General features: G+C 68.0%; 40 protein-coding genes (1 of these 40 cut by a window edge). 24 read left to right on the top strand and 16 right to left on the bottom strand.

The window, feature by feature from the left end; all coding sequences use genetic code 11:
- Positions 1 to 668: GntR family transcriptional regulator (locus Pmi06nite_RS38105; RefSeq protein WP_203958093.1), on the bottom strand; the 668-nt coding region annotated here is incomplete at its 3' end.
- Between the two features lie 268 nt (positions 669 to 936).
- Between Pmi06nite_RS38105 and Pmi06nite_RS38100 the strand changes: the two genes are divergently transcribed.
- The 9 genes from Pmi06nite_RS38100 to Pmi06nite_RS38060 all read left to right on the top strand — a co-directional run bounded on the left by Pmi06nite_RS38100 (position 937) and on the right by Pmi06nite_RS38060 (position 9,911).
- Positions 937 to 2,454, top strand: a complete 1,518-nt coding sequence (locus tag Pmi06nite_RS38100; protein WP_203958092.1) for a sugar ABC transporter substrate-binding protein — start codon at positions 937 to 939, stop codon at positions 2,452 to 2,454.
- On the top strand, positions 2,451 to 3,401 hold the full coding sequence (locus Pmi06nite_RS38095) for a carbohydrate ABC transporter permease (RefSeq protein WP_203958091.1): 951 nt from the start codon (positions 2,451 to 2,453) through the stop codon (positions 3,399 to 3,401). The genes Pmi06nite_RS38100 and Pmi06nite_RS38095 overlap by 4 nt, the downstream gene beginning before the upstream one ends.
- Complete coding sequence (locus tag Pmi06nite_RS38090) at positions 3,401 to 4,309, top strand: carbohydrate ABC transporter permease (protein ID WP_203958090.1); 909 nt, start codon at positions 3,401 to 3,403, stop codon at positions 4,307 to 4,309. The genes Pmi06nite_RS38095 and Pmi06nite_RS38090 overlap by 1 nt, the downstream gene beginning before the upstream one ends.
- Entirely contained in the window at positions 4,309 to 5,376 is a 1,068-nt protein-coding gene (locus Pmi06nite_RS38085; protein ID WP_203958089.1) for an ABC transporter ATP-binding protein, read from the top strand. Before Pmi06nite_RS38090 ends, Pmi06nite_RS38085 begins: the two co-directional genes overlap by 1 nt.
- The gene (locus tag Pmi06nite_RS38080; RefSeq protein WP_203958088.1) at positions 5,376 to 6,452 is read left to right on the top strand and encodes an ABC transporter ATP-binding protein; all 1,077 of its coding nucleotides are present in this window, start codon (positions 5,376 to 5,378) and stop codon (positions 6,450 to 6,452) included. Before Pmi06nite_RS38085 ends, Pmi06nite_RS38080 begins: the two co-directional genes overlap by 1 nt.
- 34 nt (positions 6,453 to 6,486) lie before the next feature.
- Complete coding sequence (locus Pmi06nite_RS38075; RefSeq protein WP_203958087.1) at positions 6,487 to 6,651, top strand: hypothetical protein; 165 nt, start codon at positions 6,487 to 6,489, stop codon at positions 6,649 to 6,651.
- A 76-nt stretch (positions 6,652 to 6,727) separates the two neighbouring features.
- On the top strand, positions 6,728 to 8,188 hold the full coding sequence (locus Pmi06nite_RS38070) for an NAD-dependent succinate-semialdehyde dehydrogenase (protein WP_203958086.1): 1,461 nt from the start codon (positions 6,728 to 6,730) through the stop codon (positions 8,186 to 8,188).
- 92 nt (positions 8,189 to 8,280) lie between these two features.
- Complete coding sequence (locus Pmi06nite_RS43135; protein WP_373317358.1) at positions 8,281 to 8,709, top strand: Ldh family oxidoreductase; 429 nt, start codon at positions 8,281 to 8,283, stop codon at positions 8,707 to 8,709.
- On the top strand, positions 8,676 to 9,911 hold the full coding sequence (locus tag Pmi06nite_RS38060; protein ID WP_203958084.1) for an iron-containing alcohol dehydrogenase: 1,236 nt from the start codon (positions 8,676 to 8,678) through the stop codon (positions 9,909 to 9,911). Before Pmi06nite_RS43135 ends, Pmi06nite_RS38060 begins: the two co-directional genes overlap by 34 nt.
- A gap of 278 nt (positions 9,912 to 10,189) precedes the next feature.
- On the opposite strand, the gene Pmi06nite_RS38055 is transcribed toward Pmi06nite_RS38060, so the two are convergent.
- Positions 10,190 to 10,777: a Tn3 family transposase gene (locus Pmi06nite_RS38055; protein ID WP_275409649.1), complete on the bottom strand. Its 588-nt coding sequence runs from the start codon at positions 10,775 to 10,777 to the stop codon at positions 10,190 to 10,192.
- 99 nt (positions 10,778 to 10,876) lie between these two features.
- On the opposite strand from Pmi06nite_RS38055, the gene Pmi06nite_RS38050 reads away from it, so the two are divergent.
- The gene (locus Pmi06nite_RS38050; protein ID WP_203958082.1) at positions 10,877 to 11,323 is read left to right on the top strand and encodes a MarR family winged helix-turn-helix transcriptional regulator; all 447 of its coding nucleotides are present in this window, start codon (positions 10,877 to 10,879) and stop codon (positions 11,321 to 11,323) included.
- A 116-nt stretch (positions 11,324 to 11,439) separates the two neighbouring features.
- Positions 11,440 to 12,261: a class I SAM-dependent methyltransferase gene (locus tag Pmi06nite_RS38045; RefSeq protein WP_203958081.1), complete on the top strand. Its 822-nt coding sequence runs from the start codon at positions 11,440 to 11,442 to the stop codon at positions 12,259 to 12,261.
- A gap of 311 nt (positions 12,262 to 12,572) precedes the next feature.
- On the opposite strand, the gene Pmi06nite_RS38040 is transcribed toward Pmi06nite_RS38045, so the two are convergent.
- Positions 12,573 to 13,568 (bottom strand): alpha/beta hydrolase family protein, encoded by a 996-nt coding sequence (locus Pmi06nite_RS38040; protein WP_203958080.1) that lies wholly within the window; start codon positions 13,566 to 13,568, stop codon positions 12,573 to 12,575.
- Positions 13,569 to 13,662: 94 nt separating this feature from the next.
- Between Pmi06nite_RS38040 and Pmi06nite_RS38035 the strand changes: the two genes are divergently transcribed.
- On the top strand, positions 13,663 to 14,247 hold the full coding sequence (locus Pmi06nite_RS38035; protein WP_203958079.1) for a TetR/AcrR family transcriptional regulator: 585 nt from the start codon (positions 13,663 to 13,665) through the stop codon (positions 14,245 to 14,247).
- A 307-nt stretch (positions 14,248 to 14,554) separates the two neighbouring features.
- On the opposite strand, the gene Pmi06nite_RS38030 is transcribed toward Pmi06nite_RS38035, so the two are convergent.
- The gene (locus Pmi06nite_RS38030) at positions 14,555 to 15,127 is read right to left on the bottom strand and encodes a TetR/AcrR family transcriptional regulator (protein WP_203958078.1); all 573 of its coding nucleotides are present in this window, start codon (positions 15,125 to 15,127) and stop codon (positions 14,555 to 14,557) included.
- Between the two features lie 625 nt (positions 15,128 to 15,752).
- Between Pmi06nite_RS38030 and Pmi06nite_RS38025 the strand changes: the two genes are divergently transcribed.
- On the top strand, positions 15,753 to 16,313 hold the full coding sequence (locus Pmi06nite_RS38025) for a hypothetical protein (protein WP_203958077.1): 561 nt from the start codon (positions 15,753 to 15,755) through the stop codon (positions 16,311 to 16,313).
- A gap of 358 nt (positions 16,314 to 16,671) precedes the next feature.
- Here Pmi06nite_RS38025 and Pmi06nite_RS38020 read toward each other — a convergent pair whose 3' ends face one another.
- Positions 16,672 to 17,622, bottom strand: a complete 951-nt coding sequence (locus Pmi06nite_RS38020) for a helix-turn-helix transcriptional regulator (protein ID WP_203958076.1) — start codon at positions 17,620 to 17,622, stop codon at positions 16,672 to 16,674.
- 187 nt (positions 17,623 to 17,809) lie between these two features.
- On the opposite strand from Pmi06nite_RS38020, the gene Pmi06nite_RS38015 reads away from it, so the two are divergent.
- Both Pmi06nite_RS38015 and Pmi06nite_RS38010 read left to right on the top strand, forming a co-directional pair.
- Complete coding sequence (locus Pmi06nite_RS38015) at positions 17,810 to 18,247, top strand: carboxymuconolactone decarboxylase family protein (protein ID WP_308442561.1); 438 nt, start codon at positions 17,810 to 17,812, stop codon at positions 18,245 to 18,247.
- Positions 18,248 to 18,375: 128 nt separating this feature from the next.
- Positions 18,376 to 19,023: a YdeI/OmpD-associated family protein gene (locus tag Pmi06nite_RS38010; protein ID WP_203958074.1), complete on the top strand. Its 648-nt coding sequence runs from the start codon at positions 18,376 to 18,378 to the stop codon at positions 19,021 to 19,023.
- A gap of 151 nt (positions 19,024 to 19,174) precedes the next feature.
- Here Pmi06nite_RS38010 and Pmi06nite_RS38005 read toward each other — a convergent pair whose 3' ends face one another.
- The 4 genes from Pmi06nite_RS38005 to Pmi06nite_RS37990 form a co-directional block, all read right to left on the bottom strand.
- A complete protein-coding gene (locus tag Pmi06nite_RS38005) occupies positions 19,175 to 20,071 on the bottom strand; it encodes a YcnI family copper-binding membrane protein (protein WP_203958073.1) in 897 nt (298 codons plus the stop codon).
- A gap of 67 nt (positions 20,072 to 20,138) precedes the next feature.
- The gene (locus Pmi06nite_RS38000; RefSeq protein WP_203958072.1) at positions 20,139 to 20,891 is read right to left on the bottom strand and encodes a hypothetical protein; all 753 of its coding nucleotides are present in this window, start codon (positions 20,889 to 20,891) and stop codon (positions 20,139 to 20,141) included.
- A gap of 16 nt (positions 20,892 to 20,907) precedes the next feature.
- Complete coding sequence (locus tag Pmi06nite_RS37995) at positions 20,908 to 22,710, bottom strand: copper resistance CopC/CopD family protein (protein WP_203958071.1); 1,803 nt, start codon at positions 22,708 to 22,710, stop codon at positions 20,908 to 20,910.
- A 168-nt stretch (positions 22,711 to 22,878) separates the two neighbouring features.
- Positions 22,879 to 24,357 carry an LVIVD repeat-containing protein gene (locus tag Pmi06nite_RS37990; RefSeq protein WP_203958070.1) on the bottom strand — a complete coding sequence of 493 codons (1,479 nt, stop codon included), beginning with the start codon at positions 24,355 to 24,357 and terminating at the stop codon, positions 22,879 to 22,881.
- 287 nt (positions 24,358 to 24,644) lie between these two features.
- Here Pmi06nite_RS37990 and Pmi06nite_RS37985 point away from each other — a divergent pair, with 287 nt between their 5' ends.
- Complete coding sequence (locus tag Pmi06nite_RS37985) at positions 24,645 to 25,190, top strand: hypothetical protein (RefSeq protein ID WP_203958069.1); 546 nt, start codon at positions 24,645 to 24,647, stop codon at positions 25,188 to 25,190.
- 29 nt (positions 25,191 to 25,219) lie between these two features.
- On the opposite strand, the gene Pmi06nite_RS37980 is transcribed toward Pmi06nite_RS37985, so the two are convergent.
- A complete protein-coding gene (locus Pmi06nite_RS37980; RefSeq protein ID WP_239114486.1) occupies positions 25,220 to 26,677 on the bottom strand; it encodes an MFS transporter in 1,458 nt (485 codons plus the stop codon).
- A gap of 163 nt (positions 26,678 to 26,840) precedes the next feature.
- Here Pmi06nite_RS37980 and Pmi06nite_RS37975 point away from each other — a divergent pair, with 163 nt between their 5' ends.
- Both Pmi06nite_RS37975 and Pmi06nite_RS37970 read left to right on the top strand, forming a co-directional pair.
- Positions 26,841 to 27,200, top strand: coding sequence for a YciI family protein (locus tag Pmi06nite_RS37975; RefSeq protein ID WP_203958068.1), 360 nt, complete (start codon positions 26,841 to 26,843; stop codon positions 27,198 to 27,200).
- Positions 27,197 to 28,459 (top strand): RNA polymerase sigma factor, encoded by a 1,263-nt coding sequence (locus tag Pmi06nite_RS37970; protein WP_203958067.1) that lies wholly within the window; start codon positions 27,197 to 27,199, stop codon positions 28,457 to 28,459. The genes Pmi06nite_RS37975 and Pmi06nite_RS37970 overlap by 4 nt, the downstream gene beginning before the upstream one ends.
- 7 nt (positions 28,460 to 28,466) lie before the next feature.
- On the opposite strand, the gene Pmi06nite_RS37965 is transcribed toward Pmi06nite_RS37970, so the two are convergent.
- Positions 28,467 to 28,802: a hypothetical protein gene (locus tag Pmi06nite_RS37965; RefSeq protein WP_203958066.1), complete on the bottom strand. Its 336-nt coding sequence runs from the start codon at positions 28,800 to 28,802 to the stop codon at positions 28,467 to 28,469.
- Between the two features lie 138 nt (positions 28,803 to 28,940).
- On the opposite strand from Pmi06nite_RS37965, the gene Pmi06nite_RS37960 reads away from it, so the two are divergent.
- Both Pmi06nite_RS37960 and Pmi06nite_RS37955 read left to right on the top strand, forming a co-directional pair.
- A complete protein-coding gene (locus Pmi06nite_RS37960) occupies positions 28,941 to 31,235 on the top strand; it encodes a LamG-like jellyroll fold domain-containing protein (RefSeq protein ID WP_203958065.1) in 2,295 nt (764 codons plus the stop codon).
- A gap of 192 nt (positions 31,236 to 31,427) precedes the next feature.
- Positions 31,428 to 32,042 (top strand): TetR/AcrR family transcriptional regulator, encoded by a 615-nt coding sequence (locus Pmi06nite_RS37955; RefSeq protein ID WP_203958064.1) that lies wholly within the window; start codon positions 31,428 to 31,430, stop codon positions 32,040 to 32,042.
- A 117-nt stretch (positions 32,043 to 32,159) separates the two neighbouring features.
- Here Pmi06nite_RS37955 and Pmi06nite_RS37950 read toward each other — a convergent pair whose 3' ends face one another.
- Complete coding sequence (locus Pmi06nite_RS37950) at positions 32,160 to 32,969, bottom strand: SDR family NAD(P)-dependent oxidoreductase (RefSeq protein WP_203958063.1); 810 nt, start codon at positions 32,967 to 32,969, stop codon at positions 32,160 to 32,162.
- A gap of 115 nt (positions 32,970 to 33,084) precedes the next feature.
- Entirely contained in the window at positions 33,085 to 33,990 is a 906-nt protein-coding gene (locus Pmi06nite_RS37945; RefSeq protein ID WP_203958062.1) for an SDR family NAD(P)-dependent oxidoreductase, read from the bottom strand.
- Between the two features lie 60 nt (positions 33,991 to 34,050).
- On the opposite strand from Pmi06nite_RS37945, the gene Pmi06nite_RS37940 reads away from it, so the two are divergent.
- From Pmi06nite_RS37940 to Pmi06nite_RS37930, 3 genes are all read left to right on the top strand, one after another.
- The gene (locus Pmi06nite_RS37940; protein ID WP_203958061.1) at positions 34,051 to 35,013 is read left to right on the top strand and encodes an AraC family transcriptional regulator; all 963 of its coding nucleotides are present in this window, start codon (positions 34,051 to 34,053) and stop codon (positions 35,011 to 35,013) included.
- Between the two features lie 220 nt (positions 35,014 to 35,233).
- Positions 35,234 to 35,968: a GNAT family N-acetyltransferase gene (locus Pmi06nite_RS37935; RefSeq protein WP_203958060.1), complete on the top strand. Its 735-nt coding sequence runs from the start codon at positions 35,234 to 35,236 to the stop codon at positions 35,966 to 35,968.
- A 208-nt stretch (positions 35,969 to 36,176) separates the two neighbouring features.
- Positions 36,177 to 36,866 (top strand): type 1 glutamine amidotransferase domain-containing protein, encoded by a 690-nt coding sequence (locus Pmi06nite_RS37930; protein WP_203958059.1) that lies wholly within the window; start codon positions 36,177 to 36,179, stop codon positions 36,864 to 36,866.
- Here the strand turns inward: Pmi06nite_RS37930 and Pmi06nite_RS42810 are convergent.
- The 3 genes from Pmi06nite_RS42810 to Pmi06nite_RS37920 all read right to left on the bottom strand — a co-directional run bounded on the left by Pmi06nite_RS42810 (position 36,849) and on the right by Pmi06nite_RS37920 (position 40,167).
- Positions 36,849 to 36,980 (bottom strand): hypothetical protein, encoded by a 132-nt coding sequence (locus Pmi06nite_RS42810; RefSeq protein WP_275409648.1) that lies wholly within the window; start codon positions 36,978 to 36,980, stop codon positions 36,849 to 36,851. The genes Pmi06nite_RS37930 and Pmi06nite_RS42810 overlap by 18 nt on opposite strands.
- 114 nt (positions 36,981 to 37,094) lie before the next feature.
- Positions 37,095 to 39,404 carry a thiamine pyrophosphate-binding protein gene (locus Pmi06nite_RS37925; RefSeq protein WP_239114485.1) on the bottom strand — a complete coding sequence of 770 codons (2,310 nt, stop codon included), beginning with the start codon at positions 39,402 to 39,404 and terminating at the stop codon, positions 37,095 to 37,097.
- A 319-nt stretch (positions 39,405 to 39,723) separates the two neighbouring features.
- Complete coding sequence (locus tag Pmi06nite_RS37920) at positions 39,724 to 40,167, bottom strand: Lrp/AsnC family transcriptional regulator (protein WP_203958057.1); 444 nt, start codon at positions 40,165 to 40,167, stop codon at positions 39,724 to 39,726.
- A 216-nt stretch (positions 40,168 to 40,383) separates the two neighbouring features.
- On the opposite strand from Pmi06nite_RS37920, the gene Pmi06nite_RS37915 reads away from it, so the two are divergent.
- A protein-coding gene (locus Pmi06nite_RS37915; RefSeq protein WP_203958056.1) for an amidohydrolase family protein crosses the window boundary here: on the top strand, positions 40,384 to 41,401 show its 5' portion. It continues 281 nt past the right edge of the window; only the first 1,018 of its 1,299 coding nucleotides appear in the window; the start codon lies at positions 40,384 to 40,386; its stop codon lies off the right edge, out of view.

Raw genomic sequence — 41,401 nt, 5'->3', positions numbered from 1 at the left:
AACAATCGTCGGAACCGCTCGCCGGACCGCAGGATGTGCCGACGCATGGCATAGGCGGCGGCGTCGGGGTCACGCGCGGCGATCGCGGCCAGAACGTCTTCGTGCTCGGCCATGGCCAAGTGAGTGACCTGGGTGTCGTGGACAAGCCGGAACAGGTGCACGTGCGTGTGCAGGCGAGCGAGCGCTTCGCGGATGACCTCGTTCTCCGCGCTCAGGGCGACGAGATCGTGAAAGGCGGCGTCGCGTAGCCCGAAGGCGCCATAGGCCACGGGCCCGTTGCCCCCCTCCAGCTCCGCCATCTCCTCCAGCATTCGTCGCAGACCGGCCACCTGCTTCGAGGATGCGCGTTCGGCGGATCTGCGCGCCGCCGCCGGCTCGAGGAGCAGGCGGAGCTCAAGCATGTCCTCGAATCGGTGACGGGTGATTTGGGGGGGAATGCGATAGCCGGCATGGGGCACACGCACGACCAGGCCTTCGGCCTCCATGCGGTTCAGAGCGTCTCGGATCGGCGTCTGCGAGACCCCCAGCTCTCGCGCCAGGACGTCGATCGTGACGCGGGAGCCAGGCTCGATCCGTAGCGACATCAACTGTCCGAGCAGCGTGTCGTACACCTCGTCGGCAAGCCGGCCGCGAGATCGGCGCCGCGCGATCGTCGCTTCGTCGTCCATCGTGACGTGAGGTCCTTTCTTGCGTCTTCGGGAACCTGTTGACATCGGTCGCAATACTGCGGGATGTTGACGCCCACAATCGGATCGTATAGGAAAGGTGACGGATGCCACCCATCCTTCACCCATCGCGGAACCGCCCGCATCGCTCGGCTTCGATCAGTTGGAGCTCCCATGAGCATGCTCGACGTCCTGCTCGGTTCGCCACCGGGGGCACAAGGACCGAAGGACTTCTCGACTGCTTGAAGCCCCATTACGTCACGGCGTACTCGTGACGCCGGTCTGCGGGTCAGCCCCTGCGACAGCCGGCAACACGCCTGAACAACCCCCCAGCACTGCTCGGCAAGCACGCAGCAAGGCTCCAGAGGTCCCCACCCAGAAAGCAGGCAAGAAGATGCGGTATCCAAGGCGAATAGGACGACTGGCGATGGCGGCCATGTTGGTGGCCACGACCATGGCGGCTTGCGGCCAGGACGACGGCGCGACGAGCGCCCCCAAGGCATCGGCGACCATCCCGGAGCTTACCAAGGACCCGCTGACCCTCAGCTTCATCTGGTTCGACTGGCCCCCCGCCCACGCGCTGGAAGCCTTTGCGAACGCGGAGTACACCAAGGTGCGGTCGAACGTGACCATCAAGGTCAACACCGTGCCGAACGCGAACTGGCACGACGCGATGTTCACCCAGTTCGCAGCGCACAAGACCGACTTCGACATCCCGATCCTGGACTCGCAGCACATCGGCGAGGCCGTGACGAACGGCAACATCCTCGACATCACCGACTTCGTCAAGAAGAACATCGACGTCAAGGCCTACAACCCGTACCTTCTGGCGGCCTACGGCCAGTACCCCCAGGCGGAGACCGGGAAGCGCGACGAAAACGCCAGCCTGTACGGACTGCCGCTGCTCGGCGACACCTGGACGATGATCTACCGCAAGGACCTGATCGGCGACAAGCCACCGCAGACGTGGGACGAGATGATCTCAGTCGCCGAGAAGTGCCAGGCGGACAACCCTGGCGTCAGCGGGCTGGCTTTCCACCAGGCCAACGGTTCGGACGCCGCGGCCGTAACCTACAACACGGTCAACGCCGTCTACGGCGGCAACCTCTGGGACTCCAAGACGCGCAAGATCGACGGCGTCATCAACGACGCTGCGGGCCAGGAGGCGATGGACGTCCTGGTCAACAAGATGAAGCCGCTGACCGCCGCGGGCTCCGGCAACTGGTTCATCGACGAGGTGAACGCGGCGGTCGCCCAGGGCAAGGCATGCATCGCGTTCAACTGGATCGCCGCGAGCGGCGGCCTGCTTGACCCGAAGCAGTCGACGCTCGGCACCACGCGGGAGGAGATTCTCGACAAGCTGGGTTTTGCCACCCTGCCGAGCCAGAAGACGAACCTGGTGCCTCTCGGCGGCATGGGGATGCACGTGTCGGCCTACTCCCCTGCGGCGAACCAGGCGGAGGCCCTGAACTTCATGAAGTGGTTCGAGCAGGCTGACATCCAGAAGAAGTGGGCCGCGGCTGGTGGCGTGCCATCGCGTACGGACGCCCTGGAGTCGCCCGAGTTCCTCAATGCCGGGCCGTTCAACCAGGTGTACGCCGACTCGGTTTCGCGGATGCGGGACATGTGGAACGTGCCCGAGTACGCGCGCCTCGTAGACATTGAGAACACCAACGTGAACGCGGCTCTCAACGGCGCGAAGACGCCGAAGGATGCGCTCAACGACATCGCCAAGGAGCAGCAGGGCGTACTCGACTCCGGCAGCCGCAAGGGTGGCGGCGGACTGTGAGTGACCCCGTCCCTCTGACGACCGACCACCCCGGGCAGGTGGCGTCCGCGACGCCGCCTGCACCGGGTCGGTCCCGCCGGTTGAGCGACCGCGGGCTCGCCGTGGCCTTCATCTCCCCCGCGCTGCTGCTGTTGCTCGCAATGTCGGTGTTCCCGTTGCTGTGGGCGTTGTACCTGTCTTTCACCGACTACTCGGCCACCCGCGGGGGGCCGGCCCATTTCGTCTGGTTCGAGAACTACACCGCCATCCTGACTTCGGCGCAGGTCCACCTGAGGGCCTTGACGACGTTGATCTACGTGGTCGGCGCGGTCGCCCTGCAGACCGTGCTCGGTTTCGCCATCGCCTACCTGATCTCACGGCGCACGCACGGGCGAGGACTGCTGACCACTCTGTTCCTGGTTCCGATGATGCTGTCGCAGGTCGTGGTCGGGCTGTTCTGGAAATTCATGCTCGACGCGCAATTCGGCGTGATCAACAGCATGCTCGGCTCGCTCGGCCTGGGGCAGGTGGAGTGGCTCACCCGGCAGCGAACGGCACTGATTTCCCTGATCGTGGTCGACACCTGGCAATGGACGCCGTTCATCATGCTCATCGCACTTGCGGGCCTTACCGCGGTCCCCAAGTACTTGTACGAGGCCGCCTCGATCGACCGGGCGTCCGAGTGGTTCCGGTTCCGCACCATCACTCTTCCGCTGGTGTGGCCGCTGCTCCTCATTGCCGTGTTGTTCAGGGCCATCGAGGCCTTCCGGCTGTTCGACCTCGTCTACATCCTCACCAGCGGAGGTCCGGGGGTCTCCACCGAGACGTTGTCGTTCCACGTCTACAAGGTGGCGTTCCTGGGCTTCAACACCGGAACCGCCTCGGCGTACGGGATCCTCATGGTCCTCGTCGTCATCGTCCTTACGCAGCTCTACCTGCGCTACTTGAACAAGCTCAAGGAGGACTGATGGGCGTCTCCGTAGACGAGGCCGTGTCCACAGGTCCTGTCCGGGATCACACGCCCCCCGCGCGCCGCTTCGGCGGCCGGGGTCGCTCCGTGCTGGAGATCGCGCTGCTGACCGTGCTGGCCGTCGTGATGCTCTTTCCGGTGCTGTGGATGATCGAGACGTCCATCAAGGAGAACCGGGACGTCTACGCCATCCCGGCCAAGTTCTTCGACTTCACGGTCACACTGGACCATTTCAAGGACGTGTTCGTCGCCTCCGGCGGTCGCTCGGCCTTGTCCGTCTCGTTCCTCAACTCCGTCGTGGTCGCCGGGGTCTCCACGGTGCTGGCCACCGTGCTGGGAGTCCCGGCGGCCTGGGCCTACTCACGCTTCGCCGTGAAGGCCAAGAAGGACCAACTGTTCTTCATCCTGTCCACCCGCTTCATGCCGCCCGTGGTGGTCGTGATCCCGATCTTCCTCATGTACCGCCAATTCGGACTCATCGACACCAAGCTCGGCCTGATCCTCATCTACACCGCGTTCAACGTCCCGTTCACGATCTGGATGATGAAGGGGTTCGTCGACGAGGTGCCCGCAGAGTACGAGGATGCCGCCATGCTCGACGGCTACACCCGCCTGCAGGCGTTCTGGCGATTTACCCTTCCCCTGCTCCTGCCCGGTATCGCCGCGACGGCGGTCTTCGCCCTCATCTTCTCGTGGAACGAGTTCGTGTTCGCCATCTTCCTTACCTCCAGCGACGACGTGCGGACGGCTCCACCCGCCATCGCCGGCCTCATCGGTGGAACCACTGTGGACTGGGGTCTCGTGGCCGCCGCCTCCGTAGTGTTCGCCCTACCGGTGCTCGTCTTCGCCTATCTGGTGCGCAAGCACCTTGTCGCCGGTGTGACGCTCGGGGCGGTGCGACGCTGATGGCGGGCATCGAGGTGACCGCCCTGCACAAGCGCTACCCGGACGGGACGGTCGCAGTTGAGCACGTGGACCTGTCCATCGGCGACGGCGAGCTGTTCGTGATGCTCGGCCCCTCGGGTTGCGGCAAGACGACCACGCTGCGGGCCATAGCGGGCCTGGAGAGGCAGACGACGGGCGACATCCACATCGGCGACACGCTGGTCAACGACCTGCCGCCCGCCGAGCGCGACATCGCCATGGTGTTCCAGTTCTACGCTCTCTACCCGCATCTGAGAACCCGCGACAACCTGGCGTTCCCACTGCGGGCCGAGGGACTGCCCAAGGCGGAGGTGCGCGAGCGGGTCGACGAGGCCGCCCGGCTGATGCGGCTCGGTCCGCTCCTGAACCGGCGACCGCGCCGGCTGTCCGGCGGGGAGCAGCAGCGCGTCGCGCTTGCTCGCGCCCTGGTGCGACGACCGCGCGCATTCCTCATGGACGAACCTCTCACCAATCTGGACGCGGAGCTGAGGGCGGACATGCGCACGGAGATCAAGCACCTGCAGGGGGCGCTGGGGACGACGATGGTCTACGTCACCCACGACCAAGTCGAGGCGATGTCGCTCGGTCACAGAATCGCCATCCTCAACAAGGGCCGCGTCGAGCAGATCGGCACGCCGCTGGAGGTCTACGACCGTCCGGCGAGTCTTTTCTGCGCCGCATTCATCGGCTCCCCGCCGATGAACCTGATTGAGGTGGAGGTGGCCGACGGGAAGCTGCGCAGTCAGGGCGGACTGGTCCTCACGCCACCGCCAGGCCTGCCGCGCGACCGTTGCCTGGTCGCAGGCGTCCGGCCGGAGGCGCTGGAAGTCACAGAACCAGGGGCGGAACGTTCGGTCCCGGCCCGCGTGGTCTCGGCGGAGTGGCTGGGCGACGAAATCATCTACGTGGTTGACCACGACGGCCAGCGCGACGTACGGGTTCGGATGCCACCGACTGTCCGTTTCGCCGCTGACGCACCGGTCGGGCTGCGGCACACCGGCGGGACCCCGGCGGTCTACGACGTGAGCACGGAAGAGCTGGTGGCCTGATGGGAACCGTGGCAGTGCACGGGCTGTCCAAGTCCTTCGATAAAGTCCAGGCCCTGGACGGGGTGACGCTGGACGTGCCGGACGGCTCGTTCTTCGTCGTGCTCGGACCCTCCGGGGCAGGCAAGACGACGACCCTGCGAGCGATCGCCGGCCTTGAGAAGCTTGACGCCGGGTCGGTGCATCTGGACGGGAGGGACGCGACCGGTGACGCCCCGGCCGCACGCGACCTGGCCATGGTCTTCCAGAACTACGCCCTCTACCCGCGACACACGGCGTACGAGAACATCGCTTCGCCGCTGCGGGCACGCCGCTGTTCTTCGAGCGAGATCGCCGCTGCCGTCGAGCAGATGTCGAGCCTGCTGCACATCGAACATCTGCTGCAGCGTCGTCCGGCGCAGTTGTCGGGCGGTGAGATGCAGCGTGTCGCCCTGGCCCGGGCGCTGGTCCGTCGCCCGCGCGCGTTTCTCATGGACGAGCCGCTGACGAACCTCGACCTCAAGCTCCGCGTCGAGATGCGCACCGAGCTCACCCGCATCCACCGGAGCCTCGGAGCAACCTTCGTCTACGTGACCAACGACCAGGTCGAGGCCCTGTCCATGGCCGACCAGGTCGCGGTCCTCAAGGAGGGGAAGGTGCAACAGGTCGGAACGCCGACCGAGGTGTACGAGCGTCCAGCCAACCAGTGGGTCGCGGGATTCGTCGGGAGCCCGTCGATCAGCCTGCTCGCCTGCCACGCCGAGGGAGATCGTCTGGTCGGGGCGGAAGGCTGGACGCTGCCGCGGCCCCGCTGGACCACGGCTGAGGACGGTCGTCCGCTGCTGCTGGGCCTGCGCGCGGAGGACCTGTCCGTCGAGCAGCGTGGGAACGCGTCGTTGTCGGGTGAGCTCTACGGCCTTGAGCCACTCGGTGACCGAACGGTGGTCGACGTCAGAGTGGGGACGGAGATCCTCAAGGTCAAGGCACGACCCACCGTCACCGGTACGCCGGGCGAGCGGCTGCTTGTCACGGTCGACCTGGACCGTGCGCACCTGTTCGATGCGGGCACCGGGCTGGCGCTGTCCGAGGCCGGGAGGTAACCGCGCAGGCCGCGACGTCAACATGCGCCCGCACGTGGCAATCGAGCCTCGGCGGACCATCACCGGTGAGCGCGGCCTGACGACGCTGAAGCAGCCATGGCCCGAGAAGGCGATCGGTGGCGCGGGGCGTCGCCCTGCAGCCAGGGCCAAGGCCACGTTCGCCCCGCTCGGCAACCTCGACCCCGACGAGGTCGTGTGACCCGTTCGTCAACGCGCGTGGCGCGATCGCTGAGGTCACGCTGGACATCACCAAGGACATCACAGGAGGCGACGCAATGAGTGACCCGATGAACGTCCTGGCCCCCGAGCACCGGCGGCTCCGGATTGGCGACGCCTGGCGCGACGCCGCCAGCGGAGCCACCTTTGTCGTCGAGGACCCGGCCACCGGCAAGACCATCGCCGAGGTGGCGGACGCCGACGTCGTTGACGGGCTCGCCGCTCTGGACGTGGCGAGCAAGGCAATGGCGGAGTGGGCGGCGACCCCGCCGAGAAAACGGTCAGAGTTGTTGAACGCGACGTACCGGGCACTGACTGAGCGATCCGAGGAGGTCGCCCGGCTGATAACGCTCGAGATGGGCAAGCCGCTCGCCGAGGCTCGGGGAGAGGTGGCCTACGGCGCCGAGTTTTTCCGTTGGTTCGCCGAGGAGGCGGTGCGCGTCGAGGGGCGCTACAACACCGCTCCCGCTGGTGGATATCGCATCCTCACCGTGCCGAAGCCGGTCGGACCGTGCGTCTTCGTGACGCCCTGGAACTTTCCGTTGGCCATGGGTGCCCGCAAGATCGCTCCTGCGCTGGCGGCGGGCTGCACGACGATCACCAAGCCAGCAGCCCAGACGCCACTCACCATGCTGTTCCTGGCCCGCATCATGGAGGAGGTCGGCGTTCCCCCGGGCGTCGTCAACGTCGTGACAACCAAGCGTGCCGGCGAGGTGGTCTCAGCACTGCTAGCCGACCGTCGGACCCGCAAGCTTTCGTTCACCGGGTCGACCGAGGTCGGGCGCGTGCTGCTACGACAGGCGGCGGACAACGTGCTGCGCACCTCCATGGAACTGGGCGGCAACGCGGCCTTGATCGTGTGTGCCGACGCGGACCTGGACGTCGCGCTCGACGGTGCCATGGTGGCCAAGATGCGCAACATCGGGGAGTCCTGCATCGCGGCCAACCGAATCTACGTCGAGGAGCCGGTGCGCGAGGAGTTCACGGCGCGCTTCGCCAAGCGGATGGGCGCGCTCTCGGTGGGCCATGGTCTCGACGACGGCGTGGACGTCGGGGCGTTGATCGACGAGGCCTCGGTCACCAAGATCGACGAGCTCGTCGCCGACGCGGTCAATCGCGGCGCCCGTGTCTTGGTGGGCGGCGAGCGTCCGGATGGGCCGGGCCACTTCTACCCGCCTACGGTCCTCGTCGACGTGCCCGAAGACGCGCGGATGCTGGAGGTGGAAATCTTCGGCCCGGTGGCGCCGATCATCTCGTTCACGTCCGACGACGAGGTGATGGCGAAGGCCAACGACACCGAGCACGGCCTGGTCGGATACGTCTTCACCCGTGACCTCCAGCGGGCGCTCCGGTTCACCGAGGGGCTAGAGACGGGGATGGTCGGCATCAACCGTGGCCTGATCTCGGACCCGTCAGCTCCGTTCGGAGGCGTGAAGCAGTCCGGGATCGGCAAGGAGGGGTCGCACGAGGGCATCCTTGAGTACCTCGACGTCACCTACGCGGCGATCGACCTACCGTGACCGGCCTGCTGCTCCGGGTGCCCGCCGAGGATCACCGCGCCCTGTGCACACATGACCTGACCGGCCTCCACCCGTGGGACGGGACCCGGGCCATGGTCGGCACGAATCCGCTGGCACCCGGGGACGCCGTCGACTCCGCCGGTGTGCGCGCCACAGACGCGGCCGCGGCGGTGGATGGGGCGATCAGCCCTTTCGGCGGTCCCAAAGGCTACGCCCTCGGGCTCATGATCGAGGTGCTGGTCGCGACCTTGACTCGTACCGCCCTTGGCGACGATGTCCGCGGAACCCTCGACCCGACTGACCCGCCCACCAAGGGGCGACGTCTTCATCGCGATGGACCCGAGGGCGCCCGGGCACGACCGAGTCTGGGAGCCCGGCGCGCGCCTGCGCCACCCGGCAGCCAACCTTGCCGACGCCGTCCCGGTCTCGCAGGTGACCTGGACGTCCGCCCAGCAAATCACCGCCGACGTTCTAGAGAGGCACTGACATGCTTGAGACCGTCCGCGGACCACGCCAGCTGATAGTGGGCGAAGGGGTCGCGCAGAACATCCCACGAGTGGTGGCCGAGTGTGGCTCGCGAGTCCTCATCGTGACCGACCGGGTTCTTCTGGGGCAGCCGGGCGTGGCCGAGATCGTGGCCGCCGTGCGGGAGAAGGTCGAAGTCGTCGGGGTGTTTGCCGACGCGACTCCGGACGTGCCACTCGCCGATGTCGCCCTGGCCGTCTCGGTCGCCGCAGAGGTGGACGCCGACGTAATCCTCGCCATCGGGGGTGGCACGGTGATCGACCTCGCCAAAATCGTCGGCGTCATCCGGCGCCACGGTGGGACGCCGCGCGACTTCTACGGCGAGTCGAAGGTGCCGGGGCCGACGATTCCTCTCGTCGCGGTCCCGACGACGTCAGGCACCGGCTCCGAGCTCACGCCCGTCTCGGTGTTGACCGACCCGGACCGCGAGCTGAAGGTGGGGGTCTCCAGCGTCCACATCGTGCCCGACTTCGCCATCGTCGACCCCGAGCTCACCTACACCTGCCCTGCGACCGTCACTGCCCACTCCGGCATCGACGCGTTTTGTCACGCGGTGGAGAGCTACACCGCGCGACCCCGGGCCCACGGACCGCGCGACCCGGTGGAGCAGGTCTTCCTCGGCCGCAACCCGATCACCGATCACTACGCGCTCCTGGCCGCGGAGCGGATCGCCCGCAGCTTGCCCCGTGTCGTCAGGGACGGAGGCGACAAGGACGCGCGCGCGGACATGTCCTATGGGTCCATGCTAGCCGGGCTCGCGTTTTCCCACGCAGGCAACGCGGCTCCGCACGCCCTCCAGTACCCCATCGGCGCAGCCACCCACACACCGCACGGCCTGGGCGTCGGGCTGCTGCTGCCTTACGCGCTGGACGCGGCCAGGGATGCCATCGGCGACCGGTTGACCATCCTCGCCGGGGTGTGCGGGCTCGACGTGACCGACGCCTCGGATGCCGAGGCCGCAGATACGTTCCTCACCTGGCTCGACGGGCTCCTTGCCGACATCGGCATCCCTACCACCTTGGCGGACATCGGCGTGGCACGCGCCGACCTCCCGCGCTTCGCGGAGATGGCCAGTGGCGTCACCCGCTTGATCCAGAACCATCCAGGCCCGACCGACACCGCCAGCCTGACCGCGATCCTCGAAGCGGCCTGGATCGGGGACCGGACCCGAAACGTCCTGACTCAGGAGCAGAGATAGTGACGGGCCTTTCACATGACGACGAGTTCCCTGCCCCACCCTGGGTATCGGAATTGTCGGCTACGCCTTAATGGGAGCCGCCCATTCCCAGGCCTGGCGCACGGCTGCGCGCCCACCAGGCCGGCCACGGCCACAACAGCCACAACCCCACCGGCCCACCTCGCTCCACGCGGTGACATAACGTCATCTTTCCGCTGCGGATAGATCAACGCGAGTGAACAACCGAATCGTGATCGCATCTGCTCCCGGCCCCGACCAGGCCGGCCACCACCCCAAGATCATTTCACTACCCGCCTAACAGGTGGCCGGTGCTTCGGGCCTCGTCGCCCGTCTGCCCGGATGGGCCCCTGCTGTTCCAGATGGCGACCGCGGATGGTGCCCTCGTGGGCGTACGCGACTCGCCCTTGTTGAGCCGGCGGGAGATCTTGCGCCCGGTAGGCGGGGTCGGCCAGGTAGCGGGCGGCGTAGATGGTGCGGCGCAGCGCGCCGTACTCCTTCAGCGCCGCCGCCGGCGCGTTCTGCCGGCTGGATGCGGAGAGTTTGCCGACCAGCAGGGATGTGGTGGCGTGGCCGAACTTCAGTGACCCGGCCAGCCTGAGCAGGTCGTCGTAGTGCTCGGTGATCAGACCGGTGTTCAGCCGCCGAGTCAGCAGCGGCGCGGCGCGGGGGTGGTCGGCCTCGGCCCGTGCCCGTGGCCATGCCCGGTACAGGGTGATCTTGCCCAGGTCGCGGATGCGGGGCGACAGCTGTAACCCCAGCAGGTCGAACAGCGCGAAGTGGACCAGCGTCACCCCGTGGGTGTCGGTCGCGTGCTCGCTTCGGGACGCTGCGCAGTCGCACGAAGGAGGTATGCCCGCGATGGTCAAATCCCTACGTGCGACCCAGGCCGGCCTGCCCGAGCGCCAGGATGGATGGAGGCACTTAAGGAATTGACTGTTAAGGACTTAACGATTATGGTCCGGGGTATGGATCAGTCGAAAGACCTTCCCGCCAGTCCCCTTGAAAGCCTCAGGGTCATCAATTGGGCCCAGGTGCAGGCAGGGCAGGAGTGGATCCAAGTGCGAGGACTCAGCTTGCAGCAGGCGTTTGTCCTGAGCCATCTCGCCGCCAATCCCGGCGCCATCCAGCGCGACATCGCGCGAGCGACCCGTACGACCGCGGCGAATGTCTCCGGCGTCCTGCGCGGGCTCGAAGCGCGACAACTCGTTGAGCGCCGCTTCGAGGGCGGCGACGAACGCAGCAAGCGCGTCTTCGCGACCGACGCAGGGATCGCGCTCGTAGCCGGGCACGACGAGGCGATGGCCGCGGCGGACGAATCGATCCTCGCGCCGCTGACCGAGTCGGAGCGGGCCACCCTCCAGGTGCTGCTCGACAAGATCACCGCCGGTCTGTCGAACCCGGGTGAGTCGTAACGCGCCCGACCCGGGCCCGTCGGACCGCATTCCTCATTCCTCGCCGTGGCGGCATCCGCCGCCGCGCGCTCGAACCTGCCCGGACGCACGCGTCCAGCACCGAAGGAGCACCCATCATGACGCGGGAAAATCCGCTGCTGACAATGATCCGTGAGGTGTGCGCCCTCGGGCGCGCCGAGTTCGAGCGGCCATCCACCGCCGAGGGCGACCCCGACGCCGGGCGTGCGCTCGTCCAAGGGTTGCAGGCGATCGATCCGGGCGGCGAGCCCAGCGCCATCTCCTTGTCCCTCGCACTCCTGGCACCCCGCGCTCCGTACTTCGACCAGCTCGTGCTGGACGCCATCGCGGCGGGGGTCCCCCAGGTCGTCAATCTCGGCGCCGGCTACGACGACCGCGCCCTGCGATTCCGGCACTCCGGCGTGACGTTCTTCGACCTCGATCTGCCCGACATCGTCGCGGACAAGGCCCGCCGCCTCCACGTGATGGGCACCGACACCGCGCACCTCGCCCTGGCCGCCATGGACTTCCACACCGACGATGTCGCCGAGGTCCTGGCGCGCGCCGGGCACGACGCCCACCGACCGACCCTCTTCCTCGCCGAACACCTCGCTCTGTTCCTCGAACCCGGCGACGTCGCATCACTCCTGGCCAGGCTCTCCGGCCACGCGGCGGCAGGGAGCACCCTGGCCATCACCGCCGAAGTGCATCCCGCCGACCTCGACTCCGACCTCGTCGTCTCCACCGTGGACGACGTCATGTTCGGCGGCGCCGGACCGCTGCACACGATCCAGTCCCGCGACGCCTGGCTGGCACTCTTCGAAAAGACCGGTTGGCGGATCGACAACCCGGACGAGGTGACAGCGGTCAACCACTTCGAAGTGACCGTGGCCGATCGCCCCACTCAGATCCAGACGCAATTCCTCACCGCGACGGCGTGAGGAACCGGTCCCACCCCAGCATCTTGGACTCTACTGGCGAGTATCAGCGCTAAGCCGCGACGGTAGGCCTCCGATACTTACTGGTGAGCTCGCCACAGGGCCTGACCCAGGCCTGAAGCGGAGGTCGACCCTCACCACTGCGACGCCTGTCAGGTAGCGCCGCGCTCAAGACCTGTGTGGGGTTGAAGTGTTGAGCGCAGCCGTTCTGGCGACGGATGGTCACAGCCGTGTGACCCTGCCTAGCGCCGGCTGGCTGGCCCCATCGTCGCGTAGGGCAGTCAGGTGGCGTCGCTGAGAGCACGGTGTGGTGGTCACTTGCTCTCCAGCCGACCGATCGCGTCGAGGCGCGCGAACGCGGCCGTTGCCGCCGGCCACGCCGAGGTGTCGGACGTGAGGGCGTCGCGCAGGAATGCCCAGCTCATCCGCTGGATCACGGCCACGCGTTCCGGGTCCTCGTCGGTGGTCTCAACGGTGTCGTAGCCGGTGACGCCGCCGAGCATGTGCTCGCCCCCGTGCAGGGTGAGCAGCGACTTCGGTCCGGGTGCCTGGTGGTAGGCGTCGGCGTGGTAGTCCGGCCCGCGGTCGGTGAGCTCGGGCGAGTCGTCCTGGTCGCCGACGATCACGAGCGTGGGCGTCGTCATTTCCTCGAACCCGGCCGTCCGCAGTGCGGTGAACCGCTTCGCCATGTCCGTGAGGTGATCGTCCCCGGCGCCCGTCGATGCGAGGAGGACGCCCGCTTTGACCCGGTCGTCGAACGCGCGGACGGTGTCGCCGTCCTCCACCACGCGTGCGCCGAGGAGCATGCTCGCCGTCTGCCCGCCCATCGAGTGCCCGGCGACGGCGACCCGGCCGGGGTCGACGCGCCCGGCGAGCTCCGGTACGGCGGCCTCGACGAGGTCGAAGTGGTCCAGGATGGCGGTGAGGTCCTGTACGCGCGACTCCCAGTACGCGCGTGCGTCGGGCGCGGTCCGCGGCAGCCCCAGGGACTTCGAGCTGAGGTGGGTGGGCTGCACGACCACGAACCCGTGGGCCGCCCAGAAGTCCGACAGCGGCGCAAGTCCGCGGTTCGAGGAGACGTAGTTCGTGAACCCTCCGCCGTGGGATAGCAGCACGATCGGCAACCGGTCTCCCGAGGTGGGTGCGGAGACGCGGACCTGCAGCGGGGTGGGGCGTCCGGGTGCCGGGAGCACGACCGTGCTCACCGACAGGAAGGGCGTCGAGTCGGCGACCGGAATCGTGCGTGCCCGGCCGAGGAGCGCGTCGGCGCCGTCCCAGAGGTCGTCGTGCGCGGTGGTGTCGTCAGTCATTCGCTGTCCCCTGGTCGACTAAATGGAATCGGATTCCGGTTGCCACCTTCGCTACTATATGGAATCAGATTCCGTTTGGCGAAAAGAGGTGCCCATGACCAGCAGGAACGACGCGGTGCCGCAGACGCCCCTTCGTGCGGACGCCCGCCGCAACGTCGAGGCGCTCGTCGAGGGCGCCCGCACCGTATTCGCCCGCGACGGCGTCGACGCGCACGTGAAGGACATAGCCCTGGAGGCCGGGGTCGGAGTCGCGACCCTGTACCGCCACTTCCCCAAGCGGACCGATCTCGTACTCGCAGTACTGCAGCATGACGTCGACGAGTGCGTCGAAACGGCCCAGGAACTCGCCGCGGCGCACACGCCGATGGATGCCCTCACACTGTGGCTCGACCGTTATTGCGCGTTCGTCCTCACAAAACATGGTCTCGCAGCGGCGCTGCAGTCGGGCGAAGCGACCTTCGCCGGACTCGGCGCACAACTGCTGGAACGGCTGGAGCCGACACTTGACGAGCTTTTGCAGGGCGCGCGAGTCACGGGGGCGATGGAGGGCGGGGCGAGCGCGATGGATCTCCTCCGCGCGGTCGCACACCTGTGCACGCCCGGCCCGGCGCACATCGACTACACCCGGCGCATGATCACGCTATTGCTCACCGGACTGCGGCAGGACCCGGCGACGTAACGGCTAAAAGGACTACACGCTGAGCGTCACCGCCGTACCCGCGATTGACCACCGGTATGTGAGCGAGTACTTCTGGCCGGACGATGGGGTCGAAGTCGCAAGCAGGGCCCAGGCTCGTGGGCTGTCTCGTGTCAAGCTCTTCCGATCGGGACCTGTGTCATCGGTCGGCAGCCCTTCTTCGTTTTCCTGCGTATCGATAGCGTGCCGGACGCGACGGGTCTGGTTGAAATCACCGCGATGCCTGCGGGCTTTGCCCTGCCGGGCATGGGGCTGACGTGGTGGGCGAGGTCATCTGGCATGCCGAGCACTATTCCTGCAGGAGCCTGTCGACTCCGCGCAGGAAGGTCTCGCAGACCAGTACCGGGTCGAACAGGCAGCCGGCGGCCATGGCGCCGTCGCGCATCATCACGAAGTGGCGGGCGGCGGGCTCAGCGGCTGTCTCCCGGATCTTGGCCAGCAGTTCCGTGACGGTTTCCAGGAACCATTGGCGGTGGGCGAGCACGGCCTTGTGCGCCGGGGACTCGGGGTCGGGATATTCGGCAGCGGCGTTGAGGAAGGCGCATCCCCGGAAGCCGGGGGACTGGATGCCCTGGGCGATGGACTCGCCGAGGGCCCGGATGGTGTCGGCGGCCGGCAGTCCGACGGTCATGGCCTCGTCCGCCTGGCTGCGCATGGCTCGGTCGACCTCGTTCAGGTAGGCGAGGACGAGGTCTTCCTTGCCGGGGAAGTGCCGGTAGAGGGTGGCCCGCGTCACCTGTGCTTCGGCGACGATGCGATCGATGCCGACGGCGTGGATGCCCTCTGCGTAGAAGAGTCGGGTAGCCGTGTTGAGCAGCCGGGATCGCGCTTCGGATGGCCGGCCTTCGGATTGCCTGCGCATGCCACCACCTTAGTGGGTAGAACGTTCGGTCTTGACAGCGTGCGTCGTAAATTGCCATGCTGTGCCGCGATAGAACGTTCTGTCTTGCGGGAGAGTTATTCCAGTGGCTCGTCGTCTTCAAGTGCGCACCGCCCCCGCTGTTCATCGGTACGGCCACGGTCACCGCAGTCGGCCCGGCTGGCCGCGCCCAAGCCGACCGTCGTCCTGGTGCACGGTGGCTGGGTGGACTCGTCCAGCTCGGCCGGCATGATCACCCGGTTGGGCGCCGGCTACGCAGTGATCGCCACGTCAAATCCGCTGCCTGGCCTACCCATCGACCCGGCCGCGGTCAGGGACGTGCCCCACAGCAAACACGGCCCGACCATCCTGGTCGGTCACTCGTTACGGCGTCGCGATGATCAGCAATGCTGCGGCTGGCGCGGCGGCCTGGCACACCATCTCGTCCTGCTACCTGCTCAGCAGGCAGGGACCAGGCCATGCGGACCAATGCTCACACCGACGAGGTGAACTGCTCGCACGCTGCCATGGTCAGCCACGCCGACCTGGTCGCCTACCTGATCGGAAAGGCCGACCACGGGACGTGCTGAACCGCTCTTCTCATCACTCATCCACCGAAAGGATCATCATGACCGCTATCGCTGCTTCACCCGGTATTTCCGGGACCGCGTCCGCACTGCGGCGGCTGTACTTCGTCCGGTTCGCGTTCGCCATCGTCTGGGCCCTTGTGATGTTCACGACCGCCTCGAAACTGGGCCCGGTCGCGGTCACTCTGCTCGTGCTCTACCCGCTGTTCGACGTGGCCGCCGCCATCATCGACGTCCGCGCGTCGCGTACCACCGGATCACCTGCCCTGCTGTACGTGAACATCGCGGTCAGCCTGATCACCGCCATCGGCGTGGCCATCGCCTGCGCGTCCGGTATCCCGGCGGTGCTGCGCGTGTGGGGCGTTTGGGCGGTCGTGGCCGGCCTGGTCCAGCTCATTGTGGGTGTCACTCGCCGCAAGATGGGCGGCCAGTGGCCGATGATCATCAGCGGCGGCATCTCCGTACTCGCCGGTGCGTCGTTCATCGTTGGTGCCACCGCGGACAACCCGACGCTGACCAACGCGGCCGGCTACGCCATCCCCGGCGGCATCTTCTTCCTCATCTCGGCCTTCCGTCTCGGCCGCGCCGCGAAGGGAAACTGACATGGGCAGCACCACTTACGACGTCGTCGCCATCGGGCCGGCCGGGTTGGCGTAAACGTCGCCGCCTGGGTGGTGCAGGGCAGGCTGAGCGCCGCCATCGTCGAGCGCGAGTTCGCCGGTGGATGTCGGGAGACGCTATCGGTGCCCCATCCGGGTGTCCTCAGCCCGCGGCATGAAACAGCGTGATCTCCACCTGAGGTGGAGATCACGCCCGGTGGGAGAACGCCCAGCCGATCAACGACCAGGCAGCCTCGATCGGCTGGTACCAGCACTCGCTGAACATGAATCCGCCTCATCTGGGTGGTACCACCGGTCGCTGAGCTTGGTACCAGAACTCAGCTATCGGCGGGTGCTTGTGTCACTGATTGTCCTTGAGGAGTTGTTGTGTGCGGGTGAGGAATGCCTGGCGGACCTCTTCTGGGTGCAGTATCTGGAGTGGTCGGCCGAGGCTGAGCAGGTAGCGGGCCAGGCCGTCGGCGTCTGGCCCGCCGATGTCGATGATCGTGGCGTCATCGCCGTCCGGGTGGTGGACGCCGACCGTTAGTGGTACCAGCCTGCGGGCCTCATCGGCCGGTACGGCCAGGCGAATGGTCACCCGCACCGGGTGGGGCCTCAGCGCGATGCCCGTGCTGACCATCTGTGCTGGATCTGGCGGGTCGGGCAGGGCAGTGGCCTGCCCGGTGGCTGTGGCATCGATGATGCGATCGGTACGGAAGGTGCGCCAGTCCTGCCGCGTCAGGTCGTAGGCGAGGAGATACCAGCGGCGGCCGGTGTAGATGAGCCGGTAGGGGTCCACTCGGCGGGTGGACGTCGTTTCGGCCCGGTCGCGGTAGGTCAACTGGGTGCGTTCGCCTCGCCGGCACGCGGTGGCCAGGTCGAGCAGCAGCGCGGGAGAGATCTGGCTGTCATCGGGTCGTGCGGTGTGGGTGAACGCGGCGTCCAGCTCGCCGAGCCGGTCGGCGATCCTGGCAGGCAGCACCTGGCGTAGTTTCAGCAGCGCCGACAGGGCTGCCTGGTCGCTGCCGGAGACTCCGCTGAAGGCGGCGGTGCGCAGCCCGACAGCGACCGCGAGGGCCTCCTCCTCGTCAAGGATCAGTGGCGGAATGCTGGTTCCGGGCCCGAGGTGGTAGCCGCCCCATGGGCCCATCTCCGATTCGATGCCGTAGCCGAGTTCACGTAGCCGGGCGATGTCCCGGCGAACCGTCCGTTCGGTGATCTCCAGCTGGGCGGAAAGATCAGCGCACGTCCAGGACTGCCGCGTTGACAGCAAAGAAAGCAGCTGCAGCAGCCGCGCCGAGGTGTTGACCACGGCTGACAGTCTGCTCGATAACCAGGACCGTTTCTGACCGGGTCATACCGTAACGTCGCCGGCATGACCGAGAACTCCTCGGCCGAAAAGTCCATTACGACGACGATGACCTCCGCCAAGGTCCGTTAGATGACGGGCCCGGGTGGGCGCACGTAACCGACGAGGGGCAGGACCCATGGAAGCACGCATGAAGAGCGTGGCGAATCCCGACGTGATCACAGCGATCCAGCATCTCCACAAGGCGATTCACGCCGGTGGCGTCGACCCGCTCGTGCTCGAGCTGGTCCATCTGCGGGCCAGCCAGATCAACGGCTGCAGCCCGTGTGTGTTCGCCGGCGTCCAGTCGGCGAAGAAGCATGGAGAGACCGATGAGCGGCTGCACAACGTGGTCACCTGGCGCGAGACCCCGTTCTTCACCGAGGAGGAGCGGGCGGCGCTCGCCCTGACCGAGGCCGCCACCCGGATCCAGGACGGCGCGCCGGGCGTGACCGACGAGATCTGGGACGCTGCTGCCACCCACTTCGACGAGAACCAGATGTCCGCGATCATCCTGAACATCGCAATCACCAACTTCTTCAACCGGATCAACCACACGATCCGGGAGCAGGCCGGCAAGGCCTGGTGAAGGCGGGCGGGCGTCCTCCGTCCAGAGGCCGCGGTGGCGACGTGGCGAAGGACGTGATCGGCCGGCTCCACCGCTGACCGATCCAGCGCCACTTCCGGCAGGCCCCCGTCCTGGGCTCCCACCTTCGGGTGACCGCCGACAACCATCCCTTTGATGATCATCAGGGGCACATGACGATGAGCGACGAACTACTGGAACTGACCGTTACCGATGCCCGCGCCTGGCGGGAGTGGCTCAGCGAGCACCACGACAGCTCTGCAGGAGTGTGGCTGGTCCTCGCCAAGCAGAACACGACCGAACCCACCAGCCTCACCTACGACCAGGCGCTCGATGAGGCCCTGTGCCATGGCTGGATCGATGGCCAGCTACGACGGCGGAATGAGATCACCTTCTGCCGGCGCTTCACCCCCCGTGGGACACAAAGTCCCTGGTCAGCGCGGAACGTTGGCATCGTCACCCGTCTGATCAGCGAGGGCCGGATGCACCCGGACGGAATGACCGAGGTCGAGCGGGCCAAGGCCGACGGTCGCTGGGACGCGGCCTACGCGGGACAAGCGGGCATCGAGATGCCGTCCGATCTGGCCGCCGCGTTGGCCGCAGAACCCAGGGCGCAAGCGATGTTCGACATCCTCACGTCCCAGAACCGCTACGCCGTCCTCTATCGAGTCGCAAACGCCAAACGCGCCGAGACCCGAGCCCGCCGCATCACCCAGTTCGTCGAAATGCTCGCCCGCGGCGAGACGATCCATCCACAAAAGCGTGCTCTCGGCAGTTGAATGCGGGCCCACTCCTCTCCCCGCCTCGCTCCTCCAAGCCCACGCACATGGCGGTTCGGCGTTCGGCCAGACCCCGGACCTACCAGCTGCCAAGAACCCGCCATGGGCGCAGGCGATGATCTGGCGTGTGCGGCTCCCGCAGGAGCAGGCGCTATCGCGTCCGGCGCGACCGCACGGCCATCGTCGCTGCGCACGCGAGGGAGATCACCAGCGAGGCCGCGGACAGCCCGATCGCCCACGGAACTCCCGCGCCCGACCCGGTCTCAGACGTGCTACCCGCGGCCAGAGCCGCCCGGGCGGTGCCCGTCGACGGGGATGACGCCGTGTCCCCCTTGGGCACGAGCCGGAGCATTGGCGCGGGCCGCTCCGGCTCGTCGGCGCCGGAGGCCGGCTCCTGGATCCAGCGCACCACCTCGCCATCGCTGTAGTGCTGGAGCGTCTTGAACACCAGACGGTCGGTCTCGGGCAGCGGTCCGGCGCTCACGGAGAACTCGTCGTACTCACCAGGCTTGATCGCTGACTTCGAATCCGCCGCGGTCCAGGTGATCTTTCCGATGACCTCGCTGATCTGGGCGCCGTGCACCTCGATCGGCGTGGCCAGCTTGGTCTTCGTGATCTCGTACGACCAGCCGGGATGTGGCTTCACCGAGACCGAAGCCAGCGGGGAGTCGGTCGGGAGCTGAACCTCGATCTCGGTGGTGCTCGCGTCGTCGCGTTCGTTGGGGACGCGGAACGTCAAGGCGGCGTAGCCGCCCTGGGTGGCCGTCTCCGGGCTCACCGTCACGTGTGCGAACGCCACCGCCTGCATGACGCCGACCAGGCAGGCCGCCACACCCGCGGTTACAAGGCCACGTACGGCGCGGCGCTGCATGCGCACTCTCCGGGTCATTCCAGACGATCGGGCGCTGGTCGCCTCGGCGGCCCCGACCGTGCCAGAGCTGACCGGACCGGGCGTGCCGGCGTGTGCCGGACCCAGGCTTCCCATCCGCAGCGCGGGCGCCGTGACGGGTACGGTGATAGTGCCCGTCAGGGGGGCTCTAGCGCTCAACGCTCCTCCAGTAGGTACGGCTCTCACTGTTCTTCGACCATCAATAGGTGATCTTCATGGAAGATCGCTAACCGAGGCGGGCCAGCGTCGTCGTCATCAACGCCTTGACCTTCTCGTCGGTGTCAGCACGCTGGCCTACCGCCTTGATCTGCGCGTAGCCGACGTAAACGATGGCGTTGGCCTTGTGCACCACGACGGTGACCAGATCGTCGTAGGTGTCCGCGTTCATCTCTGGGGGCGAGGTGTGCACGAGATGCTGGGCGAACCCCTTCCACCCATCCATCTCGATCGGCCGGCTGCCGACCTTGTAAGCGCCCACGACGGACGGCGGTCCGCCGAGCACGCTGAACGCCTCCGGACACTTGGCGGACTCGGCCACGACGGTGTCCATCGTGCCGTCGGCGAGCGAGGGGCTCTGGAAGACCACTGCGCCCTGGGTGACGACCGGAAGTGACGACGGCCCCACGCGCTGCGGGCCGACGATGAACCGCCCGGTCGGATTCCCGCCCACCGGCTCGATCGCCGGCTGCACGTCGACCTGGGCGTCCTCCGAGCGCTGGACGTACGGACAGGTCGGGATGCTGTTCGGGGGTGTGTAGATGACGTGCGAGGCGTGGTCGGTGTCCTCGAACTCGGTGGCGCCCTTTCCCAGGTCGCTGGGGCTGACGAGGCCGGACCGGATGGAGTTCACGGTGTAGGGCGGCTTGGTCAGCGGCTGCGGAGCCCCGTTGGAGCAGCCCGCCAGGACGCAGAGGGCGATCACGCCGGCAGCGGTCATGGTCGCTCGGAGCCGGGACGCCTTCCTGTCAGCGCCTCGCATGTGTGTTACCAGCCTTTCAGTGTGTCGTGAACGGGACACGCACGGGTGTCTCGTCGAAGTCGGAGACTCGGATGTCCAGCCGCAGGACCCACTCCCCCGGGTACGGGATGGACATCGAGTTCGCCACATAGTGGCCGGGTTCGGCCGCGGAGACTTTTACGGGCAGCGCCGGGACGCTGCGGTCGCGCGACTCGAGCGCACCCGAGACCTCGGGCACCGCGACCAGCGAGCCGTTCCGCCCGGTGATGTAGATGTCGGCCACGTTGCTTCCCAGCTTCGCGGGCTCGATCTTCACCTCGACCGAGCCGCCCCCTAGCCCGGCGGCTGGGCCGACCGCGTCCGCGACGGCGGCGGGAAGAGGGACCGTGGTATGCACCGGCGGCGCGTAGCTGGTGCGGGCCGGGGCGGTGTTGACCAGCACGGCCGTGATCGACACGACGGCGACCCCGAGCACGACCTCACCCGCGACCGAGCGGCGCAGCCGGCGCACCGCGGTGTAAGGCGCGGCATCGAGGCCGAGGGAGTCGCGACCGCGCCGCCGCACGAACCGCCGCGCTCCTGCGGCGAGACCCACCACGGCGAGGACGGCGGCGAGCTTGCCGAGAAGCAGTTGCCCATAGCCGGTCCCGCCGAGCGCGCCCCACGTTCCCACCTGCCGCCAGGCCAGATACACGCCCGTCACCGCGATCACCGCGAAGCAGATCTGCGCGAGCGTGGAAAACCTCGGGAGCGCGGGTTCCAGGGAGACGGCGCCGGTGGGCTCCCGCCCCCTCCCTGGGGGGAGCACGCAGGCCGCGAGCGTGATCAGGCCGCCCAGCCACAGAGCCATGGCGAGCAGGTGCAGGCTGGTCGCAGGTACGGCCAGCCAGGTCTGCTCGCCAGTCTGTGCGTGATCCGCCAGCGTCCAGGTGAACGGCAGGAGGACGGCGCAGGCGGCCCCGACGCCGGCTACTCCGACTCCGACCGTCCCAGCGCCAGACGTCCTGGCGCCGTCCGTCCGGACGTCAGCCGGGGACGAGGAGGGGCGTACAGCGATCCAGAAGGCCACACCAAGAGCGAGCACGAGCAACAGCCGCACCGACAGCGCGTGACCCAACCGCGTGGACAGCGTCGCGCTGAGCAGCTCAGGGTCGAACACCTCGGTCAGCGACGTGCCCGCGGCGTACGGCCCCTGTACGAGCAGGACGACCACGGTGCCCGCGGTCAAGGCTGCGAAACCGGACCACACGATGCCCCGGCCGCGGCGGTCGTCGCGGCCGGCGGGCCAGAGCACGGCGACGAACAGTGCACCACCGAGGGCGAGGGCCAGACCGAGAAACGCAAGGGCGCGACCGACGGCGTCGACGACGGGAACGGCAGGGCTGACATCCTCCTCCACCGGGGTGGCCAGCGTGCTCGGGCGGCCGATGCTGAAGCTGAACGCCCCCGACACCACGTGCGAGTCCGCGGAGGTGATCCGCCAGGCCAGGACGTAGGTTCCCTCCACCAAACTCGCCGGAAGGCTCACCCGCGCCGTGTTGGCCTTCCCATCCACGTAACCGGGAGCACCGATCGCCAGCTTCTTCCCGGTCACGTCGAGCAGCTGGAACGACCGCTGGTTGAAGCTCACCGCCTCATTGAAGGTGAGCCTGACGTCGGCCGGAGGCGAGTGCAGCACCTGGCCGTCGACCGGCGAGCTCTTTGTCAGGTAGGCATGCGCGTACGCCGGACGCGTGACCGCGGTGGAGACGAGATCCGCGACCAGACCGCACGCCACGAGGATCGCGACCACCGCCAGCCGCGCGATCAGCCGGGCCCGACGATGGCCCGTGTGGTTCACGCCGCGCATCATCCGTGCTGGTCCGTACGCAGTGTGCCGTCGCCCGAGAGAGGGGTCGGCACCCCAAACGTGATCTCCACGCCCGTCCTACCTCCATGCCCGTCGCCACCGAAAGACGGCCCGAGCGCAGCGTCGCCACGCTCGGGCCGGAGCTTTCGCCTCAGACGGTCACTTGTCGCACGAGTTCCAGCAGATCTTCTTGTCCGGCTTTCCGGCCAGCTTGCCGTCGAACCGGAGCACGTCGACGCCTCGGTTGTAGTCCGCGACGTAGACCAGTCCGTTGTGCCAGTAGGCGGCCGACGCCGAGCCGGCGGTCACGCCCTCCCCCGCCGGCACCCGGAAGTAGCCGACCTGGGTCGGGTTCTTGGGATCCGACACGTCGAGGAAACGGGTGCCCTGGCCGTACCACGCCTGCGCGACGATGTTGCCGTTCACCGTGAACCAGTGCGCGGAGCAGCTACCGGTGGTGGCCGACCCCTCCTTGCCCCACGGCGACCAGTGGCTGATCAGGTCCAGCCGGAACGGCTTCTCCGGCGTGGACCGCCAGCTCTCGCCGTCGTAGCTGCCCTTCAGCGAGGCGATCTTGAACTCACCCGCCTGGGAGCAGGCCGTGATGTTCTCGTTGGTGATGTAGAGGAGCTCGCCCTTGTCGAAGGAGCCGAGCTTCTCGGTGTTGTGGTACGCGTTGTGGTCGAAGAAGTCGAAGAAGGCGGTGCCCGCCGGGTTGGTGGGGACGACAGTGCCGCCGGCGTACGGCACCGGGTCGTACGCGGTCGCGACCCGGTTGCGCTTCTGCACCGGGTCGTAGTGCCTGCCCTTGGTCCAGTAGCCGCGTACGCCGCCCTCACCGGAGACCCAGGCGACACCGTTCTTGTCGACGTCGACGCTGTGCACGTAGTCCGTGGTCCCGTCGAACCGGCCGAGATCGAGCGCCCCGTCGAAGGTGCGCGGGTGCTTGATGTCGCGGATGTCGGTCACCCGGATCGGCACGCCCTTCCAGGACGGGTCCTGGCCCGGCGTGCCCGTGTTCGCCGGACCGACCGACCACAGGTACGTGCAGTCGTTGATGCACGTGGCTGTGTGCCCGGCCGGGACCGGCTGGAAGATGACGGTCGCCGGCTTCCACGGGTTCTTGACGTCGACGATGTAGACGCCGGACTGACCGGTGGAGACGGTGCCGCCGAAGCCGCGCGGGTCCCGGCTGAGGAAGACCAGCTTGCGCTTCGGGTCGACGGTCATGTTCTCGCCTTCCCAGAACCTGTCCTGGGTGTCCCCCGGCTGGCGCAGCTCGGCCGCCGTGATCTTGGAGATCAGGGCCGGGTGCTTGGGGTTCTTCAGCGACCAGACGGCGAGGCCGCCGGTGCCGTTGGCGAACATGAAGTCGTAGCCGTACTTGTCGTAGTGGATGAAGTTCAGACCCGAGTAGCCGCTGACGCCCTTGACGTTGTCGATGAACGTGACGTTGCCTGCGACAGCGGTCGTCGGGACGTTGTGCACGTCGTCGATGACCGGACCGCCATGAGCGGAGTTGCTGGACGGACTCGGGTCGGACGGCTTGTCTGCGAATGCTGAGCCGGCTCCGGACAGCTGCAGTGCCGCAGCCGTTGCCAGAGCGACAGCACCCGCCACGAGGGATTTTGCTTTCACCAGACCCTCCCTTAGGGGCCGGCAGTGCAGTTGGACAACCGCGCGGCCGAAGATCACACCTGACACGACTTTAGAGATCTGTAAGAGCGGCTGTCATGATGCAAATGTTGCAAATGCCCCCTTTGGGGCTCCATCATTCGTCGCGATCGTGCCCTGGCGTGCTCTTATGGCCGTGGCCTCGGCTGCAGTGCGGTGGGCTAACGATTCGATGTCACGATCTGGACCTCAGCCGCTCCGCGAGGATCATCCGGCTTGGAGCGCGTAGCCGAACCTCCCGGAGCCGAACCATGGCACACCAGCAGGGCCCTCCCGGACAGCCGCCACCCCATCACGCCACCGCGCCGGCCAAACCGAACGTTGCGCTCACGGTAGGTCTCATCCTGATCGGAGTCGTCGGCCTGGTCTGCCTCCTGGCCCCCGTCCTGGGGTTGGTCCTCTATTTCTTCGACACCGGAAATTGCGGCGCGCAGTGCACCACACCATCCCCCCGTGTGGTCGACCCCGCAGAGGCGAAGATCCGTCATACGGTCGTGTTCGAGGCCGAAAGCCCAAATGGGGCGTCATCGCAATCGACCGTGAACTACGCCTCCTGGGCGGCCTCGATCCCAGCGCTTGAGAGCGGCCCCGTGCGATTACCTCACAGGCAGACCGTGGAGATCGTCGGCCCGGTGCCGGAGCTGTCCATGTCGGTGGACAGCTACCCTGAGGGCAGGGAAGTGACCTGCCGCATCACCGTCGACGGCCAGGTGGTGCCGCAAGCCTCCAACTCCAGCACGGTCGAGGCCCGGTGCGTGGTACCGGGCGACCAGCACACTCCCCCGTGGGCCTCCTAGCGGCCCGTCACGCAACCTTGGGGCCGGACCTACGGCGTTCGGTTTCGGGAGGAGAGGGTCAGGGCTACCGTCGCAGCCACGATGAGGACGGCGGCGGCCACCTTGAACGCCGAAAGGTAGCCGTCGACGGCAGTCGCGCCGGACGGGGTGGGTCCGGTTTGGCGGAAGGCCAGGGTGGCCAGGCAGGCGAGGCCGATCGCGCCGCCCACCTGTTGCATGGTGTTCTGCACCGCCGAGGCCACGCTGGAGTCCTCGCCGGTGACGCCGTGCAGCGCGGCGTCCAGGAGCGCCGGGAAGGTCATCCCGGTGAACAGGCCGACCACGAGCATGCAGGGCAGGACCCCGCCCACATACGAGCCGACCACGTCGAGGCGGAAGGTTATGAGGAGTCCTGCGGCGAGGCCGAGGAAGCTGGTGACCAGGAGCGCACGCACCCCGGCGCGCGGCAGCAGGGCGCTGCCGAGAGCGATGCCCGCGCCGATAGCCACCCCGAACGGCACGTACGACAGGCCGCCCTGCAGCGGCGAGTACCCCAGCACCTGCTGCTCGTACAGGGTGAGCAGGAAGACGAACGTGAAGAACGCGGCCGTGTTGAGCAGGCTGAGGATGTTGGCCGTAACCCGGGTGCGGTCGGCGAAGAACCGGGGCGGGATCAGCGGCGCGGTCGAGCGCGCCTCGACCAGGACCGTGGCCGCGAGCAGGACGATCCCGCCGAGCAGCGGCGCCAGCACCTGCCACGAGCCCCACGGGTGAGTGGCGGCCTGCTGCAGGCCCGCCACGATCGCCACCAGGCCGGCCGTGGCGGTGACCGCTCCGGTGAGGTCGAGGCGGCAGTGGTCGCGGGCCATCCGGCTCTCGGTCACCAGGCGTGGCACGAGGGCCAGGACGACCAGCGCGACCGGCAGGTTGATGAAGAAGATCCAGCGCCAGGACGCCAGGTCGGTCAGCACCCCGGAGATGATCGTCCCCGCGATCCCGCCGAGGCCGGTGAGCCCACCCCAAACCCCGAGGGCCTTCGCCCTTTCGCCGGGGTCGGTGAAGAGCAGGGCGATCAGGCCGAGCGCGGCGGGCGCGGCCAGCGCCTCGCCGACGCCCTGCGCGAAGCGTCCCGTCACCAGCATCCCCGCGCCGGCCGCCGCCCCGGACACGGCCGAGGCGAGCGCGAAGACCGCCACCCCGGCCAGGAACAGCCGCCGCCTGCCGTAAATGTCGGCCAGCCGCCCGCCGAGCAGCAGCAGGCCGCCCGCCATGAGCGCGTACCCGTTGACCACCCAGGCCAGGCCCGGTCCGGAGAAGCCGAGGGCGTGCTGGATGCGCGGCAGGGCGACATTCACGATCGTCAGGTCGAGGACGAGCATGAACTGGATGAGGCCCAGCACGGCCAGTGCCCGCCACCGCCGGGGATCCGGCGCGGCGAGCGGCGGCCCGGCGTCCGGGCTCTCCTTGGTCTTCGAGCTTTCCGGGGTCTTCGAAGTCTCCATAGTCATGGAAGGCGTCCCTTCTCGGAGGGTCGGTGCGGTGGTGCGTTCCCTGGCGAGGAACCCGGGATGGGCGGGTTCTCGCGAAGGGGTGTAGAAACCGGGACGCCGGTTTCGACATGATGATGGGGACGATCCGCCCCCGGACGACGTGAAGGCCGTGGAGGCGCCGATGAAGTACGTGATCCTCATCCACAGCAACCCCGCCGCCTGGGACGCGCTGTCCGAGGCCCAGAAGGTGGAGGTCGGCCGCCGTCACCTGGCCCTCACCGACGACCTGGCCGCGTCCGGCGAGCTGATCGTCACCGAGGCGCTGGCCGACCCGTCGCTGACCAGGCACGTCATGGTGCGCGACGGCCGCACGGTCGCGGGCGACGGGCCGTTCGCCGAGGTCAAGGAGCACCTGGCGGGTTTCTATCTTGTCGACTGCGACAGCATGGACCGCGCGCTCGCCCACGCGGCGCGCCTGGCCCCGTACGGCGAGATCGAGGTTCGCCCGGTCATGGACCTACACGCCGTCCTCGACGTGTGAGCGGCGCCCATCAGACCTGCGAGCCGGCCCGGGTCGAGGAGCTGCTGCGAACCCTGGCGCCGACGGTGCTCGGCGTGCTCGTGCGGCGGTACGGCGACTTCGGCACGTGCGAGGACGCCGTGCAGGAGGCGCTGCTGGCGGCGGCCGTCCAGTGGGCCGCTGAGGGGGTGCCGGCCAACCCGCCGGGCTGGCTGGTCAGGGTCGCCGCGCGCCGGTGGACCGAGCTGTGGCGCAGCGACACGGCCCGGCGCCGCCGCGAGGAGACCGCCGCCCTGCTGTCCCCGCCGGAGCCCGAGCCCGCGCCTGCCTCCGACGACACGCTGACCCTGCTCATGTTGTGCTGCCATCCGTCGCTCACCCCGGCGTCCCAGGTGGCGCTGACGCTGCGGGCCGTCGGCGGGCTGAGCACCGCCGAGATCGCCCGCGCGCTGCTGGTGCCTCCCGCGACCGCGGCGCAGCGGATCAGCCGCGCCAAGCAGACGATCCGGGCAAGCGGCGCGACGTTCGGGATGCCTCCGCCCGACGAGCGCTCCGCCCGTATGGCGGCGGTCACCGAAGTGCTGTACCTGGTCTTCAACGAGGGGTACACGGCCAGTTCGGGCTCGGCGCTGCACCGCGTCGAGCTCACCGCCGAGGCCGTCCGCCTCACCCGGCAGCTCCACGCCCTGCTGCCCCAGGATGGCGAGGTGGCGGGGCTGCTGGCGCTCATGCGGCTCACCGACGCCCGCCGACCCGCGCGGGTCGGCCCGGACGGCGCGCTGATCCCGCTCGCCGACCAGGACCGGAGCCGGTGGGACGCCGCCGCCGTCGCCGAGGGCGTCGCGCTGATCAGCCGCACCCTGGCCCACGGCCCGGTCGGGCCCTACCAGCTGCAGGCCGCCATCGCGGCCGTGCACGACGAGGCTCCCCGGGCCGAGGAGACCGACTGGCCGCAGATCCTTACGCTGTACGATCTGCTCGACGCCGTCGCGCCGGGGCCGATGGTGACGCTCAACCGCGTCGTCGCCGTCGCCATGGTGCACGGACCACAGGCCGGGCTCCGGCATCTGGCCGCCGCCGAGGCGGATCCCGCGCTCGCCGACCATCATCGCCTGCACGCCGTACGGGCTCACCTGCTCGACCTCGCGGGCGACCACGAGGCGGCGTGCGCGCGCTACGAGCTGGCCGCACGGCGCACGCTCAACCTCCCTGAGCAGCGCTATCTCCGCCTCCGCGCTGCCCGCGCGGGCCGCCCGCCGGAGGCCGGGCCAGGGAGATGAGCCTTGATCACCACGGCATCGCTCCATTGCGGTAGCGGAACGTGCCGGTCGGGACGTCCGGACCGATCCCGGCCATCGTGACGATGACCTCCGCGCCTTCGGCCACGCTCTGGTGGCCCCGGTGGCCGTTGAATACGCCTACGTCACCACTAAGATCGGCGCCATCCCCGCCATCCGACAGGCCGAGATCGTGCCCGTCCTCCACAGGCTCAAGCAAGCCGGCACACGCATCCGCAACGAACGCCTTGTCTTGGACTGACCCGGCGCGATGACCGGCATCACCGGCGGCTGCCAGGTCACGTAGCCGACCATCGACGGCACCATCCGGGTCAACCCGCATCACGCCCGGAGTCTGTTAATCCCGGGATTGACCCCTTTATCTTCCTGCGTCCGGCTCCCACGATTCAGATCTGCTTCACCGGACAGCCGTGCGTACTGAATACGGTCCGGCCGTTACCTAGGAAGCAGCGGTTGGAGACTGATGGACAACGTAGGCGAACAGCACGGTGTCGGACGCCGAGCCCTGATTCAGGCCGCACTGGCCGCTCCCGCCGTCGGCGCTTTGTCGACGCTGGTAGGCGCCTCTCCGGCGAGCGCGGACGATGGACACCGCGCCGGCGGCAACGGGCACTTCGACGAGGAGAGCCCCCGTTTCGCCTTGGCCGTGCTGCCGGACACCCAATACCTTTTCGACGCGGACAGCGCCAACCCCGAGCCACTGCTCAAGACCTTCGACTACCTCATTCAGGAACGCGCGGACCTGAACATCGCGTTCATGACGCACCTCGGCGATGTCACCGAGCACGGCACCGAGCAGGAGGAAACGCTCGCGGGCAAGACCTTCCGGGCCATCGACAACAAGGTGCCGTACAGCGTGCTCGCGGGAAACCACGACGTCACGTCGGACGACCAGCGCGGAAAGACGCCCTACTTGAGCGTCTTCGGTCCGCAGCGCTTCGCCAAGTCGCCGACCTTCCGGGGCGCCTCCCCCGACGGCTACAACAGTTTCCACGTGGTTCGGGCGGGCGGCCGTGAATGGCTGATCCTCGCGCTCGACTGGAGACTGTCGGACAAGGGCGTGACGTGGGCGCAGGGCGTCATCGACGCTCACCGCACGCTGCCCGTCATTCTCACCACCCACGAACTGGTCGCTCCGGGCGACAACGGCACGGCGTACCTGTCCGCCTACGGGCAACAGTTGTGGGACGGCATCATTCGCCGTAACGACCAGATCTTCCTCACGCTCAACGGTCACTTCTGGCCGCCCGCGCGCACGGTTCTGAAGAACGACGCGGGGAACGACGTTCACGCGCATATCACCAACTACCAGGACCGCTACTACGGTGGCGGCGGCATGATCCGCCTGTATCACTTCGACCTCGTCCGGAACGTCGTCGACGTCGAAACCTTCTCGCCGTGGTTCCTGGACCGCGACACGGAGCGTCGGTCTCCCCTCGAGGCCGAGACGCTGGAGCTCACCGGCCCGACGGACCGTTTCAGCATCGACATCGACTTCACCGCGCGCTTCCAGGGGTTCGCCCCGGTGACGCCGCCCCCTCCGCGCCCCGTCAGCGTCGTGACGCCCAAGGGCACCGTGGCGTACTGGCGCTTCGACGCGGCAGGGCTGACCGGCGCCGGCACGGCGGGAAGCCCCGTCGCGGCCGGAACGGTGGTTCCCGACCTCACCGGCAACGGCAACAACCTGACGGTTCAGCTGCTCGGCACTCCGGTGCCAGGCAACCTGCTCAGCCAGGTCGGCGCGGTGACCGCGAGCGCCGAGAACGCGCCGAACGAAACCGCCGCGAACCTCAAGGACGGCAATTCGTCGACCAAATGGCTGGCGTTCAGCGCGACCGGCTGGGTGACCTACCAGCTGGCCAAGCCTGCGGTGGTGGTGCAGTACGCGCTGACCTCCGCGAACGACTCGCCGGGCCGCGACCCCAAGGACTTCACGGTGCAGGGGTCGAACGACGGCAGTTCGTGGACCGACCTGGACACGCAGACGGGGCAGACCTTCAGCGGGCGGTTCGCCACCAACACCTACAGCTTCACCAACAAGACCGCCTACGCGTACTACCGGCTCAACGTCACCGCGAACTCCGGTGACTCGCTCATCCAGCTCGCCGACTGGAGCATCGGCGACGGCTCGAACCAGTTGCTCACCTGGTCGCCCGATCACCACACCGGGCAGCCGGCGCATGCCAGCCTGCGCTTCGACGGAGGCAAGGGCCCCAACAGGGCTGCGATTCTCGAGGCCGTGGCCGGTGCGCCCGTCAACAGCATGAAGTTCCGCTCCGGATACACGATCGAGGCGTTCATCAAGCTGCCCGATCCGTTCCAGGGTGACCATGCCTGGATGGGCATCCTCAGCTGGGAGGGTCGCAGCGGTGACGCCGGCAAGACCAACGGCTACTCCCAAGACGAACCCACCTGCAGCCTGAACCTGTCTCCCGAGCGGTTCCTGCAGTACATCGTCTATCCGGACGTGCAGAACTCGAGCCCCACATCGTGGAGCCACGCCCTGCCGCCCGGAGAGTGGACGCACATCGCCGTGGTCAACGACGGCCGGGCAACGGTGATCTACGTGAACGGATCGAAGATCGTCCGTAACCCCACTCAGCCCTCGACGGGCATCGCCACCCTCGGCAAGCCGTTCGTCATCGGTGCTACGCAGAGTGCCCTGCAGTTCGGCCAGGGCTTCTACGGATGGATCGGCGACGTTCGCATCTCGTCCCGCGCGTTGCGGACAAGCGAGTTCCTCACCACCTTCAAGTGACGCAGATCGTACGGGGCCGGCACAGGGACCGGCCCCGTACGGCCAGCCCATCCGCCGGCCGATCTGAGCGGACGACGGACGCCCGACCGTCCGCCGGGTACGTGCCCGTGGTCCCCACCGCTTTTTGACCGTCTTGTACAAGATGTTCCATTTGACCGATTAAGCGCATGCGACCTTGGGTAGCGCCAGGTAATGGCACCACAGGAACACGGGGGCCAGCCCGAGGTCATTCTGGAGGTCGCGGCACGGCTTTTCGCGGCTCTCGGCTACGACGGCACGTCAATCCGTCAGATCGCTGAGGCGGTCGGGCTGGACATCACCACGATCACCGAGCAGGTGGGCAGCAAACGGGATATCTACCTCGCAGTCATGGAACGGGCGTTCCAATCGGAGCGTGCCGCGCTCGAGTCGGCGGCGGTGGAGTTCGAAGCGAACGGTTCGGTTCACCAGCTATTCGACCGCTACCTTGATTTCTACGTCGAGCATCCGGACATCGTGGCGCTCTGGATGCATCGATGGTTGCTGGACGCGGCGGACGTCGCGGAGTTGGAGAACCAATATGTCGAGCCGCTCACCGGGATGATCGGCAAGGCGGTGGGAAATCTGCTCCCCGATACCGACGTCGACATCGAGTACACGCTCTGGACCGTGATCTGGTCCGTCCACGGCTTTGTCACAGGGGGCGTTCTGGAGGCTGACGGGGAACTCCGGGGACCCTCGAACCCGCAGAGCCTGCGCCGGTTCCGGCGGACCATGCACCAGATGCTCCACCGCCACCTGGGCCTCCCCGGTGATCCACCAGTCTGAAAGGCCGCCCTTCACTTTCGCCCCATGCGGAGTCGTCTCCTTGGGTGACCAGTCCCCGTTCCGCGCGCATACTCCCGAGGTGATGGATCGCCGGAGTCGCGAAGCGTCACTGGAGTACTAGGCGAGGGCCGAAAGGTGGTTCCACTTCTCCCACTCGGCGAGGCGTTCGGCGTACGTCGCCTGGGCCATCGACAGTGCCGCGCCTCCAAGGAACAGGCGCAGCGGTGGCTCGGCGGTGTCCACCAGTTCCATGATCACCTGTGCCGTGGCCGCCGGGTCGGCTTGTGGGGCGGCGGCGCTGATGGCTGTTCTCCGGGCGGTCAAGTCCTGGTACGCCGGGGAGGGCATGGCCCGGATGGACGACGAGCCGCTCCAGTCGGTCGCGTACGCTGCGGGCTCGACGATCGTCACCTTGATGCCGAACGCGGCGACCTCCTGGGCCAGAGCCTCGCTGAGGCCTTCGACGGCGAACTTGGAGGCGTGGTAGATGGACAGCAACGGCCATGCCACGATCCCGGCGATGCTCGACACGTTGATGATGTGCCCGGCGCCCGCCGCGCGCAGATGGGGAAGCACGGCCTGAGTGACCCAGAGGGTGCCGAACACGTTGGTGTCCACCTGCTTGCGGGCCCGTTCCTCAGTGATGTCCTCGGCGGCGCCGAACAGCCCGTATCCGGCGTTGTTGACCACGACGTCGAGTGTGCCGAAGTGCTCGTGCGCGCGGTCGACCGCCGCGACCACGGCCGCCCGGTCGGTGACGTCGAGTGCGAGTGGAAGGAGCCGGTCGTCGGCCCTCTCCTTCATTTCCGCCAGGACCTGCGGGTCGCGGACGGTGGCTGCCACCCGGTCGCCGCGCTTCAGCGCGGCTTCGGCCCAAAGGCGGCCGAAACCGCGGGAGGCGCCGGTGATGAACCAGGTCTTCGTCATAACTTTCACCTTGTCGATAGAAGGTAGGCGTGGGTCGCCGCCGGGCACAGGGCGTCTACGGTCAGCCCAGGCACCGGGATGATCCGGGTGCGACGCGCCCACCGACTGGTGATCATCAGTTGAGTGTCGCTTTGAGCGCGTAGTCCCAGAGGCGGTCCGCGGCAGCCGGGTCGACCGCCCAGTGCGCTACGCCGCCGGGCACTTCTGGGCCGCCGGGCACCGCCTCTTCTTCCTGGTTGTCCGAGAAGTACCGGCCGGTCACCCCGTCGAGCAGTGGGGACGCGGCGAGCAGCACCGAGGTGGCGGCTCCCTGCTCCGGGGTCTTGTAGTAGTCCGGGGTCAGGAGGTTTCCCTCGTCGTCCATCGAGCCGAACGCCCGCCTGGTGTCATCGTCGAGATGCCGCTGCAGGTTGGTGTGGATGTAGCCGGGGTTCAGCGAGTTGGCGGTGACGCCGTCGGCGGCCCAGCGCCGGCCGACACCGACCGCGAGCAGAACATCGGCCGTCTTCGACTGCCCGTACGCGGCCCAGCGGTCGTACGGGCGTCGCTCGAAGTGCGGGTCGTCGAAGTCGAAGGGCGCGCGCAGATGGGCGCCGGAACTCACCGTGACCACCCGCGCGTCGCCGGCCTGCCGCAGGTTGTCGTGCAGGCCGGTGATCAGAGCGAAATGGCCGAGGAAGTTCGTCGCCAGCTGCAGTTCCCAGCCGTTGGCGGCGACCTGGCGGGTGGGCACCGCCATGATCCCGGCGTTCGCGACGATAGCGTGCACGGGCCCGGTCCAGTCGGCCACGAACGCGCGCACCGAGCCGAGGTCGCTCAGGTCCAAGGGCCGCTCGCCGCCGGCGGGGTTGCGCGTCGCCACGGTGACCTCGGCCCCCGCTCCCCGCAGAGCCCGGACGGTCTCCAGGCCGATCCCGGAGGCACCGCCGGTGACGATGATTCGTCGCCCGGTGAGGTCGACGTCGGCGAGGATCTCGGCGGCCGTGGTCTTGGCGTTGAACGGAGTGCTGATACGTGTCATGGTCTCGACGGTAAGGACCGGAGACTGGACTTGGAATGCTCCTGGGTCCAACATAGTTGCGTGAGCGTCCAGCTAGCCGATCCCCTCGAAGAGGTCCTCACTCTCATCGGCACGACCAGCCACCTGTCTGTCGGGCTGGTCGCCGGCGGCGAGTGGGCGGTGTCGTTCGAGCCGCCGCAGGGGGTCAAGTTCAACGCGGTACGCCGCGGACACTGCCTGCTCACCGTCGACGCCGTGCCGGAGCCGATCAAGCTGGCCGAGAGCGACTGCTTCCTGCTCACGCAGCCGCGGAGCTTCACTCTGGCCAGCAAGCGGGGGGTTCGGCCGGTCCCGGCCAACCCGGTCTTCGCGGCGGCCACCGACGGTGTGGCCAGGGTGGGAACCGGTGAGGACGTGGTCTTCGTCGGCGGCCGGTTCGACTTCGGTGAACGGGCCCAGGAGCTGCTGCTCGACGCGCTGCCGCCGGTGATCCATGTGCCCGGCCACACCGCCGAGGCCGCCACCGTGCGGTGGGCACTCGAGCAGATCGACGCCGAGCTGCGCGACCGGCCGCTCGCCTCGACACTGGTCACCGAGCATCTCGCCCTGGTGATGCTGATCCACCTGCTGCGCCTGCACCTGGCCGTCGCCAGGCCCGGTGAGGTGTCCGGCTGGCTGGCCGGGCTCGCCGACCCGGTCGTGGCCCCGGCGCTGCGGGCCATGCACGCCCGGCCGGACCGCTCCTGGACGGTGGCTCAGCTGGCTGAGGTTGCGGCGGTGTCCCGGTCAACGCTCGCCGCCCGGTTCAAGCAGGTCGTCGGGCAGGGCCCGCTCAACTACCTGAGCGGCTGGCGGATCGAACTGGCCGCCGACCGCCTGCGCCGCGGCGACGGAACGGTGGCGTCGATCGCCCGTGAGGTCGGCTACGGCTCGGAGAGCGCGCTGAGCAACGCGTTCAAGCGGGTCACTGGCGCGTCCCCGCGCGATTACCGCCGCCGGATCGGTGCGATCGGCGATTCCGGTGTCGGCGCAGTTCGGATGTGACCTCAGGTTGAGATCCACAAAGTGAGGGCCGAGCACACGACTCTGCGTATCCACTGTCAGTGGCACTGCGCTCAACAGCATGCGTGGTAGGCCACGACGAGGGTGAAGGCCCTGTCCTTGGCGACGGCCGTCGCGACCGTCAGCCCTTGGGCGCCGTACTTCGCGTGGTCCGGTCAGGGTGGTCCCGGGCTCTGATGCCCATCGGCTTACCATCATGCGAGTGGAATCGCTCGACACGTTGCTCGCCGCGCACCGCGCGTACCTCCTCGGCTGGAACATCGGCATGGCCGGAAGCCCCGACCTGCCGACCTACCGGAGCGAGGTGCCGCACGCGCCCCTCAACGGCGTGCTGCGAGTGCGTGGGCGTGCCCCGCAGGATGCTCTTGCCGAAGCCCGTCACCGCCTCGAGGGCGTCCCTCGGATCTGGTGGGTCGGCCCGGACAGCGACGCGGGCACGGGTGACGCCCTGGCGTCCCTCGGCGCGGTCCAGTTGGCCCGCATGCCGATCATGACGGTGGCAATCGACGAGGCGTCCACCGCGCCCACGCCGGCCGGGCTGCACATCGTCGAGACCACCGACCTGTCTGAATTCGTGCCGGCCTACGCCAGGGTTTCGGGAATTCGTCCGGACGGCATCGCCGCCACGATGGACCGGGAGAAGGCGTTCTCCGGAGACGGCACCGTGATCAGACTGGCCGGCCGCCTTGACGACGGCCAGATCGCCGGCACCGCGGTCGCCTGGCTGAGCCACGGCCTGCTCACCCTGTACTTCGTCGGCACTCAGCCCGAGCATCGCCGACGTGGCATCGGCACCGCCATGACAAGGGCAGCACTCGACCTGGCACGCGAGCGAGGCATACGCGCGGCCGCCCTCACCTCGAGCGCCGCCGGCGAACCGATCTACCGCCGTATGGGCTTCCGCACGGTGGGGACGTTCCAGCTGTTGTCGTTCTGACCCGAGCCGGGGCGGGTGCCTCCCCACCTCGGAGCCGCATCCCCAAGGATGACGCGCTGCCCACCGGCGCCGACCTGCTCACCGAGCGGCGGCGTGACCGGCTCAAGGTCGCGTCGACCAGGCGCACACCGCCGCAATGTGACCCATGTCATATTGGAGATAGGTGCTGCGCCAAATCGGTCAGGTGTGGATGAGGAGGCGGTTGGCCGTGGCGAGTCTACTTTTCGTGATGACCGGGACGGCGTACTGGACGCTCAAGGACGGCACCAGGCATGCGACCGGTTACTGGGCTGAGGAGTTCGCGGCGCCGTACAAGGCGCTCGCCGAGGCAGGCCATCAGATCGTGGTCGCAAGCCCAAACGGGGTAGTCCCGACCGTGGACATGATGAGTCTGCGCCCTGAGATGGCCGGCAGCGCTCAGATCGCTCTCGATCTGGAGGCGATCATCCGCTCTGCGGAGGTGATGCGGCGGCCGATCCGATTGGCTGATGCCCGTCTGGAGGATTACGACGCGGTCTACCTCCCTGGCGGCCACGGCCCCATGGAAGACCTGTCCGTCGACGCGGACGCCGGCCGGTTACTGACCGCGGCGCTCGCCTCCGGAAAGCCTCTCGCCATTGTCTGCCACGCTCCGGCCGCGATGCTGGCGACCAGGATCCACGGCGTATCGCCGTTCGCGGGCTACCGAGTAACTGCGTTCACCAATGAGGAGGAGAACGCGGTCGGCCTCGGCCCAAAGGCCCGTTGGTTGCTGGAGGACGAGCTCATTGACCTGGGCGTCAACTTCACCAAGGGCGAGATGTGGAAGCCCTATACGGTGGTTGACCGCAGCCTGTTCACCGGACAGAACCCTGCCTCGGCAGCCGTCCTGGCCGAACGACTACTCAAAGTCCTCTAGCCCCGCCGCGACCCGGATGCGGACGAGGTCGCCGGGGTCCTCGTCCGACCGCAGCCCACGCCACGACGGGTGCCGCAGGACGCCGTCGCCGGTCTCGGCGTCCTGCGACCTCACCGACGTTCCGCGGCTCCCCCACTGGGCGTTCCGGGCGTGCTCCGGCGGCACCGGCCCGTCGAACGGTTCGCGGCCCGCTGCAACGGGACCCGTCGGGGGTGAGCTTGCGGTCGGCTATCGACCGAGCAGGCCGAGCGCCGCATCGACGATGGAACCTGCGTCGATTCCGTGCAGGGCATAAGCATCGGCGAGGCTCGAAGACTGCCCGAACTCAGTCACTCCGAGACAGCGGATCCGGTCTCCGCGGGCCCCGGCGAGGAACGAAAGAGTGTGCGGGTGGCCGTCGAGGACCGTTACCAACGGCGTCGGGTACGGCTGCGGAAACAGCGTCTCCACGATGTTGCCGCCAGTACCAGGGCGCCGCTCGCCACGCTGCTGGAACGATCGGAAAACCAGGTCGGCGCTGGTCAGACAGACGACACCTGCCGCGATACCGAGGTTTTCGAGAATCTGAGCCGCCTGCGTCACTTCGGGCATGATCGCGCCCATTCCGACAAGCGTCACCTGCTCGGATCCCGGGTCATGGTCGGTGAGACGGTACCCACCGGCGACGGCTTGCAGGCGGCGGCGCTCCAGGAGTGCAGGTTCCTCCGGCAGTCGTGCGAGGTCGGGGTCGATGGGGCGGGTGGAGAGCCGGAAATAGGCCGATGTTCCTCCCGGAATTCCGACCTGGGTCATCGCATGCAAGAAGGTCCACTCCAGGTCTTGGGCGAACGCCGGTTCCCAAGCCGTGCATGCCGGCTGCTCAAGCCCGATCGACGGAGTCGTGATCGACTGGTGGGCGCCGCCTTCCGGAGCGAGGGTCACACCGGACGGCGTGCCGACGAGGATCGACTGACCGCCGGCGTAGATCCCGTATGACCACGGTTCGAGCGCCCGGGACACGAACGGGTCGTACAAGGTCCCGATGGGGATCAGCCGGTGCCCCCAGCGGCTCCAGGTGGCACCGAGCTCACCGAGAAGGCTGACAAGATTCACCTCCGCGATGCCCAGTTCGATGTGCTGTCCGGTCGGGAGTTCAGCCCACTTCAGGATCCGCTCGGTGTCGTCCGCGAACCAGTCGCGGCGGTCCGCGATCGACCACACACCGGTCTTGTTGATCCAGCCGCCGAGGTTGGTCGAGGAGGCGACGTCCGGGCTGCAGGTGACGATGTACGGCGCCAGATCCGGGGCATCGCGAGGGATGTCTGCGAGGAGGCGACCCAGAGCGGCCTGCGTGGATGTGGGTTTGCGGTACGGGTGGCCGAGCGAGGTCGGGACGGCCACCTCCGGCAGAGGTCGCAGCGGCGGACGTTTGAGCAGCTCGGCGCGGGTAGAGCACAGGCGGCCGGAAATCGAGTCGGCGCTGAAGCTCCGCCAGGGATCTTCGAGGCTGGTGCCACATCGCTCAGCCAGGTCGTGCATCTGCGCTTCGGTCAGCAAGGCCGAGTGGTTGTTCGGATGCCCTTCCGTGGGCAGGCCGCGCCCCTTGATCGTATAGGCGAAGATCACGGTTGGCCGATTGGTCGCGGCGCTGCTGTAGGTGTCCGTGAGCAGGCCGAGGTCGTGGCCGCCGAGGTCCCGGATGGCCGCGGCGAGCCTGGCCGGCTCCAGATCGCGGACCAGTGCGCGGAGCCTGTCACTTCCTCCACCATCAAGGATCCGGTCGGCGATCTGGGAGGAGTCGACACGCAGCATTCGCTGGTACTCCTCGTTCGGCATCGCCTCGAGCCTCACTCGAAGCTCCTCACCTCCTGGAAGCTCGAACAGTTCGCTGATCAGGCGGCCCCACTTCAGCGTGATGACCTGCCATCCGGCGGCGGCGAACATGCCTTGGAGCCGCTCGATCTGAATGTCCGGGACGACGCGGTCCAGCGACTGCCGGTTCAGATCGACGATCCACAGGAGCTCACCCATGGAGGGGACGGCAGGATCGGCGATCGCCTCCCAGATGGCGCCTTCGTCGAGTTCGGCGTCGCCGAGCAGGCTGACGAACCGGCCGGCGGCGGGAGCGGCGGCCGAACGCGACCGCAAGTACCGGAGCGACATCGCGGCCCACAACGAGGCTGTCGCGCCGATGCCCACCGAGCCGGTGGAGAAGTCGACCGTGTCGGGGTCCTTGATCCGGCTCGGATAGCTCTGGAGGCCGCCCTTCTCTCGGAGCGTTCGCAGGTACTTCGGGTCGAGATCTCCGAGTAGGTAGTTGATCGCGTGGAGCACAGGTGAGGCGTGCGGCTTGACCGAGACGCGGTCTTCGTGAGTCAGCTCGTGGAACCAGAGGGCGACCATGATGTCGACCATCGACGCCGACGACGCCTGGTGTCCGCCGACTTTCACGCCCGAGGGGTTGGGCCGGTTACGGTTCGCGGCGTCCACGATGGCCGAGGACAGCCAGAGAACCCTTGTGGAGATCTCGCGAAGCGCCGTGGCTTCGTCGTCTGTCAAACCCGGGCGAATAGTCGAGAGCGGCTGGTCCGAACCGTCCGCGAGGGGCCTGTCGTCCGTCTGAGTCATGAAGATCCTCGATCGCTTGTGGCGCGCAGTATCCCGCCCCGGCCCGGGCGCCCCTGGTAGTCGGCGCCGAGAACACAAGGCATCGTGACATTTTGTCCTGATGCCCATCTCCGCGGCTGGTCGCCCCCGTGCGGAACCACGTCGCAGCCGGCTCTCGGGTTCCACGGCGACGTGGGCTCGGGACATCCGCTCCCGAGCCCGTCATCCAACTGGCTACAAGGCTTCCCCAGGTCAGAAGGCCTGCCGCAATTCACGTGCTGTCGGCGGAGAGCGTCTTCATGGTGACGTAGCTGGTCACCGCGGCCACGCTGGGCAGGTTGGCCAAGCGGTTGGCGTGGAAGTCCTCGTAGGCGGCCAGGTCGGCGACCTCGACCTGGAGCAGGTAGTCGTAGTTGCCGGTGACGTGGTGGCAATGCACCACTTCGGACAGTCGGACGACCGCACGCTCGAACGCGACCACATCCTTGCGGCCGTGCCGTACCAGCCGGATACCGGCGAACACCCGCAGGCTGCGGCCGACGGCAGCGGGATCGATCAGCGCCCGGTAACCGCGGATCACCCCGGTCTCCTCCAGCCGCCGCACGCGACGGAGGCAGGGAGACGGCGACAGACCGACCCGGGCGGCGAGTTCCGCGTTGCTGATCCGACCGTACTTCTCAAGCACGGCCAGTATCGACCGGTCCACGTCATCCACGTGAGCAGATTATTGCGCCACCGCCGCACCTACCACATCAGATAACCGTTCTAAGGCGCTATTTGCTGCCAAAGTTGCCGCGATAGGCATCAAGGCGGCATGCCGGTCGGCCACGCTTGAGGCGTCACGGCAGATGGGCGACCCCTTGGCGGCACCGGGTTCCCACCACAACGTGATGTTGGACAATCCGAAGGCGTTCGTGGAGGCGCTTACCCCATGAGGACCCTGATTACCGGCGGCACCGTCGTCAGCATGGACGCGGCTGTCGGCGATTTCGACCGCGGCGACGTGCTGATCGAAGACGGCGTGATCGTCGAGGTGGCCGAGCGGATCGACGCGCCGGACGCGGCGATGATCGGCGCGACCGACCGGATCGTGCTGCCCGGCTTCGTCGACACCCACCGGCACACCTGGCAGACCGCGTTCCGCGGCATCGGCGCGGACTGGACATTCGCCGACTACGTGGTGGCGGTGCACGGCACGTTGAAGCCCCACTACGAACCTGAGGACGTCTATCTGGGCAACATGCTGGGCCGGCTGGAGGCGCTGCACTCCGGCGTGACGACGATGCTGGACTGGTTCCACGCCGCGCAGAGCCCCGAACACGCGGACGCCGCCCTCGCCGGCCTGCGAGCCGTGCCCGGACGGTCGATCCTCTGCTACGGCGCGGGGTACCGCACCGATGACCAGATCGACGCCGAGGTCCGCCGCGTCCGGTCCGACGTTCCGGAAGACGGCCTGGTCACCATGGCCTTGGGCCTGCGCGGTCCGGGTGAGGCCACCATGAACATGGTCGCCGCAGACCTGAAGCTGGCAGCCGATCTCGGACTGCGGACCAGTGTGCACGTCGACGGCCTGACAGGCGGCCGCCCGATCGCCGAACTCCGCGAGCACGGTCTGCTTTTCGACACCACGACCTTCGTGCACGCCAACGGGATCAGCGACGACGAGTTGAAGATGCTCGCCGACGCCGGCAGTTCGGTGTCGATCAGCCCGGACGTCGAGCTGAAGATGGGCTTCGGCTGGCCGATGACCGGTCGCATGCTGGCGGCCGGCCTGCGCCCGACGTTGTCCATCGACGACTGCCCTTCGGTCGGCGGCGACATGTTCGCCACCATGCGCACCGCTTACGCCGTGCAGCGCGGCCTCGACGGCGGACTGAACTCCCGGGACCTGCTGAAGTTCGCCACCGTCGACGGCGCCCGGGCGTGCGGACTCGCCGCCCGAACGGGCA

This window comes from Planotetraspora mira, from assembly GCF_016863275.1.
GTDB classification, from domain to species: domain Bacteria; phylum Actinomycetota; class Actinomycetes; order Streptosporangiales; family Streptosporangiaceae; genus Planotetraspora; species Planotetraspora mira.
The sequence above is the reverse complement of the archived record's forward strand: the minus strand, read 5'-3'. Positions and strand labels throughout refer to the sequence as shown.

Coding starts and splice junctions, on each gene's coding strand:
- Pmi06nite_RS37950 (WP_203958063.1), bottom strand. CDS start 32,969: ATGACGAAGACCTGGTTCATCACCGGCGCCTCCCGCGGTTTCGGCCGC.
- Pmi06nite_RS37960 (WP_203958065.1), top strand. CDS start 28,941: ATGGACAACGTAGGCGAACAGCACGGTGTCGGACGCCGAGCCCTGATT.
- Pmi06nite_RS38030 (WP_203958078.1), bottom strand. CDS start 15,127: ATGCGCAGGCAATCCGAAGGCCGGCCATCCGAAGCGCGATCCCGGCTG.
- Pmi06nite_RS38040 (WP_203958080.1), bottom strand. CDS start 13,568: ATGACTGACGACACCACCGCGCACGACGACCTCTGGGACGGCGCCGAC.
- Pmi06nite_RS38070 (WP_203958086.1), top strand. CDS start 6,728: ATGAGTGACCCGATGAACGTCCTGGCCCCCGAGCACCGGCGGCTCCGG.
- Pmi06nite_RS38015 (WP_308442561.1), top strand. CDS start 17,810: ATGAAGAGCGTGGCGAATCCCGACGTGATCACAGCGATCCAGCATCTC.
- Pmi06nite_RS38025 (WP_203958077.1), top strand. CDS start 15,753: ATGACCGCTATCGCTGCTTCACCCGGTATTTCCGGGACCGCGTCCGCA.
- Pmi06nite_RS38090 (WP_203958090.1), top strand. CDS start 3,401: ATGGGCGTCTCCGTAGACGAGGCCGTGTCCACAGGTCCTGTCCGGGAT.
- Pmi06nite_RS37980 (WP_239114486.1), bottom strand. CDS start 26,677: ATGACTATGGAGACTTCGAAGACCCCGGAAAGCTCGAAGACCAAGGAG.
- Pmi06nite_RS43135 (WP_373317358.1), top strand. CDS start 8,281: ATGGTCGGCACGAATCCGCTGGCACCCGGGGACGCCGTCGACTCCGCC.
- Pmi06nite_RS38045 (WP_203958081.1), top strand. CDS start 11,440: ATGACGCGGGAAAATCCGCTGCTGACAATGATCCGTGAGGTGTGCGCC.
- Pmi06nite_RS38035 (WP_203958079.1), top strand. CDS start 13,663: ATGACCAGCAGGAACGACGCGGTGCCGCAGACGCCCCTTCGTGCGGAC.
- Pmi06nite_RS38050 (WP_203958082.1), top strand. CDS start 10,877: ATGGATCAGTCGAAAGACCTTCCCGCCAGTCCCCTTGAAAGCCTCAGG.
- Pmi06nite_RS38080 (WP_203958088.1), top strand. CDS start 5,376: ATGGGAACCGTGGCAGTGCACGGGCTGTCCAAGTCCTTCGATAAAGTC.
- Pmi06nite_RS38085 (WP_203958089.1), top strand. CDS start 4,309: ATGGCGGGCATCGAGGTGACCGCCCTGCACAAGCGCTACCCGGACGGG.
- Pmi06nite_RS37975 (WP_203958068.1), top strand. CDS start 26,841: ATGAAGTACGTGATCCTCATCCACAGCAACCCCGCCGCCTGGGACGCG.
- Pmi06nite_RS37945 (WP_203958062.1), bottom strand. CDS start 33,990: ATGACACGTATCAGCACTCCGTTCAACGCCAAGACCACGGCCGCCGAG.
- Pmi06nite_RS38000 (WP_203958072.1), bottom strand. CDS start 20,891: ATGCGAGGCGCTGACAGGAAGGCGTCCCGGCTCCGAGCGACCATGACC.
- Pmi06nite_RS38060 (WP_203958084.1), top strand. CDS start 8,676: ATGCTTGAGACCGTCCGCGGACCACGCCAGCTGATAGTGGGCGAAGGG.
- Pmi06nite_RS37985 (WP_203958069.1), top strand. CDS start 24,645: ATGGCACACCAGCAGGGCCCTCCCGGACAGCCGCCACCCCATCACGCC.
- Pmi06nite_RS37955 (WP_203958064.1), top strand. CDS start 31,428: ATGGCACCACAGGAACACGGGGGCCAGCCCGAGGTCATTCTGGAGGTC.